At 40.0% G+C, this 57,671-nt stretch carries 50 protein-coding genes and 1 pseudogene (1 of these 51 running past the window's edge); 24 read left to right on the top strand and 27 right to left on the bottom strand.

The features are described 5' to 3' along the window. A protein-coding gene (locus IMO47_RS11620; RefSeq protein ID WP_196075134.1) for a TonB-dependent receptor crosses the window boundary here: on the top strand, nucleotides 1-1,484 show its 3' portion. It extends 919 nt beyond the left edge of the window; the window shows 1,484 of its 2,403 coding nt (coding positions 920-2,403); its start codon lies off the left edge, out of view; it ends in the stop codon at nucleotides 1,482-1,484. A 187-nt stretch (nucleotides 1,485-1,671) separates the two neighbouring features. After that, nucleotides 1,672-2,187, top strand: a complete 516-nt coding sequence (locus tag IMO47_RS11615; protein WP_196075133.1) for a hypothetical protein — start codon at nucleotides 1,672-1,674, stop codon at nucleotides 2,185-2,187. 19 nt (nucleotides 2,188-2,206) lie between these two features. Here IMO47_RS11615 and IMO47_RS11610 read toward each other — a convergent pair whose 3' ends face one another. From IMO47_RS11610 to IMO47_RS11595, 5 genes are all read right to left on the bottom strand, one after another. After that, nucleotides 2,207-4,558 (bottom strand): glycerophosphodiester phosphodiesterase family protein, encoded by a 2,352-nt coding sequence (locus tag IMO47_RS11610; protein WP_196075132.1) that lies wholly within the window; start codon nucleotides 4,556-4,558, stop codon nucleotides 2,207-2,209. A gap of 130 nt (nucleotides 4,559-4,688) precedes the next feature. Continuing rightward, complete coding sequence (locus tag IMO47_RS11605) at nucleotides 4,689-5,960, bottom strand: replication-associated recombination protein A (protein WP_196075131.1); 1,272 nt, start codon at nucleotides 5,958-5,960, stop codon at nucleotides 4,689-4,691. A 9-nt stretch (nucleotides 5,961-5,969) separates the two neighbouring features. Beyond that, nucleotides 5,970-6,623, bottom strand: a complete 654-nt coding sequence (locus IMO47_RS11600) for an alpha/beta hydrolase-fold protein (protein WP_242052654.1) — start codon at nucleotides 6,621-6,623, stop codon at nucleotides 5,970-5,972. 24 nt (nucleotides 6,624-6,647) lie between these two features. Next, on the bottom strand, nucleotides 6,648-6,881 hold the full coding sequence (locus IMO47_RS19650) for a hypothetical protein (protein WP_227552158.1): 234 nt from the start codon (nucleotides 6,879-6,881) through the stop codon (nucleotides 6,648-6,650). 159 nt (nucleotides 6,882-7,040) lie between these two features. After that, nucleotides 7,041-7,493 carry a YcgN family cysteine cluster protein gene (locus IMO47_RS11595; protein ID WP_196075130.1) on the bottom strand — a complete coding sequence of 151 codons (453 nt, stop codon included), beginning with the start codon at nucleotides 7,491-7,493 and terminating at the stop codon, nucleotides 7,041-7,043. Nucleotides 7,494-7,683: 190 nt separating this feature from the next. Between IMO47_RS11595 and IMO47_RS19930 the strand changes: the two genes are divergently transcribed. From IMO47_RS19930 to IMO47_RS11555, 8 genes are all read left to right on the top strand, one after another. Continuing rightward, complete coding sequence (locus tag IMO47_RS19930) at nucleotides 7,684-7,842, top strand: DUF1328 domain-containing protein (RefSeq protein WP_004825834.1); 159 nt, start codon at nucleotides 7,684-7,686, stop codon at nucleotides 7,840-7,842. 198 nt (nucleotides 7,843-8,040) lie between these two features. Continuing rightward, nucleotides 8,041-8,778, top strand: coding sequence for a dienelactone hydrolase family protein (locus IMO47_RS11585; RefSeq protein ID WP_196075128.1), 738 nt, complete (start codon nucleotides 8,041-8,043; stop codon nucleotides 8,776-8,778). A gap of 47 nt (nucleotides 8,779-8,825) precedes the next feature. After that, a complete protein-coding gene (locus IMO47_RS11580) occupies nucleotides 8,826-9,194 on the top strand; it encodes an HIT family protein (RefSeq protein WP_196075127.1) in 369 nt (122 codons plus the stop codon). Between the two features lie 547 nt (nucleotides 9,195-9,741). Beyond that, nucleotides 9,742-10,776, top strand: coding sequence for an A/G-specific adenine glycosylase (gene mutY / locus IMO47_RS11575; RefSeq protein ID WP_196075126.1), 1,035 nt, complete (start codon nucleotides 9,742-9,744; stop codon nucleotides 10,774-10,776). Nucleotides 10,777-10,874: 98 nt separating this feature from the next. Next, entirely contained in the window at nucleotides 10,875-11,423 is a 549-nt protein-coding gene (locus tag IMO47_RS11570) for a M23 family metallopeptidase (protein WP_196075125.1), read from the top strand. A gap of 28 nt (nucleotides 11,424-11,451) precedes the next feature. Continuing rightward, complete coding sequence (locus IMO47_RS11565) at nucleotides 11,452-11,697, top strand: hypothetical protein (protein ID WP_196075124.1); 246 nt, start codon at nucleotides 11,452-11,454, stop codon at nucleotides 11,695-11,697. Nucleotides 11,698-11,723: 26 nt separating this feature from the next. Continuing rightward, nucleotides 11,724-12,278: a DNA-3-methyladenine glycosylase I gene (locus IMO47_RS11560; RefSeq protein ID WP_196075123.1), complete on the top strand. Its 555-nt coding sequence runs from the start codon at nucleotides 11,724-11,726 to the stop codon at nucleotides 12,276-12,278. 27 nt (nucleotides 12,279-12,305) lie between these two features. Next, complete coding sequence (locus tag IMO47_RS11555) at nucleotides 12,306-13,328, top strand: NAD(P)-dependent alcohol dehydrogenase (protein ID WP_196075122.1); 1,023 nt, start codon at nucleotides 12,306-12,308, stop codon at nucleotides 13,326-13,328. Nucleotides 13,329-13,479: 151 nt separating this feature from the next. Here the strand turns inward: IMO47_RS11555 and IMO47_RS11550 are convergent, their stop codons facing one another. Next, nucleotides 13,480-14,916: a PLP-dependent aminotransferase family protein gene (locus IMO47_RS11550; RefSeq protein WP_196075121.1), complete on the bottom strand. Its 1,437-nt coding sequence runs from the start codon at nucleotides 14,914-14,916 to the stop codon at nucleotides 13,480-13,482. Between the two features lie 110 nt (nucleotides 14,917-15,026). On the opposite strand from IMO47_RS11550, the gene IMO47_RS11545 reads away from it, so the two are divergent. Then, nucleotides 15,027-15,434, top strand: coding sequence for a hypothetical protein (locus IMO47_RS11545; RefSeq protein WP_196075120.1), 408 nt, complete (start codon nucleotides 15,027-15,029; stop codon nucleotides 15,432-15,434). On the opposite strand, the gene IMO47_RS11540 is transcribed toward IMO47_RS11545, so the two are convergent. Then, a complete protein-coding gene (locus IMO47_RS11540) occupies nucleotides 15,394-16,284 on the bottom strand; it encodes a LysR family transcriptional regulator (RefSeq protein WP_196075119.1) in 891 nt (296 codons plus the stop codon). The genes IMO47_RS11545 and IMO47_RS11540 overlap by 41 nt on opposite strands. A 122-nt stretch (nucleotides 16,285-16,406) precedes the next feature. Here IMO47_RS11540 and dkgB point away from each other — a divergent pair, with 122 nt between their 5' ends. Both dkgB and IMO47_RS11530 read left to right on the top strand, forming a co-directional pair. Further along, a complete protein-coding gene (dkgB, locus tag IMO47_RS11535) occupies nucleotides 16,407-17,219 on the top strand; it encodes a 2,5-didehydrogluconate reductase DkgB (protein ID WP_196075118.1) in 813 nt (270 codons plus the stop codon). 225 nt (nucleotides 17,220-17,444) lie between these two features. Beyond that, nucleotides 17,445-18,617 carry an MFS transporter gene (locus tag IMO47_RS11530; protein ID WP_196075117.1) on the top strand — a complete coding sequence of 391 codons (1,173 nt, stop codon included), beginning with the start codon at nucleotides 17,445-17,447 and terminating at the stop codon, nucleotides 18,615-18,617. Nucleotides 18,618-18,723: 106 nt separating this feature from the next. Here IMO47_RS11530 and IMO47_RS11525 read toward each other — a convergent pair whose 3' ends face one another. Together IMO47_RS11525 and dapB are read right to left on the bottom strand one after the other, a co-directional pair. Further along, nucleotides 18,724-19,374 (bottom strand): START domain-containing protein, encoded by a 651-nt coding sequence (locus tag IMO47_RS11525; protein ID WP_196075116.1) that lies wholly within the window; start codon nucleotides 19,372-19,374, stop codon nucleotides 18,724-18,726. 50 nt (nucleotides 19,375-19,424) lie between these two features. Continuing rightward, nucleotides 19,425-20,246 carry a 4-hydroxy-tetrahydrodipicolinate reductase gene (gene dapB / locus IMO47_RS11520; RefSeq protein ID WP_196075115.1) on the bottom strand — a complete coding sequence of 274 codons (822 nt, stop codon included), beginning with the start codon at nucleotides 20,244-20,246 and terminating at the stop codon, nucleotides 19,425-19,427. 155 nt (nucleotides 20,247-20,401) lie between these two features. On the opposite strand from dapB, the gene IMO47_RS19645 reads away from it, so the two are divergent. After that, a complete protein-coding gene (locus IMO47_RS19645; protein ID WP_227552159.1) occupies nucleotides 20,402-20,728 on the top strand; it encodes a hypothetical protein in 327 nt (108 codons plus the stop codon). A gap of 271 nt (nucleotides 20,729-20,999) precedes the next feature. Continuing rightward, a complete protein-coding gene (locus IMO47_RS11510; protein WP_196075114.1) occupies nucleotides 21,000-21,206 on the top strand; it encodes a hypothetical protein in 207 nt (68 codons plus the stop codon). A 60-nt stretch (nucleotides 21,207-21,266) separates the two neighbouring features. Here the strand turns inward: IMO47_RS11510 and dnaJ are convergent, their stop codons facing one another. From dnaJ to IMO47_RS11490, 4 genes are all read right to left on the bottom strand, one after another. Then, nucleotides 21,267-22,379, bottom strand: coding sequence for a molecular chaperone DnaJ (dnaJ, locus tag IMO47_RS11505; protein ID WP_196075113.1), 1,113 nt, complete (start codon nucleotides 22,377-22,379; stop codon nucleotides 21,267-21,269). A 93-nt stretch (nucleotides 22,380-22,472) separates the two neighbouring features. Then, nucleotides 22,473-22,850, bottom strand: a complete 378-nt coding sequence (locus tag IMO47_RS11500) for a hypothetical protein (protein WP_196075165.1) — start codon at nucleotides 22,848-22,850, stop codon at nucleotides 22,473-22,475. 136 nt (nucleotides 22,851-22,986) lie between these two features. Next, the gene (locus tag IMO47_RS11495) at nucleotides 22,987-26,133 is read right to left on the bottom strand and encodes an efflux RND transporter permease subunit (RefSeq protein WP_196075112.1); all 3,147 of its coding nucleotides are present in this window, start codon (nucleotides 26,131-26,133) and stop codon (nucleotides 22,987-22,989) included. A gap of 2 nt (nucleotides 26,134-26,135) precedes the next feature. After that, a complete protein-coding gene (locus IMO47_RS11490) occupies nucleotides 26,136-27,236 on the bottom strand; it encodes an efflux RND transporter periplasmic adaptor subunit (protein WP_196075111.1) in 1,101 nt (366 codons plus the stop codon). A 336-nt stretch (nucleotides 27,237-27,572) separates the two neighbouring features. On the opposite strand from IMO47_RS11490, the gene IMO47_RS11485 reads away from it, so the two are divergent. From IMO47_RS11485 to IMO47_RS11475, 3 genes are all read left to right on the top strand, one after another. Then, the gene (locus IMO47_RS11485) at nucleotides 27,573-28,190 is read left to right on the top strand and encodes a TetR/AcrR family transcriptional regulator (RefSeq protein WP_196075110.1); all 618 of its coding nucleotides are present in this window, start codon (nucleotides 27,573-27,575) and stop codon (nucleotides 28,188-28,190) included. A gap of 206 nt (nucleotides 28,191-28,396) precedes the next feature. Continuing rightward, nucleotides 28,397-31,087 (top strand): phosphoenolpyruvate carboxylase, encoded by a 2,691-nt coding sequence (gene ppc / locus IMO47_RS11480; protein WP_196075109.1) that lies wholly within the window; start codon nucleotides 28,397-28,399, stop codon nucleotides 31,085-31,087. Nucleotides 31,088-31,422: 335 nt separating this feature from the next. Next, entirely contained in the window at nucleotides 31,423-32,727 is a 1,305-nt protein-coding gene (locus IMO47_RS11475; RefSeq protein WP_196075108.1) for a solute carrier family 23 protein, read from the top strand. 47 nt (nucleotides 32,728-32,774) lie between these two features. Here the strand turns inward: IMO47_RS11475 and IMO47_RS11470 are convergent, their stop codons facing one another. The 5 genes from IMO47_RS11470 to IMO47_RS11450 form a co-directional block, all read right to left on the bottom strand. Then, nucleotides 32,775-33,485, bottom strand: coding sequence for a hypothetical protein (locus tag IMO47_RS11470; protein ID WP_196075107.1), 711 nt, complete (start codon nucleotides 33,483-33,485; stop codon nucleotides 32,775-32,777). Continuing rightward, on the bottom strand, nucleotides 33,472-35,085 hold the full coding sequence (locus IMO47_RS11465) for a hypothetical protein (protein WP_196075106.1): 1,614 nt from the start codon (nucleotides 35,083-35,085) through the stop codon (nucleotides 33,472-33,474). Before IMO47_RS11465 ends, IMO47_RS11470 begins: the two co-directional genes overlap by 14 nt. Before the next feature lie 2 nt (nucleotides 35,086-35,087). Beyond that, complete coding sequence (locus IMO47_RS11460; RefSeq protein WP_196075105.1) at nucleotides 35,088-37,979, bottom strand: type VI secretion system Vgr family protein; 2,892 nt, start codon at nucleotides 37,977-37,979, stop codon at nucleotides 35,088-35,090. A 1,155-nt stretch (nucleotides 37,980-39,134) separates the two neighbouring features. Continuing rightward, nucleotides 39,135-39,848 (bottom strand): nucleotidyltransferase domain-containing protein, encoded by a 714-nt coding sequence (locus IMO47_RS11455; protein WP_196075104.1) that lies wholly within the window; start codon nucleotides 39,846-39,848, stop codon nucleotides 39,135-39,137. A 166-nt stretch (nucleotides 39,849-40,014) separates the two neighbouring features. Then, nucleotides 40,015-41,151: a TDT family transporter gene (locus IMO47_RS11450; RefSeq protein ID WP_196075103.1), complete on the bottom strand. Its 1,137-nt coding sequence runs from the start codon at nucleotides 41,149-41,151 to the stop codon at nucleotides 40,015-40,017. A 207-nt stretch (nucleotides 41,152-41,358) separates the two neighbouring features. Here IMO47_RS11450 and ribF point away from each other — a divergent pair, with 207 nt between their 5' ends. The 4 genes from ribF to IMO47_RS11430 all read left to right on the top strand — a co-directional run bounded on the left by ribF (nucleotide 41,359) and on the right by IMO47_RS11430 (nucleotide 46,274). Beyond that, entirely contained in the window at nucleotides 41,359-42,360 is a 1,002-nt protein-coding gene (gene ribF, locus IMO47_RS11445) for a riboflavin biosynthesis protein RibF (RefSeq protein WP_196075102.1), read from the top strand. 63 nt (nucleotides 42,361-42,423) lie between these two features. After that, nucleotides 42,424-45,264: an isoleucine--tRNA ligase gene (ileS, locus tag IMO47_RS11440; protein ID WP_196075101.1), complete on the top strand. Its 2,841-nt coding sequence runs from the start codon at nucleotides 42,424-42,426 to the stop codon at nucleotides 45,262-45,264. Continuing rightward, nucleotides 45,257-45,796 carry a signal peptidase II gene (gene lspA, locus IMO47_RS11435; RefSeq protein WP_196075100.1) on the top strand — a complete coding sequence of 180 codons (540 nt, stop codon included), beginning with the start codon at nucleotides 45,257-45,259 and terminating at the stop codon, nucleotides 45,794-45,796. The genes ileS and lspA overlap by 8 nt, the downstream gene beginning before the upstream one ends. After that, nucleotides 45,789-46,274: a peptidylprolyl isomerase gene (locus IMO47_RS11430; RefSeq protein ID WP_196075099.1), complete on the top strand. Its 486-nt coding sequence runs from the start codon at nucleotides 45,789-45,791 to the stop codon at nucleotides 46,272-46,274. Before lspA ends, IMO47_RS11430 begins: the two co-directional genes overlap by 8 nt. Nucleotides 46,275-46,394: 120 nt before the next feature. On the opposite strand, the pseudogene IMO47_RS11425 reads toward IMO47_RS11430, so the two are convergent. Continuing rightward, a pseudogene (locus IMO47_RS11425) lies at nucleotides 46,395-46,557 on the bottom strand (aspartate/glutamate racemase); the annotation flags it as partial. Between the two features lie 270 nt (nucleotides 46,558-46,827). On the opposite strand from IMO47_RS11425, the gene IMO47_RS11420 reads away from it, so the two are divergent. Then, nucleotides 46,828-47,748, top strand: a complete 921-nt coding sequence (locus tag IMO47_RS11420; protein WP_196075164.1) for a LysR family transcriptional regulator — start codon at nucleotides 46,828-46,830, stop codon at nucleotides 47,746-47,748. A 52-nt stretch (nucleotides 47,749-47,800) separates the two neighbouring features. Here the strand turns inward: IMO47_RS11420 and IMO47_RS11415 are convergent, their stop codons facing one another. Continuing rightward, nucleotides 47,801-48,544, bottom strand: coding sequence for a sulfite exporter TauE/SafE family protein (locus IMO47_RS11415; RefSeq protein ID WP_196075098.1), 744 nt, complete (start codon nucleotides 48,542-48,544; stop codon nucleotides 47,801-47,803). A gap of 207 nt (nucleotides 48,545-48,751) precedes the next feature. Between IMO47_RS11415 and IMO47_RS11410 the strand changes: the two genes are divergently transcribed. Then, a complete protein-coding gene (locus IMO47_RS11410) occupies nucleotides 48,752-50,131 on the top strand; it encodes a glutamine synthetase family protein (RefSeq protein WP_196075097.1) in 1,380 nt (459 codons plus the stop codon). A 141-nt stretch (nucleotides 50,132-50,272) separates the two neighbouring features. On the opposite strand, the gene IMO47_RS11405 is transcribed toward IMO47_RS11410, so the two are convergent. The 7 genes from IMO47_RS11405 to IMO47_RS11375 all read right to left on the bottom strand — a co-directional run. Then, nucleotides 50,273-50,653 (bottom strand): surface-adhesin E family protein, encoded by a 381-nt coding sequence (locus IMO47_RS11405; RefSeq protein WP_196075096.1) that lies wholly within the window; start codon nucleotides 50,651-50,653, stop codon nucleotides 50,273-50,275. 54 nt (nucleotides 50,654-50,707) lie between these two features. Next, the gene (locus tag IMO47_RS11400) at nucleotides 50,708-50,998 is read right to left on the bottom strand and encodes a chorismate mutase (RefSeq protein ID WP_196075095.1); all 291 of its coding nucleotides are present in this window, start codon (nucleotides 50,996-50,998) and stop codon (nucleotides 50,708-50,710) included. Beyond that, a complete protein-coding gene (locus IMO47_RS11395; protein ID WP_196075094.1) occupies nucleotides 50,976-52,331 on the bottom strand; it encodes a hypothetical protein in 1,356 nt (451 codons plus the stop codon). Before IMO47_RS11395 ends, IMO47_RS11400 begins: the two co-directional genes overlap by 23 nt. A gap of 255 nt (nucleotides 52,332-52,586) precedes the next feature. Further along, nucleotides 52,587-54,416, bottom strand: coding sequence for a dihydroxy-acid dehydratase (gene ilvD, locus IMO47_RS11390; protein WP_196075093.1), 1,830 nt, complete (start codon nucleotides 54,414-54,416; stop codon nucleotides 52,587-52,589). A gap of 357 nt (nucleotides 54,417-54,773) precedes the next feature. After that, nucleotides 54,774-55,202, bottom strand: a complete 429-nt coding sequence (locus IMO47_RS11385; RefSeq protein WP_196074496.1) for a hypothetical protein — start codon at nucleotides 55,200-55,202, stop codon at nucleotides 54,774-54,776. 151 nt (nucleotides 55,203-55,353) lie between these two features. Next, entirely contained in the window at nucleotides 55,354-56,148 is a 795-nt protein-coding gene (locus IMO47_RS11380) for an OmpA family protein (RefSeq protein ID WP_196074497.1), read from the bottom strand. Nucleotides 56,149-56,212: 64 nt separating this feature from the next. Next, nucleotides 56,213-57,671: YadA-like family protein (locus tag IMO47_RS11375; RefSeq protein ID WP_196074498.1), on the bottom strand; the 1,459-nt coding region annotated here is incomplete at its 5' end.

Genomic DNA, 57,671 nt, shown 5'->3' with positions numbered 1-57,671 from the left:
CGGCATTATTTCCGAATGGCTACTTACCTCTGATCCGAGGTCAATTAGACGACTTTAGTGCTGTTGCAGGTCTACGAGGAGAAGTTGCGGATTGGCGTTATGATATTTCTGCAAATTATGGTTTGAACCAATATGATGTAAATACCCGAACCATCAATGTTGATCTGTACAAAGACACAGGGGCAACACCCAATTCATTTCATAATGGCAAGCTGAAAAATAGCCAGTCTGTTTTTAATCTTGATCTTTCCAAAGAGTATGATATATCTGCGTTTGCAAGCCCTTTGAATATTGCATTTGGTGCCCAGTATTTAAACCAGCAATATCAAATTAAAGCAGGAGATCCGGGCGCTTATTATAAAAGTGGCTCGTCAGGTTTATCGGGTTTCCGTCAAGCTGATGCAGGCAAATGGACCCGTGACAGCTATGCTGGATATCTAGATTTAGAAACTGATATTACCCAAAAGTTTTCTGCTTCTACCGCATATCGTTATGAGAAATATGATGATTTTGGTGATACCAACAATGCTTCACTGTCCTTACGTTATAAGCTTTTACCACAAGTTGCTGTACGAGGATCAGTTTCGACAGGTTTTCGAGCACCCAGTCTGGCACAACAGTATTTTACTCAAACCTCATCTCAACTGGTGAATGGGCAGTTTGTTGAAGCGGGCACATTCCCGAGTTCATCTCAAGTTGCACAATTGCTCGGAGCCGAGGATTTAAAAGCTGAAAAATCCAAAAACTATAGTCTTGGTTTTGTCTTTACCCCAACTCCAAATCTGTATGTAACTTTAGATGCCTATCAAATCGATATTGATGATCGTATTAGTCTGTCTTCCAATATCAATGCCAGCAGCCCTGCTGTACGTGATTATCTGATCTCAAAAGGCATCACCGATACCAACTTTAGCAGCGTACGTTTTTTCAATAATGCCAGTGATACACGTACACGTGGCGTGGATTTGGTTGCAAACTACCAATGGCAGAACCTACCTTATGGAGAGTTAACCACATCTTTGGCTTATAACTTCAATCGTAATGAAGTCACCAATGTAGATAAAAATCCTGAAATTTTAAATACCTTGGGTGTCAATCTGACACGCTTAGACCGTCGTGAACAATATGGATTACTGGCAGGCAGTACACCTGAACATAAATTCAGTTTGGCCAATGATTATAAAATTGGAAATTTCGGCATTAACACCAATCTCACGCGATACGGAAGCTTTAAAACATTTAGTAATGCTGGTTCAGCCAGTGATCAGAAATTCTCTGCAAAATGGCTTTTGGACTTAGCCCTAAGCTATCAATTGAACGCTTGGAAATTTACCCTTGGCGGTGACAACATTACCAATGTTTATCCAGATAAAGATGTTTATGACATCAACAAACCTACTGGTGGAAGCCTACAGTATAGCCAGTTCTCACCTTTTGGTTTTAATGGCGCATTCTATTACGGCAAAATTAATTATAAGTGGTAAGGGTTTGAGCCTTTTAAAAAGCATTGAACCGAGTTAAGAGACTCGGTTTTTTATGCTTATTGTGCTTGGTAATCACTATTAAAGTCTGGGCAGGGTATGGGTGGATATCACTGGGTTTAGCTTGGTGATGAACTTTTTATCTGAAACTTATATACTCAAAACAAGACATATTCGAATTTAATCCAAGATGATAAAAACAATTTATACATGTATTCTATTCTTAATCCTTTCGAGCCATGGGCTCGCACAACAATTAAGCTGTAAACAAGACTATTCTAAAATCATTGCACCTGACCTAGAGCGTTTAGGACAAGATTTAAAAAATAATGATTATTCTTTTATGCAACAGAAAACTCATCCTTCTCTCATCAATTATGTCGGTGGTATAGAAAATTACCAAAAACTTCTCCAACACACACAGAGTATCCTCGCGACATCAAACTTAGAGATTCAACAAGTTGAATCCGCTCCCCCTCTTTATAGCTATATTGTTGATCAAGAAGAAATCTGTTTTGTTCCGAAAACCATCACCATGAAAGTGGCAGGCAAAACAGTCAAAGGAGCGCCTTCTTTTATGGTTGCGATTCGCCCACAACATTCACATCATTGGACTTATCTAGACGGTTCAGGTTTACAGAAAAATCCCAAAATGCTTTTTATTCTTTTTCCCCATTTTCCTAAAAATGTCAAAGTCCCTTTTTAAACCAATACAGTTCGATGAGTTATTTCACCACCACCTTTATCGGTGAGGAAAAGATGTGATAGTCGTATTGTTGATCAATCTGATATTTATAACCTGCTAAAACATAGGCTGTTCCCTGCTCAACAAAACTCAACTGCCCATTTTTTAGCTCATGCTTTGGAGAACCCGCTAAAACAACAAAATTGTTGACTTGCAATTTGGCTTTTTCTCCGTCTTGTTGAGTCATTTGCGCATCAATTAAAACAGCTTGTCCCACTTTGGCTTTGATATTTTTCGGTGTTTGTATATCCACCACATATTTTGAATAAAGCTGTGCTGAATTGGTGGTGATCCCATAAGTTCCTGCAACATACAGCTTCTTAAATGTATCATCACTCAAAGCCCAAGGCCAGAAACTGATACCACGATGCTTAGTGGCTTCTAAAATATTGATCAAATCACTACGGTAGGCAGGGTTATAACTTGAATTATACTTTTGCACATCGTTATTGATCTGTTGGATATTGACCAAAATATTACGGCTGTTTGGCATATTCCCCACCAATAAACCTCGGGGAATCTCAGTCATTTGGGTTTGTGCACGTACAATTTGATCTGTATTGAACGATGTGGTGACCACTTGGCTTTCCACTTGGTACTTTTTAATCTCATCCTGCATTTTTGCGACCAATGCGGGATTGGCACTTTTCATTTCAATCATCAGTACAACATTTGGATGCTGTTTTAAGATGCTAAAATACTCTGCAAGAGTAGGTATTTTATAAGCTTTGTACTTGGATCTTAATTGTTGAACCTGTGCAAGATTCATCTCTTCAATTTTTCCAGTTGAACGCGTAGTACGATCAACCGTTGCATCATGCATAACCACAAGATGCTGATCTTTAGTCAAATAAATATCATTTTCGACGATATCTGCACCCAAAGCCACAGCATGTTTGACACTTTCTAAAGTATTTTCATCCTCTAAGCTGGGTACACCCCGATGCCCAATAATAAAAGGTTTACGTAATAAAGTATTTTTCGGAAATTGCTTCAATATACTGGAAAAAACCGTACTTTGCGTTGTGATCACCCCATTTACACCTGTGGTCAACACCCGCGCAGCATCCTGAGCCTCAACAGCAGATGTATCCACCCAAACTGTCATCAAATGGCGTTGGATAAAACTGATCGATGCTTTCTCCGTCAGGCTTTGTGGAACAACTACAATTCGTGCATAAGCTTGATTGCTGCGACGGATAATTTCAGCAAGATCTTGATGGCGGTCTTTAAGATTTTCACGACTTAAATCCAATGCTGTTCGTACCATCGGTATAATTTGATGTGCAGATTTAAGCAGCTCATCACTTCTTGATAACACGGTAATATCACTAATATCCTGAGATTTAGACAGTAATTTTAATGCTTCTATACTTTTGGGGTCTTTAATCTCTAAAACCGGAATGGTGTTACGCTGTGGAGTGGAGAGATAGTGTTTTAAGGTTTCGATCACCTGACCAGTTTGATCAAGTAAATTTAAATTTGCATCTAATTGATAATACTGCTGATTACTTGAATTTAATGCGCCATTTGGATGTTTTACTTTTTGAATAATGGTTGAGGCTAAAGCTACATTGGTTTGAACTTCTTGTACCTGCATAACTTTATTATGGCTAAGATCAGGTAAGGCACTGAGCTGTTCAGAGACTTGGATATTCTTAATTTTTAAAATGGCACCTGAGGCAGAAAAGCCAATTCCACCTTTTGTAGACAATTGATTCAGCTCAACATCTTGCATTAACTGATCATTCAAATAATGTTGTACCCGTTGACCAGAGACCACGACACTGGCTTTGTACCATTGATTCGCTTTGATATTTTCAGAGAAGGCTTTGATCTCACTCACTTCCCATTGCGCATTCGTTTTATGGCGTCCAAATTCAGTGCCGTTCTTCGCTGTTGCATCTGCTCTGAGAGTAAATTGATAGTAACTGCTTGGAATTACGCCCTGCGTTTCTGTGACATCATAAATCACACTTCCCCAACGGGAAGCATTGACTGGTTGATCTAAAGTAAATTCGAGATCAATCCTATAGTTTTTATGCTTTTCAAGAGATTGTGGCAATAAAATCGAGGTTGGGCTCATTGCATTAGCCCGTCCATCAATATTCAGTACACCATGCTCAATATAAATATGACCCGGATTATTCCCGGGAATGCGCCACCCTTGAGGAATATTGTTCTGCCGAACAAAATTTTGCTGATAAAGCTTTTTAAATTGTGGTATTGCCGTTTTAGACGGAGTCTGCGTCGAAATTTTTGTTGCCAGTTCAGCATAACCGGTCACAGGTAAAGCAATTAAAACAGCACAAGATAAAACAGTAAGCTTCATAAAATTTCTGGAGCATTCAAAACGTTTTTCAATAATATCCGTTGTAAATGACATCAGCCTAATTCAAATTTTACCGATATTTTAAACCTTTATCTGTCATAGATCAGCTCATTTAAAGCCAGCATGAAAATTATTGCTGCTGCTCCTGCTGCCAACGACGTTGCTGTAAGCGCTCCCCTTCAACCTCCCGCTTATTTCGTGCAGACTCATATAGTTTTGTCCCTTTTAATTCAGGTGGCAAATAGTCCTGTAGTACAAAATGTTCTGGATAATTGTGCGGATAGAGATAATCTGCACCATAACCCTGTTGTTTCATCAATTTGGTTGGTGCATTACGTAAATGTAAAGGTACGGCTAAATTAGAGGTTTTTTCAGCCAACTCTAGTGCCTTATTGATGGCCAAGTAAGTACTGTTACTTTTTGCGCTGGTCGCCAAATAAACAGCACATTGCCCTAAAATAATTCTACATTCGGGCATCCCAATGGCTTGAACCGAGCGGAAACACTCTCCTGCCAACAACAGTGCATTGGGATTTGAATTGCCAATGTCTTCTGAAGCAGCAATCAGCATACGTCGTGCAATAAAAACTGGATCTTCTCCACCTTTTAGCATTCGTGCCATCCAGTATAACGCTGCATCTGGGTCACTCCCACGAATCGACTTGATAAATGCAGACACAAGATCATAATGCTGTTCACCGGACTTGTCATAGCGTGCGATATTCTGTTGGGCAACTTTAACCACGATCGCATTGGTCACCCTATTTTCAACATCAGCTTCAAAAGTGCTGGCGATCAGATCAATTAAATTCAATGCCTTACGTGCATCCCCTGCGGCGAATTGAATCAAGGCATCAAATTCCTCAATCTGAATGTGGCGCTCTTGTAAAAATTTGTCTTGTTGAATGGCACGAAGAATCAGTTCTTGAATTGCTTCATTGCCGAGTGCATTCAGCGTATAGACCTGACAACGTGAAAGTAAGGCGCTGTTGACTTCAAATGAAGGATTCTCTGTTGTCGCCCCGATTAAGGTAATTTTACCTTTTTCAACAGCATTTAATAATGCGTCTTGTTGCGACTTGTTGAAACGATGGATTTCATCAATAAATACCACTGGGGTTAATAGATCACCACTTTCAGCAATCACTTCACGCAGTTCTTTAACCCCGGTATTTAACGCTGAGAGGCTGACAAATGGACGATCCACAGCTTGTGCCAATAACAATGCAATTGTGGTTTTTCCAACGCCCGGTGGTCCCCAGAAAATAATCGAAGGCAAATGCCCTTGATCAATCATTTGACGTAATGGTGCGTCAGCGCCAAGCAAATGATCTTGTCCAATAATTTCAGACAAATCACGTGGACGTAAACGTTCTGGAAGTGGAATTTGAGTGTCTGACATACTGCTTTTTTAATTGATGAATGCTGAGCTTAGTCTACTATGGAAAGCATTCAATAATGTACTTTCAATTTTAAAATAATCGATTCTGTAAAATATCCAAGAGTGAAGCCTGAAGACTTCCCCATGACTGAGGTCAGGATACAGCAGGAGCTTGGTATTTGCGCCTTTACTGGCTAAGTCTAAAACCAGTTGTCGATTATTTTGAATCATATCTTGATCGATATTCGGGCTCATTTTCACTGTAGTAGATGAAGTAAAATCACCTTCCATCACCAACAGTTTTTGATTTTCAAGTGTTTCGGGCTTTGCGCGTTCAACGACTTTCAGTAATCGGGAATCTGCCCAAGTTAAAGATGGACTTGCTGCAAAATAATGCGAAAATTTCTGCTCATACTGCTGGTGATTCAATAAGGTATCCAATACAAATAATCCACCATGGGAATGTCCCCACAATGCCGTGCGCCGAGTGTCCAGTTTGACCTGTGAATGAACCCAAGGCATGACTTTTTCAAAGATCATTTGTCTAAACTGCGAACTTCCAACTGACATATGTTCAGGATTTCGGGGATCAACGAATATTTTTCCTGACTCATCTGCTGGCGTATAATCCACGGAACGTGAAGCAGATTCAAATGGCAACTGCGTTTGATAACCGATCGTCACCAAAACAGGGCTGTCTTGTTCAGATCATTGTTTTAATAATACGTCATCTAAACGCGCCATTACTGGGTTGCCATCCAACATAAAAATGGCAGGTCGTGGTTGATTTTTATTGATCTGTCTGGGTATCCCTAAGTAACCTTTATAATACCGTCGCTGATCGGCTGACTGAAATGTGTAAACTTGAAACTGATAATAACGGGAACCAAGATCTGCAATATGAGGTCCTAAAGGCTTTAGATCAGGCTTTGCATACGTCACTGAACAAAAAGCAAAGGTCAAAATGATGGCAGACAGGCATAAAGTCATTTTTTGAATAGGGTCAATCAACCAGACATTTTAGATTCAATCAAATCATGAAAGCCTATTTATCATATTAATATTTGATAATGATTATCAATTCATAATTGACGTGATTTTCTAACGGACCCAACGTACAACATATTCATCAATTTCTTCCTCATCGACTTCTGTCTCTGAGATACAGCGCCCTGCTGCTGATTTTCTGGCTTTAATCACATTCTGTCTGGAACCTGTAATTAAATAATGCCAAGACGGAAGATTTTTACCTTCATTGACACGTCGATAGGCACAGCTTGAAGGCAACCAATGAATTTGCGCTAATTTTTCAGGGCTGAGTTGAATACAATCTGGAACATAGTGCAAACGATTGGCATAGTCTGAACATTGTGCTGTTTGACAGTCCAATAGTTTACAGGACACCTTGGTATAAGCGATTTCATGTGTTTCATCATCTTCAAGTTTAACCAAGCAGCACAAACCACAACCATCACATAAAGCTTCCCATTCAGCCTGATTGAGTTCAGACAAATGATGTTTTTTCCAAAATTGAGGGCGTATTTCGAAGCTCATTGTATACAGTGAAGTCATATGAAAGATTAATATTATATCAGCATAAGAACATGAACTAGAGAATAAAAAAACATCACAAATCAGTTACATGATGCTTTATTTATCACACTTTTCAAACATAACTTCACAAGACCGCGCCGTTTTTCTCCCTATACTGAAACTGCATAAAAACAATATGGAGGTGAGTATCATGTTCCGTTGGGCAATAATTTTCGCTGTGATCGCGTTAGTTGCAAGTTTATTTGGTTTTGGCGGTGTCGCAGGAATGTCTAAAGACTTTGCGGTAATTCTTCTTGTTGTTGCCGTTATTCTTGCAATTGTCGGATTTATTTCCAGAGGGAAAGTTTAAACTTTTCTTAGTACTCTTATTACAGTCTCTGTTTATGATAAAGAAGGTCTTAGGTCCTTCTTTTTTCATTTTAGTACCGATTCAATCATTCATAATTTCTCACATTTCTATACTCAATATTCCTCAATTAAGCATTTGAATCTTTCATATTTATGCTTTAATCAATGTCGCTCGCAAAAATATAAAAGGATCGAATAGATGGCTGTTGCAATTAAAACTCGTGAAATTCAATACCAAGCAAAAGATGGAACAACTTTAATCGGTTATTTTGCTGCCCCTGAATCTACACAACCTGTTGCAGGTGTCATCGTGGGTCCTGAATGGTGGGGACGAAATGAATATACTGAGCAACGTGCCAGAGAACTTGCTGAACATGGTTTTGCTGCATTGGCAGTTGACATGTATGGCGACAAAAAAGTAACCACCGTTGCTACACAGGCCAATGAATGGATGATGCAAACCTTTCAAGATGCCCATACCATTGTAGATCGCAGCTCAGCCGCACTTACCACCCTTGCCAATCAACCTGAAGTCGATGGACAGCGCCTTGCTGCAATTGGTTTTTGTTATGGCGGAAAAGTCATGCTTGATTTGGCGCGATCAGGCGCGGATTTAAAAGCAGTGATCACATTTCACGCCAATTTATCAGCGCAAAACCCCGCACAATCAGGAAAATTTAAAGCTGAGGTTTTAGTTTTACATGGTGAAAAAGACTCTATGGTGTCTTTGGCAGATGTTGAATCATTCAAGCAAGAAATGAATCATGCACAAGTAAAATCTGAAGTGACCATTCTCAAAGATGCCAAACATGGCTTTAGTAACCCACAAGCAGATGAACGTGCCAAAGCCAATGGTGTAGATCTAGGTTATAACGCAGAAGCTGAACGCGCAGGATTAACTGCGATGTATCAGCTGTTAGATCGTACATTGGTTTGATTTTGAATCTGATGTAGGACCTTAACCCGTAAACAAGGAGTTTAAAAATGACTGAGATAAAATGCCCTTATTGTGAATTTGAAGAATTTGACATCATTGATAAAAATGAATTTGGTGCAATTTTGCCTGAACAAAATCCTTTGTCTAAAGGGCATTCAGTCATTATCCCGTTGCGCCATATCGATTCTTTTTTTGAGGTTTCAGAAAAAGAGCGTAAAAGCCTCTCTTCGCTGTTGGAATTGGCACGCAATGAACTCAAAATCCGTCATCAACCAGAAGGTTTTCACATTACCTTTAATGACGGTAATGTTTTTGGTGAAGAACAAAATAAACATTTCCATATCCATATCATTCCACGCTATAAAAATGAACCGCTCAAACTGGATCAGCGTTGGGGTATCATCAACGAAAAATGATCCTTTGCCCATGCTATAAAAAAGACGCAAGCGCGTCTTTTTCAGTTCAATATATTGCTTCATTCAATTCTGTTTTTTATCACCTGCAAAGTGTGCCACTTTATATCGTTAAACCGCCTAAATTTTCGTACAAGTGATTTATCTTCTAAAAGATTTATGCTTTTTATATGAATTTTTAAAAGTTTTGCTAGCATGAAGCGACATGGATGCCGCCATGTTGGGCAGGGGGACAAAGCACTGCTTTGTTTGCAGTACGACAATGCCGAGAGCAAAGTGAAACATCGCCTGCGCAGCACAATTTAAACTCTAGATCTAAAGCCTGACATTGAAAGCTTTATATCGGCAAACAATAGATGTATTGCATTGATTTTATTGATCTAGAAATTATATTTAATGTATGCGTTTTTCAGCAGCTCGCCTATAAAATTAAATTCTGACTATTCAAAACGCGTTATCCTCACCAATCTCATGCACAGTATTCAGATAATTTTCTGTAATCCATTCGAATTTGGTTATACTGAGCCACCTATTTTTGCACTAGATCGATATGTCGCAATTTTCATTTTCAGATGCATTACTGACTTGGTTTGATCAACACGGACGCCATGATCTGCCTTGGCAGGTGGCAGATGATCCCTACAAAGTTTGGGTCTCTGAAATTATGTTGCAACAAACCCAAGTCAAAACAGTACTACAGTATTTTGATAGATTTATTCAACGCTTCCCTACCGTTGACGATTTAGGTCAAGCATCATGGGATGATGTTGCACCTTATTGGGCAGGCTTGGGTTATTACGCACGGGCCAGAAACTTACACAAAGCTGCGACGGTTGTCAGCCAACAAGGATATTTTCCAAGCACTCTGGAACAATGGATGGAGCTTTCAGGTATCGGGCGTTCGACTGCAGGTGCACTCATGTCACTTGGCTTACGCCAATATGGTGTCATTATGGATGGCAATGTAAAACGCGTGTTAGCGCGATTTTTTGCCATTGAAGATGATCTCAGTAAATCTGTACATGAACGGGCAATGTGGCAATTGGCTGAAAGTCTGTGCCCAACTGAACGCAATCATGACTATACTCAGGCAATTATGGATTTAGGTGCAACCATCTGCACCCCTAAAAAACCATTATGTCTATATTGTCCAATGCAGCAACATTGCCAAGCCCACCAACAGGGATTAGAAACGGAACTCCCTTATAAAAAACCTAAAAAGCCAGTTCCTGTAAAAACCGGTAAAGTTTTACTGATTGAATCTCAAGGACAATGGTTGTGGGAGCAACGTCCTAATAGTGGTCTATGGGGAGGACTATGGAGTTTACCAATATTTGAAACCGAGGCTGAACTGCAACAGATCAGTGAACGTTTAAAGCTGGTTTCAACCGTTGAGCCTGTACAGATTTCGCACAGTTTCACTCATTTTACCTGGATATTGACCGCACATATCATTCATGTTGAAAAAGACCAAGCTGAATATCTCCAAGCTGAACTTGGCGGTGAATGGCTCACGCCACAAAAAGCTACACAAATGGGCATACCCACAGCCATGAAAAAATTGATCTCAGCAATCAAAATATGACATAGTCAGGCACGGGTATTCTGATCATTTTTTCAATTTTAATTTACCCTTTTTTAAACCTCAAAGCTGAAATTTGAAACTAGAAAAAAGGATGTCTCGTGCCACGTCGTATCCAATATTGTATGATTGCCCTTTTTGCAATTATTTTAACTGCTTGTACTACCGCACCCAAAAAAACCAGTAGTACCAGACCGCATCTTCCGCAAGCTCAGATTAATCGTTTAAAAGCAATGCCGCTCCCTACACGCCTGGCGATTCCTGTCGATGGTGTCAAACCACAAAATCTCACCGATACATGGGGAGCCTCACGAAGTGCTGGACGCGCGCATGAAGGCATTGACATCATGGCTTCACGTGGAACCAAAGTGTACAGCAATACTGAAGGGGTGATTACTAGTTTAAAAAGCAATAACTTAGGCGGTAATGTCATTTGGCTAATGGGACCTGGTGGCGCTTATCATTACTATGCGCATTTGAATGATCACCGACGTGGTTTAAAAGAAGGAGACTACGTTAAAAAAGGTGAACTGATCGGTTATGTGGGCAATACAGGAAATGCACGACATACTGCACCTCATTTACACTATGGACTATACTTAAGAGGTAAGGGTCAAGGTGCAGTAAACCCTTATCCATATTTACGTTAAATTTAAATTAGATATTTAGGAATATTCCATGTCAGAAGCATTGCTTGAGCGTTTAGTTGAATTTGCAGAATCAGGCAATCAACAAAAAATTGTCCTCAATGGGCAAAGCCATCAAGGCTGGATTATGGAAATAACCAATGAAGCCCTCATGATCAGTACTGGCTTTGCAGATAAGACGGGTAAAGATATTTGGATAAATTTCACTGACCTAGACGCTGCCCAACTTTCATATTGGGATAATAAACAAGATCAATGGGTCGAATTTAAACTCTAAATACACTAAAAAATGGAGCATCTTTCATGATCAAAAAACGCTGCGGTTGGTGTTCAGATGATCCAATTTATATTGAATATCACGATCATGAATGGGGTAAACCAAATCGTAATGAGCAACATTTATTTGAAATGTTATGCCTCGAAGGACAACAAGCAGGATTATCTTGGATTACTGTTTTAAAAAAGCGTGAATCTTATCGAACACATTTTTTTAATCATCCAATTCAAACCATTGCTGAATTTACTGAACAGGATTTGGCGTTGAAATGCCAAGATACGGGACTCATTCGCCATATTGGTAAACTTACCGCTATTCGTGACAATGCGATTGCATGGCAAACCATGAAAGCGAAAAATATTGATATGGTGGATTGGCTTTGGGATTTTGTTGATCAACAGGTCCAGTTGAATGATGTTCCTGATTATCGACAAGCACCTGCACAAACTGAAGCTAGCCTTACGTTGTCTAAAACTTTGAAGAAAAATGGCTTTAAGTTTGTCGGTCCAACAACATGCTATGCATTCATGCAGGCTGTTGGAATGGTCAATGACCATGAAAATGATTGTATGTCGCGCTAAATTTTACTTAAAACAGGAAGGATTCATATGTCAGCCAATATCATTCAATCCTATGCAGCCCTAGAAGCAGGCGCTGAACTTGTACCCTTTCAATTTGATGCTGGTGATTTAGCGCCACATCAAGTTGAAGTTAAAGTTGAATACTGCGGTTTATGCCACTCTGATGTTTCAGTGATTAACAATGAATGGGGAAATGCAGTTTTTCCAGTCGTTGGCGGTCATGAAATTATTGGATTGATCACTCAGTTGGGTTCAGAAGCAAAAGGCTTAAAAGTCGGACAGCGTGTGGGAATTGGCTGGACAGCAGAAAGTTGTCAACACTGTGACCCATGTGTCAGTGGACAACAAGTGCTGTGTACGGGTGAGAAAAAAGCCACGATCGTTGGTCATGCCGGCGGTTTTGCGGATAAGGTTCGTGCCGGGTGGCAATGGATTATTCCTCTTCCGGAAGATTTAGACCCTGAAAGTGCAGGTCCACTGTTATGTGGTGGAATCACGGTTTTTGATCCAATTTTAAAACACCAAATCCAAGCCATTCACCATGTTGGCGTGATTGGAATTGGTGGTTTGGGTCATATGGCCATTAAACTACTCAAAGCTTGGGGATGTGAAATTACCGCATTCACCTCTAATTTAGATAAGTCAGATGAGCTCAGAGCGATGGGCGCAGACCATATCGTCAATAGTCGTGATGCAAACGACTTAAAAGCCCAACGCGGCAAATTTGATTTATTATTATGCACGGTGAACGTAAGTCTAGACTGGAAAGCATATCTGAATACGCTTGCTCCAAATGGCACCATTCATATGTTAGGAATGGTTCTTGAACCTATGCCCATTCCTGCAGGTACATTGATCAGTGGCGCAAAATCAGTAACAGGTTCTCCAACAGGCTCCCCTTTTGCATTACGTCAATTGTTGCAATTCGCAGCCCGCAAAAATATTGCGCCACAAATCGAAGTGTATCCAATGTCAAAAATTAATGAGGCTTTGGAACGTCTTCATTCAGGAAAAGCTCGTTATCGTATTGTGTTAAAAGCGGATTTTTAATTTTAGCTTTTTCTGCAATCCGCTGAATGATCTTGGATAGGAGGCTTATATACTCCTATCCTATACGGAACTTATTCGACTTCTAATTTTAAATAACGGTAAACCGTGAATGTAAATCATTTTTTATTAATCATTCATATATTCCGTTGGTTTAAGCCACACTCTTGGCTGACAATTCAGCTCTGACCCAATCTGCCAATAACATGATGGCGTCCTGAATATCCTGAGACAATTCATGTCCTGCATTGAGACGGATACAGTTGTTATAACGATGATCTTCACCAAAAATAATACCCGGAACAATATTGATACTGTATTGCTGTGCATAGTAATACAACGCCAAACTGTCCACTTGTTCAGGAAATTGTAACCACAGCGCATAACTTCCCTGCGGTTGATTCAAACGGATACTCACACCATGAAAGGCATACTGGATAAATTGTCGATACTGCTCGACCTGTGCCATCAACTTAGGACGTAATTCACTCAGATGCTGACGATAGGCTCTGCTATAAATCATATCGGCTAGCCCCAATTGCAAAGGCGTATTTACTGAAACATTCTGTAAAATCAGTCTTGCATGTAAATGTTGCAAACGCTGTGGCAAACAAAACCAGCCTACCCGATAAGAAGTCGATAGAGACTTGGAGACTGAGCTACAATACACCACATAGCCTTGTTGATCCCAATATTTAATTGGCAAAGGGCGTTTGGCATTAAAACTGCATTCTGCATAAATGTCATCTTCAATGACATAGCATTGATATTTAGCCGCAAGTTGTGCAATGCGTTCTTTCTCAGCATTACTGAGACAAAAACCGAGCGGATTTTGAAAATTGGCTGTCAATAAGCAGATTTTTACGCCCGGGCTTTGCATTTCTTGCTCTAAACGGTCTAGATCAAAACCCTCTGTGTTGGCAGGGATTTCAATAATTTTTCGCTTTAACAAAGCCAATAACTGTAACTGTCCATTATAGTTCGGGGTTGGCACAATCACACTATCGCCAACTTGAGTCAGACTCTGAATCATGACTGACAAGGCTGGCATACAGCCATTACTGATATAAATATCTTCTTTCGCAATGTAAAAACCATCTTCAGCCCAATGTGCAGACAAAGCCTCCCTCAATTGAAGATGCCCTTGCCGATCGTTATATAAAAAATCTTCAGGTTTACTGTGCTTTAAAGCACGTTGGACCGAACGGCGTATAGCTTCTACCGGGACCAGATTAGGGGAAAGTTGAATCGAACCGAGATGAATCAATTTATTATTAATCGCTGCTTCATGAATTTGTATTTGTAATTCCAAATTAGAAACTTCACGCGCTCTGGACTTAAAATCGGGGTGATCAGGTACTGCGATTTGAGGACTATTAGGCAATGCCTGTACAAAATAACCTGACTTTTCTTTTACAAAAATCAAGCCTTGCGCTTCAAGTAATTCATAACAGCTTTTAGCCGTATTCAAACTCACCTTTTGTAATTCGGCAAATTGACGTAAAGAACTAAGACGCTGCCCTACGGTTAATTCACCACAATAAATTTTCTGCGCAATCTGCTGTGCCAAGACCTGATACTGAAAAGCCATATCTGTACCCAAATTTTAATATTTGTTGTATCTGTACCTGTAAATCTAACAGATCTATGCTTCTTTTACAGCCAGTTTTTAAAACATAATTGATTTGAAAGGAGAAAATAATGAGAATCATCGCTCTTGTCAGCCTTGCTTTGGTACTCAGCGCCTGTCAGCCTCAACAAGTCAATAAAGTTGCCCAGCAGCAACATTTTGTATGTAAATCTTTGATTGAAGGCTTTTTAAAAACACAGCGTTTGGGAAACTATCAACTTGATCACTTATACCCTACGCTACATGAAAGTGTAGCTGTCAGACACTATCATTACCGTGCCAGTGGTGATCAAACTGTCAAAATTAATATGCCTGTACAGAAAAATTTGGAATTCCAATGCCAGCAAACCTCTGCAGAGCATTTCGAAATTCATTTGGTGACACCGCAACAGCCCAATAATGCCCCAATATTGAGTCTAGATTTACCCCCACAAAAGACTATCGAAACCTTGACAGCTTTTGCGCTAAAAACTCAATAAATAAACGTACACGTTTAGGCAAATGTTCTTGTTGATAATAAACTGCATGGATGTGTTGCTCGTAAATTTCTATTTGATCTTCAAATAGAGCGATCAACCTTCCCTCTCTGAGATCTTTAAGTACCTCAAATGCTGAAAGTCTGGCTATGCCATGCCCACGAAGACAAAGCTGACGTACTGTTTCACCGCTAGATGCTTTGATTTTAGGTTGTACTGTCAATTTTTCACCATTTACACGGATGGGCCAGGTATTCAGATGATTTACCTTACTAAATCCAATTTGAACATGGTTGAGGATATCCTGTGGGGTTTCAGGATAACCATTTCGTGCTAAATACTCAGGGCTGGCAACAATGTATAAACGACTTTTACACAGCAATCTTGCATGTAGGCTGGAGTCATTTAATTCTCCAAAACGTATTGCCACATCCGTTTTATGTTCCAATAAATCAATAATTTGATCATTGCTGTTTAATTCAATTTCAATTTCTGGATAAAGCTGAGAAAACTCCTGCATTAAGGGTGCAATCACATGCAATACAAAAGGAGTAGCCGAATCGACACGAATCAAGCCAGAAGTGTCACTGTCCGACTTCAGTAAAGCATCTTCAGCTTCATTCAGGTCATGTACAATTTTTCGGGCTTTTTCTAAAAATAATTGACCTTCCTGAGTTAACTTAAGCTTCCTTGTGGTGCGCTCCAATAGCGTGACATTAAGTTTAGATTCAAGCCGTTGCAAAGCCCGACTCACGCCAGAAGTGGTTTGTTCAAGATGTGTTGCAGCTGCAACGATCGAACCACTATCCACAATATTGATAAAGGCCTGTAATTCCTCAAGTGTAGATTTCATCGTAATAACCGCACACTTTATTGTTGATTTATAGTCAATAATATTTTGCATATTCCTGTATTTTTCCGCAACAATTAAAGGAGCAAAATAGCGCTAATCTCAGAAAACACAGTGAGTCCCTCATGACACACATCGTTCCTCAATTTGGTGTAGGTACTTTTCGCTTAACAGGTCAAACCGTGATTGATTCAGTCAAAAATGCGCTAGATGTCGGTTACCGTGCTGTAGATACAGCACAAATCTATGGCAATGAAGCCGAAGTGGGTCAGGCAATTGCTGAAAGCCATATTCCTCGTGATGATTTATTTATCACCACAAAGATATGGACAGACAATTATCAAGCAGACAAACTCATTCCAAGCCTGAAAGAAAGCCTGTGCAAACTACGCACAGATGCTGTTAATTTAACGTTAATCCATTGGCCTGCACCCAGTTTAGGTATTTCTGTTGCAGACATGATGCACAATCTTTTGGAAGCCAAGAAACTTGGCTTGACTGAACATATTGGGATTTCAAACTTCAATATTGACTTGTCACAGCAGGCAATTGATGCTGTGGGACTTGAACATATTGCGACCAACCAAATTGAACTGAGTCCTTATTTGCAAAACTCAAAATTGGTAGATTTCTTAGAATCTCGGCATATTGATGTGACCTCATATATGACTTTGGCTTACGGTAAAGTTTTAAACGATCCTGTATTGGCTGAAATTGCCCAGCAACATCAAGCTTCTACAGCACAAATTGCATTGGCATGGGCATTGCAACAAGGTTTTGCAGTCATCCCATCATCAACCAAGCGAGAAAACTTAATCGCAAACTTAAAAGCGCAAGAGATTCGACTTTCTGCTGAAGAAATGCAGATGATTGCACAATTAGAACGCAATGGTCGTGAAGTTGATCCTGAAAACCTAGCACCGAAGTGGGATGTTTAAATTGGTGCTCAGTTGAAATGATTATTTTTGCTCGATGAAACAACATCAATTGCTTTGCAAAGTTCTATTTTGTGAAGCATTGATGTTTGTTTGACTGCATCAAAATCCAAATTCAAAACCTTGTGTTGAGCATCAGCATCCAAGAATTGTGTTGCTGCTATAGATCTGCAGATCGCACGGCTGTACTTCGTCATTTTTCAATCTTCGGCATATTTGAGATCTTTCATGAAATTAAATTTTCCTCTGTTTGCTTTAGCCATCGGTGCTTTTGCAATCGGAACAACTGAATTCTCCCCAATGGGTTTTCTTCCTCAAATTGCAGAAAACCTGAATATCTCAATTCCCACCGCGGGGATGCTGATCACGGCTTATGCCTTGGGTGTGATGATTGGTGCTCCGATCATGACCTTATGGTTTGGACATTTTTCACGGCGTAAAGCACTGATTTTAGCCATGAGTATTTTCACAGTGGGAAACATTCTTGCGGCAATTGCGCCTAATTATTGGGGACTGATGGGCGCGCGAATTCTGACCAGTCTAAATCATGGTGTATTTTTTGGGATTGGCTCGATTGTTGCCACCAGTGTTGTCGCTAAAGACAAACAGGCCAGCGCTGTCGCCATGATGTTTATGGGACTTACCATTGCCAATATTGGTGGAGTACCTTTAGCTACTTGGGTTGGGCAAAATATCGGTTGGCGTATGTCCTTTGCCGCCATAGCGATCTTGGGTATCATGACCATGTTGGCTTTATGGAAAGCCCTACCTGTAGATACCACGAGGCAGCGTCCCAATCTAAAAGCCGAACTGAAAGTATTAACTCGCTTGCCTGTTATTTTTGCCTTGTTAACCACAGTGATGAGTGCAGGTGCTATGTTTACGCTCTACACCTATATTGCACCGAGCTTGCAAAGTATCACCCATGCCAGCCCAATGTATATCACCCTGATGCTGGTATTAATTGGCATCGGTTTCTCTATTGGAAATCATCTCGGTGGGAAATTTGCAGATCAATCACTGAATAAAACACTGACAGGCTTTTTAGTGCTATTAATGCTGTCCATGTTACTGTTTCCAATCTTGGCACAAACACCGCTTGGAGCAGCATTGGCGCTCATCGTTTGGGGAACTGCAGCCTTTGCCGTGGTACCTCCATTACAAATGCGCGTCATGTCTGTTGCACATGAAGCACCCGGACTGGCATCTTCGGTAAATATTGGGGCATTTAACTTAGGCAATGCTTTAGGAGCAACCGTTGGTGGAGCAGTCCTCAGTATGGGTATGAACTATTCAGCTGTTTCGATTGCAGGTGCTGTACTTACCGCATTGGGATTGGTTTTGGTCTTTATCCAGATCAAAATAACAAAAGAACCCGTTCATCAACTCAGCTCATTTTAAAGCACCCAATCCTCTGTGACTGAATAAGTTTATTATCCCCCCTGCATCATCATATGATGCAGGGAATCAAAACTGCAGAAAACTGACTCGTCTACCCTATAGCTGATCATTTTAAAATTTCAGGTAATGCAGCAAGCTTGGTATTCTTCGCCAGTTCAATTTTCATCTTTTGCAACATTTGATAAGGCTGTTGCTCAACCAGCAGATTGGTCACGCTTGCTGGAATTGAACCTTCAGGATTGGCATGTCCAGAGGTGATTACTTTCACTTTATTCGGGCCCAATTTTTGGAAAGTCCAATCCCCCGCATAATCTTTTAGTCGCACGTAATCTGAGTTCAGCGCTTTACCTTGTTGGACCGCAGCGTTTTTAATATAAATCGTGCCATTGCTGTCTTTAGACATCGTTCCTTTCACCACCATGTCACGATCTTTTAAAGGAAAAGGAAAGTCTAAAACCATATAAATACTGAACTCACCCTTTTTATCATCCCGAGATAACACTTCAGCTTTAGCAACATTCGGCACCCACTTAGATGAGTTATTGACATCCAATACTAAAGCAACAGCGCGCTCAATAGGTACATCCAGTGTGGTTTCGGCTTTATAGGACAGAACAGGATTATTGATATCTTTATACGTCCAAACCTTAATGTTGTTTTTGTTCAGACTCAATTTAGCATTGTTCGGTAAAGCAGCTTGTGCAGTCAGGCTAAAAGCACTGACTACACAACTCAGTAACATCACTGTTTTTTTCATTTTTTATGTTCAAAATTTAACTCATTGTTATAATTCTAGCGCAACATGTTTTAAGCTTGAATATCATTTAAGCCTAAAACGTCCTTCATATCGTATTTTTTTGCTTCTTTTCCGACAACCCATGCTGCTGCACGTACAGCACCTGCCGCAAAATTCATGCGATTGGTTGCTTTGTGCGTCACTTCGACACGCTCACCCTCACCAATGAACATCACAGTATGCTCACCGACAATATCACCGCCACGAATGGTTTCAAAACCAATGGTTTCGCGCTCACGTGGACCTGTGTGACCTTCACGACCATAAACCGCCACTTTCTTCAAATCACGACCTAAGGTTTCCGCAACCGCTTCACCCATCATCAAAGCCGTTCCTGATGGTGCATCTACTTTATGACGATGGTGAGCTTCGATAATCTCGATATCCACTGTATCACCAAATACTTTTGCAGCCAGCTCAAGCAATTTAATGGAAACATTGACACCTACTGAGTAGTTTGCAGCATACACAATTGGCGTCTCTGCCGCAGATTGATTCAACAAGGTCTTTTGCTCATCTGAAAAACCTGTTGTTCCAATCACCATTGCAACACCCGCTCCACGACATAACTTTAGATGGCTCTCTGTAGCCACAGGTGCAGTAAAATCAATCACGACATCAACGTCTTTTAAGATTTCTTCCAAACTGCCTACCACTTTAACACCCACAGCGCCAATGCCAGCAAGTTCTCCTGCATCTGCACCAATCAACGTACTTTCTGGACGCTCAACAGCTGCCGCAAGTTGATAACCCGCTTGTTGTACCGCTTGAATCAATGTACGGCCCATACGACCGCCTGCACCTAAAATACCAATACGTGGAGCTGCTGACATACGATCTTCCTAAATCTGAATTTGAAAATTTGGCTCTACTATAACAAAACTCAGTTCCAAGACGACGATTCCATTTAAAAAAATACCTTGAACTTTTTAATTACTTCAAAATCTGACTGTGTGATGGATCGTAAATTGACTCAACGAAGAAATAGATGAATATTAAAAAAGATATTGATAAAACTTTGAAACATTTACAGCGTTGCTCAAGCGATTTTCATCAAAATGCAAGAATCGCACCGCAGACTACTGCCACGAATGAAAATAATATGGATGATAAGGAGACCAATATGCATTCGAATAAAATGGCTTTTGTACTTGTGCTCGCAATAATGATGACCAATGTTTGGGCTGAATCTGTACCAGCGTCAACCTCTGCGCTTGTAGAAGAAAAAGCAGTAACTCAAGGCAACACAACTGCGCCTGCAGAAACACCAACAGAAGTTCGTGTTGAAGACATCGATGCTCCAATTCTTGAGTAGTTCTGGTTTGTTGTTATCATTAGAGGGTATGGGGGGCGTATCCTCTAATGTTAAAACTGCTTGACTCATTTACAAAAGCATCAATATGAAATCATCAAAACAAAAATTCCACTCATGGTCGCAGCTAGCCATTCTTATTTTTCAATTTTTATAGAATATTTAGAAACTCAAATCAAAAAACAAAACCATTTTAAATAAAATTTAAGCTAAATAGATAAGTATTAAAAATCTCGGAAATCTTACAAAGAATAGCTCAACCCAAGGACATATCATGCAAATTAAAACCATAATTTTCGGACTGATGATCACAACAGCGGTTTCATTCAGTTGGGCACAAGAGTCTTCAACACCCACTGAAGCTCAGACAATCCCTTCATCCACTCCAGCAGTAATTCTTCCACAAGATGACAATTCAATCGATGCTGCCCCAGATGATCATGAATTTGATCTTTCACAATCGAACCAAACCACAAAATAAAAAATGGAGCAACAGCTCAATGTTGCTCCATTTTTTAATGCTTTTATGACTGAATTAAACTTAATCAAATAATCGGTCAAAGAAAGATTTTTTCTTCGGCGAAGATTTATTGTCATCGCTTTCCATTGTTGCTTGAAGTTCTTTCAACAACTCACGTTGGCGACTGGTCAAATTCACAGGTGTTTCTACTACAATACGGCAGAGTAAATCACCTTGCATGCTACTGCGCACAGGTTTTACCCCTTTACCGCGTAAACGGAACATTTTGCCAGTTTGCGTACCTTCTGGCACTTTCAAACTAACACGACCATCTAAAGTTGGAATCTCAAGTTCCTTACCCAAGGCAGCATCAGCAATGCTCACAGGAACATCCATATACAAGTCTGCCCCGTCACGTTGGAAGATGTCATGTTCACGCACAACCACTTCAACGTATAAGTCGCCAGACTGGCCATCACGGATTGCTTCGCCTTTACCTGTCAGGCGTACACGATCACCGTTATCTACACCTGCAGGGATGGTAACTTCAAGCGTTTGTTGACGATCTGAAACTCCAGAACCATGACACTTGTTACAAGGGTTTTTAATGATTTTTCCTTGCCCACGACAAGTGCTGCAAGTCTGTTGGACTGAGAAAAACCCCTGTTGCATACGTACCTGACCTGCACCATGACAAGTCTTACACGTTTCCACATCATTCGGATTTTTTGAACCTTTGCCGTCACAGGCATCGCACGGTGCTGGTGCCGTGAAAGTAATGGTTTTTTTCACGCCTTTCACTGCTTCTTCAAGCGTTAATTCCATGACATAACGCAGGTCTGAGCCACGACGTGCACGTTGTTGACCACGACCGCCACCGCCAAAAGCACCACCGAAAATATCACCAAACTGGCTGAAAATATCTTCGGCACTGAATCCACCGCCGAAGCCGCCGCCGCCCATACCACCTTCAAAGGCATTGTGACCCATACGGTCATACATGCTACGTTTTTCACTGTCCGAAAGCACTTCATAGGCTTCCGCACACTCTTTAAACTTTTCTTCAGCTTCGGAATTGTCAGGGTTGCGATCTGGATGATACTTCATCGCCAACTTACGGTAGGCTTTTTTAATTTCATCATCACTAGCGGTTTTAGCAATACCTAAAACCTCATAATAATCACGTTTAGCCATGATTGGCGATGCTCCACAAAAATTTGATAATACTTCTATGCAGAGTAAATTGGGGGCGATGTTATTTTTTACAAGTTTGAAATCTAGTTTTTTTTAAAAAACTGCTTTTTTCTGTAAATATTTTGTAAAACCCTTAAACCAAATATTGAGTAAATATAGCCATGCTATCGCACTAAACACCACACCTGCCACCGTGCATGCCTTCACCCAGATAAAGCTATCCCAATAGAAAAACATTAAAGGAATAAACCACAATGCAGCAAAAGCCGCTAGAATCAAAAAAATGACAGCATTGCGCATAATCCACAATGCTTGTGCATGTATCCATACCTCTGCATCATTTGCTACTGCTACCTTGCGCGCTAACCAATATGCGAGCACTGCTGTAATCACCGTAAATAATGCAAGAAACATAAACAAATAAGAGCTCGTAATGAACTTACGATGCTGTTCTGGATTTGTTTGCCCCATGGGTGTTTTTGACCTCAAATTCATCGCATACTGATTGACTTATTATGCAATGAAATTTCCTATGTTATTTTCTGTTAAAGATTAAGTGCTACTATATTGAAGTTTTCAATTTTTCGCACCTAATATTCACAACAAATTATGTATTTTCTGTAGTTTTTTTAATCTTAAACCAAGTCGCATATAGCGCAGGTAAGAAAAATAAGGTCAAAAGTGTAGCGATAATTAATCCACCCATAATCGCAACAGCCATCGGACCAAAGAAAATACTACGCGACAACGGTATCATCGCCAAAACAGCGGCCAAGGCGGTAAGAATAATTGGACGGAAACGGCGTACCGTTGCGTCCAGAATTGCATCCCATTGATTATGTCCAGCCCGAATATCCTGCTCAATCTGATCGATCAGAATTAAAGAGTTCCGCATAATCATGCCTGACAGTGCAATCGTACCGAGCATTGCCACAAAGCCGAACGGTTTATTAAATAACAGCAGGAATAAAACCACACCAATCAAACCCAACGGCGCGGTCAAAAACACAATGAAAGAACGTGAAATACTTTTCAACTGAATCATCAAAAGCGTAAATACCACTGCCAGAAATAGGGGCATACCTGCATTCACAGACGTCTGTCCTTTGGCAGATTCCTCCACTGTTCCACCCACTTCAACCAAATAGCCACTTGGTAAAGTTGCTCGAAGTTGATCCATTTTTTCCGCCATTTCATTCACAACGGTAGCCGGCTGTAATTTCGTTCGAATATCTGCACGTACGGTAATGGTGGGTAAACGATTGCGATGCCAAATCAAACCATCTTCAAACTTATACTGTAGTGTGGCGATCTGTGCCAAAGGTACAGTGGTGCCTTTGCTGGTCGGTACAGCCAAACTTGACAATGCTTCCACATTAATCCGTTCAGCCTGATCTCCACGGATACGTACATCAATCAATTCACGTTTTTCACGATACTGATTGATGATCGCGCCTGAAATCGAACTGTTTAAGAAATTCGCCAAATCTTCAGAACTTACGCCCATTTGACGCGCACGATCTTGGTCGATCACTAAAGAAATGATTTTACTTTGCTCTCCCCAATCCAAATGCACATTGCCTGTATTCGGATTCTCACTCAGCAGTTGAGCAACTTTCTGTGCTTCCTGACGTACAACAGCAACGTCTTCACCAGATACACGATACTGCAAGGGGTAACCGACTGGAGGACCATTTTCCAACAGAGACACCCTTGTCCGCACCTGTGGCAATAATTGGCGAATTTGAGTGTCTAAGGATTTACGAATTTCATCCCGATCATCCAATGATGATGCCAGCACCACAAACTGTGCAAAACTGGCCTGTGGCATTTGTTGATCAAGTGGCAAGTAAAAACGGGGAGAGCCTGTACCAACATAAGCGACATAATTATCGATGCCTTTCTGTTTGGATAAAAAAGCTTCGACTTTTTTCACAGCATTTTCGGTTGCTGTCAGTGAAGCCCCTTCTTCTAATTTTAAATCAACCAGAATTTCTGCGCGATTTGAAGGTGGAAAGAACTGCTGTGGAACAAACTTAAACATTATCACCGACAGTACAAATACACCGACGGTAATGGAAATGACGGTTTTACGATAAGTCACACACCAGTTCACCAACTTTCTAAAGCCTTGATAAAATTTCGATTGATAGGGATCAAAATGCTCACCCACATGATGAATCACAGGTTGCGGTTCTGGCTGTTTACGCAATCTTGCATAAAGACGCTGATACCACGGTGCTTTTTGGGCTTCTTTACTAAAATCAGGCAGTAATTTATCGCCTAAATAAGGTACAAAAATGACCGCGGCAAACCATGAAACAACTAAAGCAATGGTCACCACCTGGAAAATCGAGCGTGTATATTCACCTGTACTTGATGCAGCTGTCGCAATCGGTAAGAAGCCTGCTGCCGTAATCAATGTCCCTGTCAGCATTGGAAATGCCGTACTGGTCCATGCAAAGCCTGCGGCTTTCATCCGACTATAACCTTGCTCCATTTTGATCGCCATCATTTCGACGGCGATAATGGCATCATCAACCAATAGTCCGAGGGCTAAAATCAGTGCCCCTAAAGAAATTTTATGCAGACCAACATCAAACAAGTTCATCCCTGCAAAGGTCATGGCGAGCACCAATGGGATCGAAAAGGCGACCACCAATCCGGTTCGGAAACCCAAAGAGAAGAAACTCACCAATAAGACAATGATCACGGCCTCAGCAAGAACTTTCACGAATTCATGAATACTACGCTGTACTGCAACAGGCTGATCTGAAACTTTTTTCAGTTCCATGCCTAAAGGTAAAGTTTTCTGTAGCGTCTGGAATTCGGTTTCCAGATTTTTACCCAAGGCAATGATGTCACCACCTTTACGCATGGACACAGCAAGACCAATACCATTTTCGCCCATAAAACGCATACGGGGCTGTGCCGGCTCGCTAAACCCCCGATAAACCTCAGCTACATCGCCCAGTTGAATGGTTTTATTTCCCACCAACAATGGCATCTTTTTCAGGTCGTCAACACTCTTTAAAGCCCCACTGACACGAATCTGAATACGGTCGGTGCCGGTTTCGAAAAATCCTGCACTGGTAACACTATTTTGTTTTGCCAAAGCTTCTTGGATTGCCGTAACCGGGACACCCATCTGCACCGCTTTGGTATTTGAAAGTTCAATCCAGATCTTTTGATCTTGTAAGCCAACCAAATTGACTTTGCTGACATCTTTGACTCGCTGTAAGCGAAGCTGTAATCGATCGGCATACTCTTTAAGCGTGGCATAGTCGAAGTCTTTGCCTGTCAAAACATAAATATTTCCAAATGTGTCGCCAAACTCATCATTAAAGAATGGACCTTGAACACCAGCAGGTAACTGGGTTTTGATGTCACCGACTTTTTTACGTACTTGGTACCAAACATCCGGAATTTGACTGGACTTCAAAGAGTCCTTTGCCATAAACATGACCATAGACTCACCGGGACGAGAGTATGCCATGATCTTGTCATACAGCCCTGTGCTCATGAGCTCCTTTTCAACCTTGTCGGTGATTTGCAAAGACACTTCCTGTGCCGTTGCACCCGGCCAATAAGTTTGTACCACCATAACTTTAAAGGTAAAAGGTGGATCTTCACTTTGAGACAGTTTGGAATAAGAAAATAACCCGACAATTCCCAGCAAAATCATAAAATAAAGTACTAAGCCTTTATTTTTAAGTGCCCATTCGGACAAATTAAAGGAGTTAAATAGACTCATGATCATGCCCCTTTTTGGATAGTTACGGCACGATTTTCACGATCTATCGGTTTAATTTTTTGCTTGTCACGGAGTAAGTGAACACCGCCAACCACGACCCATTGTCCAGCATTCAAACCACTTAATACCGTGACATTGTCACGCCCATAACGACCTAAGGTTACTGAAACCCTACGAATGGTCTGATCAGGATTGACCACCCAGATATAAGCCTGATTGTTATTGGCTGAAACACTGGTGAGCGGAACACTCAAGCTGTTTTGAATATTTTGATTGAAAAACACCCGTGCACTTTGACCCAATTGAATGGCTGATTGCCCTTCTTTTAAAGCCACTTTGACGGTAAAAGTACGTGACTGATCAGCGGCAGGCGAAATCTCACGGACATAAGCTGCAAATTTATCCTGAGGTTTTGACCACAAGGTAATCCATGCACTTTGACCCACTTTAATTTCAGAAATTGCCTGTTCAGGAACGCCGATAACGACTTCACGATCACCATCAATTGCCAGTTGATAAGCTGCTTGACCAGCCGAAACCACTTGCCCAATTTCAATATTACGTTGCGTAATCACTCCATTTTTATTGGCAATCAGCTGGTTATAACCCGTTTGGTTGGCACTCACATCATAGTTTGATTGTGCTTGTTTAAGACTTGCCTGCGCTGCGTCATACTGATTTTTGATAGCATCGTATTGTGAACGGCTGACTGCATTGATCGGTAACAACTGTTGGAAGCGTTTAAATTCATCCGCTGCAACTTTGGCAGCAGATTGAGCACTTTCAAGTTGTGCTCTTGCTGAGTTCAACTGTAATTCAGCATCTTTGACATCAAGCTTTGCCAAAACCTGTCCGACCTTGACCCGATCACCAACATCGACATAGCGTGCAGTGATCTGCCCGCCAACTCGAAACGCCAATGCAGTTTGTTGACGCGCCTGCACATCGCCTGCATAGCTTTTCTGATCTTCTTGGGAAGTCAATGGTTGGGCAACCATTACCAAGGGAACCTGTTCCACTTCGGGGACTGGTTTACTACACCCCACCATGATGATACTCCACAATCCCAATAGGCTTATGATCATTAAATTTAGTCTACGCATAGGCAAGGCTCTTATTCAAATGCTTTCTTTTTTGGAAAATACAATGAGAATTCAAGATTTATTGATCATTCATCTGTATACAGCAAACAAAACCACACTTTGTTCTTTCTCAAGTTTTCGCTAAAATTATCTCAGTGCGCGTTAAGAATTTTGAAAATAGTCTCTATTTTCTTGATTCGTAGTCTGCCGATTTATTTTTAGCCAATAACGCAAGCCATTGATGAAGTATCAAAATACCTTTTCGTTGCTCATTTTTTAATTAATATACTGCATGGTACAATAATTGTGAATCATGTTTTGAGTAATTGACCTAATTTTGTTTTTTTGGGAATTATTGTGCAAACAACAGTTGGCCGTCCAAAGGACTTAGAAAAACGTAAACACATTGTAGAAGCAGCAAAAAAACTGTTTCTAAAGCTCGGCTATCACGGTTCCAGTATGAACCAGATTGCCAAAGAAGCAGGTGTGACCAAACTGACCGTATATAACCATTTTCAAGATAAAGAAACTTTATTTAGCTGCGCCATTGAAGAAACCTGCGAAGAATCGATTAATGCCCGCCCATTACGCCTCAATGCTGATAGTGATTTTTATGCACATTTTTTTCAGGCCTGCGAACTGGCGATGAGTGTCATCAATTTACCCGAAGCCATTAAACTGGAACATTTATTATTGGAACTTGCCGCAGAAAAGAATCCATTGGCGCTGCAATTTTATAATTCGTCCCATCAGAGAATGTGTTCGGTATGGCAAGACTTTTTTCAACAAGCCACCACCCTGCAATTTATTCAGGCAGACCAAATCGACAAACAGATCAATTTGATTTTGTCTTTATTGCTCGGTGTTCGGCATCACGAGGTCCTACTAGGAATTCGTCCAACTCCAACAGCGCAAGAAAAACAGCAAATCATCAAAGAAAGTATTGATTTATTTATGCTGAAATATAAGCCATGAGAGTGCTATTAAAAAACTAAATAATGTGCAATTGCTGTTTCAGGCATACTCGAAGCTGTAATACGCAAATTACCCCGAATACAACTCAATGAAAAACAAATCAAAGTCGACTTCTTGCACAGTCACTTACATACTTTTGTAGGGAGTCCCTTGGATTGTGATGGAATCACGTTATATTCAAGATAACAAGAATTGGAGAGTGACAAATGGTTCAACAAATTGATGCTCCACTGCGTGAAGATGTACGCTTGCTCGGAAATCTTTTAGGTGAAACCTTAAAGGAACATGCAGGACAAGATTTGTTTAATCAAATTGAACAGATTCGTGCCTTAGGCAAAGGCGCCCGTGATGGTCAAATTGAAGCAGAAAAACAACTTGAACAATTATTTTTAAATTTAAAAGATGATGAAATTCTGCCTCTGACCCGTGCATTCTCACACTTTCTGAATTTTGCCAATATTGCAGAACAATATCATGTGGTGCGTAGCCGTCGCCAAAGTGAATGTGATGAAAATGCACCATCACCGAATGTTTTAGATCATTTATTTACCAAGTTTAAAGATCAGCAAATTTCGACTGAAACCCTTTATAAGCAAATCTGTGAATTAAAAATTGAATTGGTCCTCACCGCACATCCAACAGAGGTCAGTCGCCGTACTTTAATTCAAAAATATGATGGGATTAATCACTGTCTTTCAACATTTGATCAGCAAAAACTTACACCAAAACAACGTGCTGAAGTGCTGACTGATTTAAAACAATTGATTTGCTCAGCATGGCAAACGGATGAGATTCGTCAACATCGTCCAACCCCTATTGATGAAGCCAAATGGGGCTTCACCACCATTGAACAAACGCTGTGGAATGCGGTACCCAAATTTATCCGTGAGTTGGACGATCTTGTTCAAGATAACTGTGCCCAAGCCTTACCTTTGGATATTTCACCGATTCGTTTTGCATCATGGATGGGGGGTGACCGTGATGGAAACCCAAATGTTACCCATAACATTACCCAAGAAGTTTTGTGGTTATCTCGCTGGAAAGCTGCTGATTTATATGTTCGTGATATAGAAGATTTGCGTTGGGAGCTTTCAATTGAGGCGTATTCCAACGAATTGCATCAAGCTTTAGGCTATAGCCATCCAGAACCTTATCGTGAATATTTACGTGCAACCCGTGAACGTTTAAAAGCCACTCGTCAATGGTTGGCGGACAAATTGCGTGGTCAGCACTCAGATGTTGACCGCAGTTTAATCATTCGCCATAAAGATGAATTATTACAGCCACTGTTGCTTTGTTACCGCTCACTCATGGCATGTAATTTGCCAGAAATTGCCAACGGCAAATTGCTCGACTTTATCTATCGTGTCAATTGCTTTGGAATTGAGTTATTGAAGCTGGATATTCGTCAAGAATCAGGCCGTCACCGTCAAGCCATCTCTGCGATTACCGAATATCTTGGTTTGGGCAATTTTGAGACATGGACTGAACAAGCCCGTCAAAACTTCTTATTGCAAGAATTACAAAGCAAGCGCCCACTTTTACCAAAACATTTAAATGAACCTGCCAATAGCCTGATTGAACATCCTGATGTTCAAGAAGTCTTTGCAACCATGCGTACTTTGGCAGAGCAGCCCAAAGAAAGTTTGGGTGCTTACATCATTTCAATGGCGGAATATCCAAGTGATGTGTTGGCGGTACTGTTACTACAAAAAGAAGCAGGAATCGAACACCCTCTACGTGTAGTACCATTATTTGAAACCTTGAAGGATTTGGATGGTGCCGCAAATACCATGACGACCTTGTTCAATATGCATTGGTATAAACAGCATATCCAAGGCAAACATGAGGTCATGATTGGTTACTCTGACTCTGCCAAAGATGCAGGCTTTATGTCGGCAAATTGGGCACAGTATCGTGCGCAAGAAGAGTTGACTGCAATTGCAAAACAACACGGCGTACAATTGACCCTGTTCCACGGTCGTGGCGGCTCCATCAGTCGTGGTGGTGCACCCACTCAACAGGCGCTATTTTCCCAACCACCTGGCTCAATTTCAGGTGCAATCCGAGTGACTGAACAAGGTGAAATGATCCGCTTTAAATTCGGTTTGGAAGAAATCGCTTTACAGAATTTAGAAATTTATGCGGCTGCGACATTGGAAGCAACCTTGTTACCGCCCCCTGTGCCAAAGCAGGCATGGCGAGATTTGATGCACAATATGACCGACTTATCGGTTCAGGTGTATCGCCAGACCGTTCGGGAAAATCCTCATTTTGTAAAATATTTACGTACCGTTACACCTGAACTTGAGTTGCAAATGTTACCGCTTGGCTCACGTCCAGCGAAACGTAAAGTCAGTGGTGGAATTGAATCCTTACGCGCCATTCCTTGGGTTTTTGCATGGACACAAATTCGTTTGATGCTTCCTGCTTGGTTGGGTACGGGAGCAGCCATCAACCAAGTGATTGATCAAGGTCAGAAAGCTGTTCTGGATGAAATGCTGGCGGAATGGCCTTATTTCCAAACCTTAATTGATATGCTGGAAATGGTGCTGTCCAAAGCAGACTCAAATATTGCCCTCTATTATGAATCGCATTTAACTGATGATGACGATTTAAAAGTGCTTGGTGCTGAATTACGTCAACGTCTCCACGATGCTGTACAAACGCTGTTAGCAATGAAAGGTGAGTCAGAACTTCTAAGTTCCAACGAAGTGCTTGATCAAGCCATGAAAGTACGTAAACCGTATTTGTTGCCGTTACACTTACTGCAAGCTGAACTGATGAAACGACGCCGTGCTTATTTGGCTGAACGTCAAGCTGAACATACGCCAGTAGATCATGCGCTGATGGTGAGTATTGCCGGTATTGCGGCAGGTTTGCGGAATACCGGTTAATCCACTCAACGTCTGGTCACTTTTTATTTCCCGTTCAAGAGAATGTCATTTGACATTCTCTTGAGTTTTTATAAAAGTGCCAACTGATTCAAATATTTTAAACGATCAATCACTTTTTTTAATCAATCAAAAAACATCTCATTTTTTCTTCCTTTTGAAACTAAATTTTTTTAATACTTTGATTTTACGTATTAACATCAATTAATTATTTGACCAAATGGTACAAAACATCACTTTTTCCTAATAAATGCAAGCGTTTAGTTTGACTAAAATGATTAAAACTCTCGAAAAGAAAGCGTATCATGTGTCCAATTTGTCTTTCGAGCGCTCAATTTATGTCCAACTGGTTTCCCAAATGGCGTCCGTATTCTGGCAGCATTGATGCAAGACCTGTCGGTACCAATGAGTATTTACCTCCTGCACAAAGCATCGTTTTAGGGATTCAGCATGCTTTTGCAATGTTTGGTGCAACTGTACTTGCACCGTTCTTGATGGGCTTTGACCCAAACCTTGCTATTTTAATGTCAGGAATCTGTACGATTCTGTTTTTTATCGTGACGGGTGGTCGTGTTCCAAGTTACTTGGGGTCAAGCTTTGCCTTTATTGGTGTAGTGATCGCGGCAACGGGATATGCTGCTTCAGGCACAGGCACACCCAATGTAAATATTGCCCATGCAGCAGGTGGTATTATGGCGTGCGGGGTGTTGTATGCAATCTTTGGTTTGATTGTGATGGCAACAGGTACCAAATGGATAGAAAAGCTGATGCCTCCTGTCGTTACAGGTGCTGTGGTCATGATTATCGGTCTAAACCTTGCGCCCGTTACAGTAAAAGGTGTTGCAGGTAATAACTTTAATATGTGGATGGCATTGGTGACTGTACTTTGTATGGGTTCGATTGCGGTATTCACCAAAGGATTGCTGCAACGTTTACTGTTATTGGTGGGTTTATTGTTGGCTTATTTGATCTATTTCATTGTTGCCAATGTGATGGGTAACGGTTCTCCGATTAATTTTACCCCGATCCAAGAAGCGGCCTGGTTTGGCACACCGACATTCCATTCACCAGTTTTTGATGTCAATGCGATGTTGATCATTGCGCCAATCGCATTGATTCTTGTTGCAGAGAACTTAGGTCATATTAAAGCAGTCAGTGCCATGACTGGAGAAAATTTAGATCCACACATTGGTAAAGCGTTTGTTGCTGATGGTATCGCAACAACGCTTTCAGGTGGTGTTGGTGCTCCTGGTATGACCACATACGGTGAGAATATCGGTGTGATGGCAGTCACCCGTGTTTATTCAACGATTATTTTTGTGATTGCGGGTGTCTTTGCCATTTTCTTGGGCTTTTCACCAAAGTTTGGTGCAATTATCCATACTATCCCAACTGCGATTTTAACCGGTGCTTCGATTGTGGTTTTTGGTTTAATCACCATTGCGGGTGCAAAAATCTGGATTGAAAATAAAGTCGACTTTTCTAAAAATAAAAATCTGATGGTTGCTGCTGTGACGATTATTTTAGGTACAGGTGACTTTGCCCTTCAATTTGGTGATTTCAATCTGGGTGGTATTGGTACTGCAACGTTTGCGGCACTGATTCTCAACTGGTTCTTTAGTTTAAACGATAAATCAGAATAATTCATTGAAGACATTTCGAGGCTGCCTTACAGGTAGCCTCGTTATGTTTATAAAATATCAGATAATTTAATGTAGCCTTGGATACTTTTAGATTTTCCGTGAAAAATAATATTTAAATAAAATAAATCATTTTTTTTAATTATTTTCACAACATCAACATTATCTCCTTGTATTAAATAAGCCTTTGTTTTTTTTAGTGACTCATTAAACAGAAAGGCTTTTTGTGAGCTTATTTTTGTATTTTTTATTATTTGGTTTGAATCATTTTTTAAAGAATATATCGGTATACTATTCGAATAAAACACACTCAAATTCACACCATTACCTAATGTTTTTATCTCTTCCAATAAATCATATTTTCCATTTTTCAGAGCATATATTCGTGTATAAGTTATAGCACCAACTTTAAAATTTTCAATAATTTGCTTTTTATTACTATCTACTGTGGGATCATATAATGGGCTTAAATAAAATTTTTCTGCTTTATTTTTTGATATATCAAATATTTGGTACTTACCACTTGGATTACAATCATCGGTATAATTTACAAATAGATATTTTTTTCCATCATTTGTTAAATTTTCAATCGAAAATGCATCTTTATCAAAACAAAAGTCATCATCATTAAATAAAAAAATTTTAGAATTTCCATGTTTAAAATAAATTTTATGGCTTTCTTTTAACAAGCTATCATTAGCAGAAGAAACTATGGAATAAAATACTAATATTAAAAATAAAAATTTCTTACTTAAACCCATTTCGCTTCTCAACCTCTCTCAATATTTTTAAAAATAAACTTTTTCTTTCAGCTAAACCATTAATACCACCATTAATTCTTCTGCTTACTTTATCTACAACCCCCAAATGATGTGAATCAGTATAGGAGCCATTTAAATCACTATAACCATTACGAACTAAACTATCTGCATTCTTAAACTCATTAAAGGCCCATACTGCACTTTCAACAGCGTGAAGAAGATCATTACACAATAGATCTGAATTAGTAACTACATCAAGTCCAGAATAATTTTTGTATTTAATATAAGCACTTTTCCATGTAAGTTGTATTAGTCCTCGTCCTTTATATTTAGGTCCATCACCAGGTGCAGTATTTCCCTCTGCTATTATTTGCTTACGCCTTCTACATGCGCGACTTTTTGGAACATTACATGCAGTTGGTGGAAAATTAGAGATATCATAGTCTTTTCCACTTGCATATTCGATCAATGTATTGAAGTGATCACACTCATGATAGATTTGAGCAAGAAAATGACAGAGCATTAGTTTTTCAGTCATCTTATACTTTAATAATCCTTTATTCAAAGCAGGTAGAAATTGTTCTGGAGTTGTATTCTGAGTTGGTTTTCCGTTCATTTCATTGCGCCAAAATAACTTCTTTGTTCCATATACTTCCTTAAAAAAACTTAATGAAATAATTTCCCCAGAAACGCTGTCCTCTATACGTCTAGTAATATTCGGCTCATTTACTGCTGTTCTTCCATTTAGAACATCTACATTTAATTGTAAATCAATAAACTCTTCTTTTACTCTTCTTACCATGAAGTCCACTGAATCTAATGGCTTTCCATCTGGTTTGAAAATAGTTAATTTAATTTTTTGACCAACCCAATTACTTAATTTCAATTGTCCATTTTTAACTTTAAGATTCTTTTTTTGATTATTATTAAAAATCATTTCAACATCTACATCATTGACTGCGTAATGTTGACCTGATTTATCCAGTATCTTTATTAAAGTCATACCCTTAAAATTATCATATTGTTCATTTAGTTTAATCAATATTGGCTGTTTTGTTCCATTTCCTGAATTTCCTGAAAATTTGAGTTCAAATTGATCTCTCGAATTAAGTGCTAAAACTTCAATATCTCGATTAGAAGATGACAAAACTTCTACTATACCTTGATTATTAGTATATTTATCTGGTGAATTACTTTTTCCTTTCGGTCTAGACTGAATTGGAAAATTAATCATGACTCGTCCATTGCTGTCCACTACTTTAAATAAGGTGCTCACAATTCCTTTGCTAGGAGAATTATTATTTATATTTTTATAATAATCTATTGTCTTCGGTAATTTAACTATAATAGGGTTATCTTCAGAGGAGCCTAATGATGAGTTTATAGTTTTAAAAACTGTATATCCCTGCTGATTTGGAGGTTTTGCAAGAATTTCTACAGTCCTATTATAAGACGCTTGAAATACAAAAAGCCCGCGACTATTTGTTTTATTTGAATTTTCTTTAGATGAACCTGAATATCTAGACTTGACTTCCAAATTTACTACATATCTTCCCGAACTATCAAAAAATTTTGCAGTAATAGTATTAAGTGCTGACATTATTAGAAATCCTCTTCCGTATAAACATCATCATTAGATTCAGATAAAGCTTCAACTAATAGTTCATCTATATTTTCACCATCAAGACGTTTCTGTTCCAAAGAAACATAAGAAGAATCAAAGCCTAATGCAACAAACTCTGACTCTTTACATGTATAAAAACGTAAAGAACTAATATTTTTTTTATCATCTAACTTATCTGTTTTAGATTTTATTAGTCTATTATTATTTTGGTCTAAAACAAAAATTTCCTTTTCATTACCTAGATCATCCTTCCAACTATAGTCAATTTTATTGCTATATGATGTTTCGAGCATAGGTAAACTCACTTTAGTCGTAGGTACATGTACTCCGTCTTCAAACTTCTGCTGTCCCGATTTAACTTCAAACAAACCTGGTGTCTTTACAAACACCCCTTTACCACTAATCTCAAGCATAGAAGTATCAGATATCAAAACTATTTTCTTGTTAGCAATAATCTCAATACGATCTTCAGTTGAAATGATTTGAATGCCCTTACGGGCAATCAAATCAGCACCATCACCCTGCGCTTGAATTTCTACTTTTCCTTTTCCTGCATAAAGCCTTGCACCTTCCTGTGCGGCAAACAGGCTGATTTTAGAATTGGCATGCCCTACCAAGGATTTTTGCGTACTCAAATTGATGCTATCACCTGCACTATGACTGATTTGCTTGTCCGCAGAAAGATGAATGTCTTCATTGCTCGATAATCCAATTGAGTTCGGTGAGGCTAAAACCATCAAGGCTTGCTTAAATGCATCGGCTTGATCTTTGGATTCATCAGACTGTTCTTTTTCCAAATCTGAAATAAATGACTTCAAATAATCTAGATTTTCCAAAGGATCCGTCTGTTGATGCTTCGCAACTTCACTTAAGGCTTTGGCATTGTTCAGGCTACTTTCTAGTTGACTTTTGGCTTCTGTCGCATCGAGCTGATTGCCAGATGCGCCATCTTGTGCATGGGTGCTCAGCAGTAAGCCTTGCCCTGCGCGTACAGCACCCCATTGATCCGTTCTCAGCTCAAAGCCTTCTCCTCGCCCGTCACTGCTCTCGGTTTCTTTGGGATGACTGAGGCTGCCGAGATTGAGCTGACTTGCGCCATGACTGCTGTGCAACTGGCTGCTGATCTGGTTGGTGGTATCGTCAAAACGTAGTTGGTTGTAGCCACTGCCTTTGTACTCTCGACTTTTAATCCCAGACAACTTTTTGGTATCGGGCAACTTGCCTTTATCATCAAACTTGGTCGGATGGCGCTGTCCTTCATGAATACGTCCCATCACAAACGGTCTATCAATATCTCCACCGAAGAAGTCAATCGCGACCAACTCTCCAACCCTCGGTAGGAATCTTGCCCCATAACCATCACCTGCCCATGGGGTCAGCACATCCACCCACGCCGAGTCGGTATCATTGTTATTCGAGCCTGCCCCACCATCATGTTGATGATCTTCGGTGCGGGTAAATAAAAAATTTACCTTAACCATTCCCATTTGATTGACATAGATTTCCTCCTCACTCGGTCCAACCACTCTGGCACGTTGCGGTATTGCAATAGGTCTGTGCTTGAGTGGATCATATTCTGGGACAATCGCGATATGTCGTCGTTGTAGCACCAATTGATTGGCTTGGCGTTCGTCACTGTTATTTGTTGTAAAGTTGGCTGATTGCCAATGACTTTGATTGAGTAAGGTTTCAACCTGATTATTCAGGTCTTTGGGCAAATTATTCTGATTATAAAAGTGCTTGGATATAATCAAGAATTGCTGATCAGCACGATCTTTTTGACTCAATCGAGGATTTTCATTCAGCTCAAACCAGTAGCCTACATGTGCATCTCGTACTGTGGATACAGCAGTAAACTGTTTCGCTTGTGAGTCATAGTAGTTGCTCAAGTTTTGATTAAATCGTTCAACCTGACTGTTGCCCGATGGGGTTGCACCATCCTCACCATTGAGGTCTGCGACCCATGCAGGGCTAAAATGCCAGACTTGCTCTAAACCTAGACTGGCATTGTCATAGTGGTCACTGTGTTTGTGTTTGCTTAAGACATTGCCTGCGCCTTCTTCGATATCCAATATGTCTGCTTGCCAACGGTGGACATGTACTGAGGTCGGTTGGAGTGAACGTTGCCCTGTAAAACTGATCATCGAATCGCTTTTTTCAACTGCGCTACTTCGATGGAAGCGGATGTTTCTGCGTTCAAGGGCGGTGTATTGGCTATTGTCATCAATTAAACGTAGTTTTTGGGCTTGGATTTGTTCCGTTGTACTCGACACTTTAAGTTGTGCTTCATCAAGCAAATAACTTATATTTTCGCTTTTCATCAAACGAATCAAAAAGTTAAAGTCACTTTCAGATGCCTGCATAATGAATGGTCTGACATCATAGTCTTTGGTTAAACCACTCATGTCCAAAGTCAGGCTAGCAGCAAACAAAGGGCTGCGTTGCACCCATTCCTGAAATACGGTTTGAATTACATCAACTGCCGACTTCGACATAAACACTCTGGAATTTCTACGCTGTTTCCATAGTGCAGTAGGATCTTGAACCGTGAGGCGATAAACTGTGAGAGCACCATCAGAGGCGCCTACCTCAGCTTTGGTGACAATGCCTGAAATTCGATTGAGTTCAGACCGATCATTGACAATATCAACGGCTACACGACATCCAATAAAGTTTTTCAGCTCTATATTATCTCTAGTAGACAAACAGATCAGTTGTAAATCAACGCCCTCATTGATGGCATGCGTACCATCAACACGCTGAAGAAAGACTTGATGATTGAGCGAGCTATTATTGAACTGAATATGTATCGCACGTTTTTGAGCAGTTAACCCCAATTTGTCTAAAGCAAAGTAAATATTATTCAACATGGTTTTTACTGTTTATTAAAAATTATAAATTGTGATTTACCCTACAAAAAAATCCTTATTTTGTCTACCTTAGAGGACTTTTCATGTGATCATCATACATGATTTTGAGACAACATATTAGAAAAATTTAACAGTTATAAAATATTCAACGATACTGTCTAGGATCAAAGTCTAGGTTATCACCAAAAGGAATTCTAATCCGACAAAAACTAAACAATCGCTATTTTTTATTGACATTATTCTGCTGTCGATTTCTTTCTAATATTATTTTAATTTGAGCACGAGCATGCTAAATTTGCTTCTCTGTTTGATCTAAGTTTTTTTGCAATTTGCTTAACCCTAATATCCGTTCTTAATATTTGCTCTTGATTGTCAATTAACCATTTCCGACGTTACTCGACTCTTTTTTGTACACGATCTGCCAACATAGGCAATTGAAATTCTTTACATACTCTCGTTTAAACTTTCCGTGCTTGAGCACCCGAAACACCAAAAGTTTGGCTGATTTGCTTCAAAGTCATATCAACTATTGCTTGCTTATTTTGTTGATACCATTGTTCATTTTTAATTTCTTGCTGGGTTGTACGAAGAGGTTTCGATCTAACCGCTCCAGCATACTTGAGCAAATAACTAGTATAAATGCGTACTTGTTTTATGGTCAGTCCATATTTTCATTTAAGCCCTGATAACTGTCATTGAGTATTTCAGTTTGATGCGCTTTAATCCAAGTATGGTCTAGTTGAGAGATCTTTTTTTGAATATCTAATTCGCGACGAAAGCAAACAGTTTTAGGAATTGATATTCCAAGTTGTTCTGCTGAGTAATATAGGCTATTTTGTCTTAGAAACTCAGCTAACTCAGCGCTAAGAATAACAGCGAAATTTTCTGTTCTGTATGAAGGTTTACATTTCCTTTAAACCATAACACCAACAGAAGTTTACGATTCTTCATAAACATCCCAGTCTTCACCTTGCCAATCCTTGATTGTCTTTATTGGATAATATTTGTATCTTTTAGCCATAACCATTAACATTTTTGTATTCATCAACAATTCTTTTTATCAAACCCACCTTAACTTTTAAAGATTTTTGTTAATTTTTTCTTACCAATTCAAAACTATATTTGGGGTAGATCTGGAAGACTGCTTTTTTATTTCTATTTTAAATGACGACAGATCCACACATAGATTTCTTGCACTTGCTTCAAAGATACACGACTGAGTACTTCAGGATTTTCCAGTTCTTTGAGCAGATATTGAAACATTGGCTTTTGTTCAGGATATTTCTGTATCGCTTGCAGTACAGTACTTTCTAAATTTACAGGCCATTGTTCGATCTCAAGCCATGTCAGTGGCAACAAGCGAATGACTCTTTTCAGTAAAGATTTTTTTAAATTAAGCCGGTCTTGCAGGGATTGATCTTGTCTCTCAAGTACCCTGAAATAACCTGGTATATCTTCATCATATCCTCGATTGATTTCCCGAATCACATTTCGATCAATTTGAATATCTTCAAAATGTCCAGATAAATCTTCGCCATAAAGAGGATGGCAGAAGATTTTAATCCATGCTCCCCAGCTTTTCTTATTTGCCTCATCCAACACTTCTTGTAATACGCCCATATCAACATCGACTTTAGAAAACATGTTGGTCAACGCCATAATATCTGATTTAATCTGTGAAATTTTCCGCTCTACCTCATGGACGGGCTGAACAAAGACCACACATAAATCAAGATCAGACTGCCCGACAACAGCTGTTCCCTTTGCCACACTTCCATAGACATATACACTATGTAGTTCAGTCGGAAATTGGGTGCAAAAAGCATTAATCACTTGCACGAGTACAGGTTCAAATTCAGATTGAATCATGATGGGCGTCAATATCGCTGTGTCGATGAATAGAAAAACATACGATATGATTTATATCAAATCGTTCTCCATTAAACAGCCGCACAGTTTTTTATATCCTGTACGGCTTGATTGTGTTAGCTAAAATCCAATTTCTTTGTCTAATGCCTATATCAGCTTTTCATTTTTAAGTTTGTTCTCGCTCCAACCATGCTTTTAAACAAGGTGAAAAAAACAAATTGCCTTGATAAATACCTTGCAAAGTTTTGATCATGACCATTACCCAGAGCATCATGAGAATAGCTGCGAATGCTAGACCTGTATCGACAATAAAATGCACCTGTAACTGATGTCCCAGATTCAATATCGCTAAAATAAAGACACCCAATGGAAAGGTTAATCCCCACCAACCTAAGTTGAAAGGCAATTCAGTCGCAGCATGTTTCAATGTGGTTAAAACAGCAATTGCAAACCACCACACACCAAAACCCAGTAAAATGAAACTTGCCACGATACCTGTATTTTGAAAAAACACACCGAGGCTTTCAAAGTCAATCAAAGTCAAAACTTGAGGCGCTTGAGCACCTAAAACCAAGAGTGCCAATGCACCAGTACCGATGGGTCCCAAAGCCAACCAACCTGTGATCGCCAACTCTTTGCTGGGTAATTGATGTAATGCCAGACGCAACATCAAAATCGTCAGGATTCCAAACGCTGGCAATACAGACATGCCCCACAGCATATAGCTGGCGAATAAAATACCGACTGCATGTTGACTCGCCTCCATATGCGCTAAAAGCAAACCGCCTGAGGTTGCTGCAACTTCACAGGCGACAATCGGCAGTAACCACATTGCAGTCATTGTATGCAATTGATGATCTTGTTTATGGAACATACAGAATGGCACAAAAATACCAATCCCTACCGCCAAAACGACGTCAATAAACCACAGCAATTGCGCGATTTGGATGGCAACATCACCATATAAAACAATGCCATATTTTAAAAAGCCATTTAAAATCGTTGCCAAAGCCATTGGAATTGCGCCTAAAAAAAGCGCCATTGCAGGATGGGAAAAGATCTGCTTCGCTTCTTGAGGATAAATCAGCCAGCGTAGAACATATAAAGTCATAAATGTGATAAACAGCAGCATATTAAACTGCCACAACAAACTTGCCATTTGCCACAAAAAGCCTTGAGCAAATGGAAATTCTGGTAAAATCAGGGCCACCACTCCTGTCCCCATGGTCATGGTGAACCAATTTGGCGTAAACTGTCGGATCACATCACGTGTTTGTTCGAGTTGGTAAAATGGCTTTTTCATCGCTTCATCCTCATTTCAGCAGACAAATTGATTATAAAAGCACTCATTAATAAATAAAATTGATTTATTTTCATAAAATGAATCAATTTAACTGATATGTAAAATTATTCTCAATATTTTTTTCTGGATAAAAACACAACAACAAGACGAAACTGTGAGATTATGGCAATATATAGTCCTTTCAAATTTTAAGCTTATTTTGAAACCATGCAGCTGTTACGTCTAAATGCCTTAGCACCAAATTTCCAATTGCCCCAAACCGCAGTGACGATTGGCAATTTTGATGGTGTCCATTTGGGACATCAGGCTATGGTTTCGCAACTGAAAGACGTTGCCAGAAGACAAAACTTAAAAACCTTGGTGATGATCTTCGAGCCTCAACCTTTAGAGTTTTTTAAAGGCTATGAAGCACCTCCACGCATCTCTTCACTGAGAGAAAAAGTCGAGTATCTCACTGAATTGGGCGTCGACTATATTGCGATTGCCAAATTTGATAATCAATTTCGCAGTTTAAGTGCCGAAAACTTTGCTGATTTATTAAAGAACAGACTCAATGCACAAAGCTTGATCTTAGGTGACGACTTTCATTTTGGTAAAGACCGTCAAGGAAATAGCGAATTTTTAAAACAGTACGGTTTTGATGTAACGAATCTCAATACTGTTGAATTTAATGGTGAACGCGTCAGTTCAACCCGTATTCGCCAAGTACTTCATGCAGGTGATCTGTCACTTGCTGCAAAATTATTGGGTCGTCCCTATAGCATGATTGGCCGTGTGCAATATGGTGATCAAATTGGTCGTACCTTAAATTTCCCCACCATTAATGTCCGTGTCGGACGCCATAGACCTTGTTTAAGCGGTATTTATGGCGTAGAAGTCATTTGTGAAACCACATCTTTAACGGAAAAGGTTAAAGCGGAATCTCCCGATAAAAAAGGCATTCTTGGCTATCATAGCGATGCCTTATATGGTGCGGGTCATGTAGGCACACGTCCTGCAATTCAACAAGAGCATCCAGAATGGCGATTAGAAGTACATTTTCCTGATGTTTCTGCTAATCTGTATGGTCTGTTGATGCGAGTCACTTTCCTCGACTATTTACATGGTGAATTAAATTACCCATCTCTTGAAGCGCTCCAGGCGGGGATTGATGATGATGTCGAACGATTGCTTGAGTTTCGCAAAAACACCCCCAAATTTCCTTTTTAACCTTAATTTTTTATTGTAAAAACGCGTCAGCAATGGTGCTGATAATATTGGATGACAACTTGCATGAGCGATAAGCAAACTTCTGAAAATGCAGTGGATTATAAAGCCACGCTAAACCTACCAGGTACTGAATTTGCAATGAAAGCAAATCTCGCAGTACGTGAAGCAAAATGGTTAGAAGAGTGGTATGCCGACAACATTTATCAGCAGATTCGTGCCTCGCGTATTGGCAAGAAAAAATATATTTTGCATGATGGACCTCCGTATGCAAATGGTTCATTGCATTTAGGTCATGTGGTCAATAAAGTCTTAAAAGATATTATTGTAAAAAGCCGTACTTTAGATGGTATGGATGCACCCTATGTGCCAGGTTGGGACTGCCATGGTCTGCCGATCGAATTAAAAGTTGAAGAAAAAGTCGGCAAAGTGGGTGTGAAAGTTGATGCTTCAACCTTCCGTAAAGCTTGCCGTGAATATGCGTACACACAGGTCGAATTGCAGAAACAAGACTTCATTCGTATGGGTGTGTTTGGTGACTGGGATAATCCATATCTCACCATGAATTTTAAGCAAGAAGCCGATATTGTCCGTGCCTTGGGTGAAATCGCGAAAGCAGGTCATATTGAACCGGGCTTAAAACCTGTGAACTGGTGTATGGACTGCGGTTCTTCACTGGCTGAAGCAGAAGTTGAATACGAAGATAAAAAGTCTGATGCAATTGATGTGGGCTTTGGTGTCGTCAGTCTGACTGATTTGTCTGAAAAAATTGGACTGACTGTTACTCACCCAACAGATATCGTGATCTGGACCACAACACCTTGGACTTTGCCTGCCAACCAAGCTGTTGCACTGCATGCTGAAATAGACTATCAATTGATTGAAGTTCAATCTGAACGTGGTATTCAGAATCTTATCTTAGCCAAAGATTTGGTTGAATCTGCATGTGAACGTTACAAACTTGCAAGTCCAAAAGTCTTGGCTGATTTTGTCGGGGCTAAACTTGAGAATTTACAGTTACAGCATCCATTGATTACTGACCGTCAAGTACCTGTCATCTTAGGTGAGCATGTTATTGCAACCAGTGGTACTGGTGCTGTACATACAGCACCAGGGCATGGTGTGGACGACTATAAAGTAGGTCTAAGCTATAACTTAAAAGTAGAAAATCCAGTGGGCGGAAATGGTGTTTATTTACCGACTTCGCCGCTTTTTGCGGGTGAACACATCTACAAAGCCAATCCACAAATCATCGAAACTTTATCAAGTATCGGCAAACTGTGGGCTCATCAACCGATTAAACACAGTTACCCACACTGTTGGCGTCATAAAACACCAATTATTTTCCGTGCCACTCCGCAATGGTTTATCAGCATGGATGCAAATGGTCTACGCCAAGATGCATTAAATGCCATCGAAAATGAGATCGGTTTTGTCCCTGATTGGGGTAAAAACCGTATCAAAGCTATGATCGAAGGTCGCCCAGACTGGTGTATTTCTCGTCAACGTACTTGGGGTGTACCAATCCCGTTCTTTGTCCATAAAGATACCAATGAACTACACCCACGCACGCCTGAATTGATTGAAGAAGTTGCAAAACTGATCGAAAAAGAAGGCATTGATGGTTGGTATAACCGTGAAGCCAAAGAATTCATTGGTGATGATGCTGAACAATACAATGCCGTCCGTGACACCTTGGATGTATGGTTTGACTCAGGTACAACCCATTATGCCGTGTTACGTGAACGTGCAGAACTTGAAGATCCAGCAGATCTATATCTTGAAGGCTCAGATCAACATCGTGGTTGGTTCCAGTCTTCATTGTTAACCTCAATTGCGATTCATAAACGTGCGCCATATAAAGCATTATTGACCCATGGTTTCACCGTAGACGAAAAAGGTCGTAAGCTATCAAAATCATTGGGTAACTTTATTCCGCTTGAAGACATCATCAAACAGTTAGGTGCGGATGGTTTACGTCTGTACGTTGCTTCAAGTGACTATCGTTATGAAATTGCAGCAAGTAATGAAATCTTTAGCCGTGTCAGTGATAGCTACCGTCGTATTCGTAATACTTTGCGTTTCTTGTTGGCAAACTTGAATGGTTTCAAACCATCAACAGATGCATTGCCAGTAGACCAACTGATTGCGCTTGATCAATATATCTTACAACGTGCAGCAGACGTGCAGAAAACCATTCAACAAGCGTATGAAGATATGAATTTCCATGTCGTAACCAATGCCTTGACGAATTTCTGTATCAATGACCTGGGTGGTTTCTACTTAGACATTATCAAAGACCGTCAATACACCACCAAGGCAGATTCAGCGGCTCGTCATTCAGCGCAAACTGCGTTGTATCATTTGGTTCAAGCCTTTGTTCGTTGGATGAGCCCTATCTTGAGCTTTACTGCACAAGAAGCTTGGCCATTGATTCCTGAACAAACTGAAAAATATGTATTTACTGCACATTGGTATGATATTCCAGTTGCATCCAACAGCAACTTGATCTCTGAAGCGGATTGGCAGACCTTAATTGAAGTTAAATCTGCGGTTAACAAACAGATTGAAGCTGCGCGTAATGTAAAACTGATTGGTAGTAACCTGTCAGCGAAGGTTGAACTTTGGGCAAATGCGGACCTACAACAAGTATTGAACCAACTGGGCGATGAACTTCGTTTTGTCTTGATTACTTCGCAAGCCATTGTTTATGACTATGCTGAACAAGGTGAAGCGACTGATATCGAAGGCTTACGTGTCAAGGTTTCGGCTGCTGAAGGTGAGAAATGTGCACGTTGCTGGCATGTACTTCCAGATGTAAATACACATCTTGAACATCCAGGTCTATGTTCTCGTTGTATTATCAACCTTCCTACAGGTCAAGGCGAAGAGAGAAAATATGCCTAATCCGCAAAATAAAAAGGGCTTATTCCAGTTTTATCCTCATAATTTGATGTGGCTTGGACTTTCTGTCCTTGCCATTATCATTGACCAATGGACAAAAAACATTGCAAGTACACACCTGACCTATGCTCAGCCTGTGCCTGTACTGCCTTTTTTGAACTGGACATTACTGCATAATTACGGCGCAGCATTCAGCTTCCTGTCCGATGCAGGTGGATGGCAACATTATTTATTTACCGGACTGGCGGGCATCGTCTCTATCATCTTTATTTTTTGGCTGATGCGTATGCCAAAAACAACGCTGATTTTACCTGCTGCAATCGCATTGATTCTTGGTGGCGCATTAGGAAATTTAATTGATCGTATGACATTGGGTTATGTGGTCGATTTTATTCATTTGCATTACCAAGGAAGTAGTTTTCCTGCATTCAATATTGCGGACAGTGCGATTACCCTCGGCACCATTTTATTGTTAATTGATACCTTCTTTTTAGAAAAGCATCGTATTCAACGTGCGGAAGCGCAAAATGACTGAACAAATGATTAACCCCAATGACGAAACACGTATTGCAGATGGATCGAAAGTAGAACTGCACTTTTCTGTTGCGATTGAAAGTGGTGTTGAAATTGATAATACCCGTAGCCGTGAAGAACCTGTTAGTTTAGTTATTGGTGATGGCAGCTTATTACCGGGGTTTGAAAAAGCTTTATTTGGTCTTCGTGCTGGTGACCGTCGTACTGTCAGCCTTCCTCCTGAAGATGCTTTCGGTCCGTGGAATCCTGAAAACGTACAGAAGTTTGATACAGTAAAATTCGAACAGCGTCCTGTAGAAGGACATATGATTGAGTTTGAAGATAAAGCCAAACAAAGCTTATTTGGTGTGGTTAAAACTGTTGGTGAAGATATCACTGAAGTAGATTTTAACCATCCACTTGCAGGTAAAAATATTACCTTTGAAGTTGAAATTTTCAAAGTTACCCCTGCAGGTCAGCAAGGTGTGAAAATCATGTAAGCCTTTGCTTATAAAAATAAAAAAGCTCCTGCGGGGGCTTTTTTATTGCATCTAGCACTCCCTTTAAAAGGTCAAGACAAAGTAAAATCCACAGCAGCTTGAGCATGGATCGTCTCATTAACCTTGGCGCTGTAAGGTTTCTATCTCAGCAAAATCAACACTGATCAAGATAATTTTTGCAAAATGCAGTTTTCCTAATTTTTTGCACCCTTTTATTCAACTGTTGATAAGACAGGTCCGTAGATTCCCAACTCATTCCACCTAATAAACCAATCGTTTTCAATCTTTGTACACGCTCAGCGTTTTCATCCATTCACATTGATCTCTCAGGTAAATGATCAACATGAGTTAAGCCAGTTTTATTTAAAGCCATGATATTCTTCAATAGAATGGCTTAAGATACTCGATTGCTTCCATGCCGCACCATCGAGTATGCCCTTATTGTTCAAATTTAAATCCTGTCACGTATCTCTGAAACAATCTACAAGATAGCGTATATTTGTATGATTATTCAGCTATACTTTCATCTTATTTGAACCCCCTTATGATTCGCATGCGCCTAGACTTCTTCGATTTGCAACTCTTTATCAATATCGTGGACACAGGAAGTCTGACCAAAGGTGCTGAACGCTCTTCTATTTCATTGCAAGCGGCCAGTGAACGCATAAAAAAGCTCGAACAGCACTATACAACACGTCTTTTTACTCGCCATGCCTCGGGGGTTAAACTGACCATCGCAGGACAAACTTTTGCGGAACAGGCTTTAAGGTTGATCCAACAAGCCAAGCAACTTGAACACGCCATGTCGCCCTATACGCAAGGACTGAGTAACCATATGACCTTATGGTGTAATTCATCCGCGCAAAGCGAATATTTGCCGCTATTGTTACCGCAGTATTTGGTTGAAAATCCGCAGATTCAGATAGACCTACGAGAAGCGGAAAGCAATGAGATTATCCAGACCATTGAAAAAGGCAATGCAAAATTAGGTTTGATTTCGAGCTTTTTTAATCACCATCAGCTACAGACACTTGAGTTTTCAGATGATCCGTTGGTACTGATTTGCCCTCCCAATCATGAACTTCAACAAAGCCAAGAATTAAAATTGATTGATGCGATGAATTATCCATTCGTTGGTCTAATGCAATATCACTCCCTACAGCAATCCATTGAAAATCAGGCAAAATTACTCAATTGTGCAATTCAGTATCGATTAAGATTACCCAATTTTGCAGCAATTGCTCAGGTGGTCGCCAACGGCGTCGGTATTGCGATTATGCCAAAGCGTGCTGCAATCAGATTAAATCAACATTATCCATTTCATCAAATCGAATTGGTGGGTGAATGGGCAAAACGTCAATTGCAATTGGCTGCACAGAATTTTGATGAACTACCAACAGCCTATCAGCACTTTGTCCAATTTTTAATTTCACAGAAAACCAAACTGATTTTAGATGAGATACCACAGTCTTAAATTGAATAAGACCCTATTGATCTCAGTAACTCAAGAATCTCCGAAGAGATATTTAGAGCACACCAAACTGATGTAATACAGAATACAATCCAAAAGTCACCAAGCCACAAAAGAAAACTTTACGGAATTTTTGCTCTGGAATTCGATAGCGAATCTTTGTTCCCACCCACATGCCAAGCAATGATGGAATTAAAGCAATCAGTGATAATTTATAATCAATCGGAATATTTTCAACAGGATTTTGATGCAGGAAAATCGCAAGGCATACCGTTGAAACCGTGAAAGCCAACCCTAGAGACTGAACCAAATCATCACGCTTTAAATGCAGAGATTGCAAATAAGGTACAACTGGAATCACTACGACACCTGTGGCAACAGTCAAAGCACCGCCTAAATATCCAATGATTGGAGAAAGCCATTTTTCATGAGGTTCCAGATTTGGCATTCGTTTGGCAAATAAACCATAAATCCCATACAACGCCAACATTGCTCCTAAGAGCGCCTCACTATGAAAGCTGCCATGAGAATGTCCTAAGGTCGGGAAAATGCTCCAGATCGAGCCGACAATAATCCCCAATAATAATGGATAAAAGCGACAGACTAACCGCCACACATTTCCTTCAGCAAATAACTGCCAAAAATTGGTGACCATTGAAGGAATAATCAACAGTGTTGCCGCTTGAAATGGACTGATGACTAAACTCAATAAACCCATCGATACCGCAGGTAAGCCAAGCCCAATGGTTCCCTTAATCATCCCTGCGATTGCAAATACACCTATGACAAAACCCATCATCTCGCTTTACCTCTCTATATTGAGGTCATGCTATGCCAATCTGCGGATTTGAAATATCACTGTTTTCAGGATGGAGCCTCAATATTTAATTGAGGCTCCATCCTCACGCACATCATTTTTTCTGGACAAAGAATTTACGATCATTTTACGTTACTGTTTAAACCAAGCTTTCTATACTTTTTGCATCCCATTTTGGATGTATTGACCATGAATATGCCGATTCAAAGTTCTACAAAAATTTTCCCCACAACATTGTTATTCGAGCATCAGGACAACAATGATTTTTATCTTGAAACACAACGATACTTAGAAAATTACCCAGAAACGCGTTTTATCGATATTTGTTTACATGATTTAAATGGGCATATTCGTGGGAAGCGTATTGAGGTGAATGCACTCCACTCGCTGTACAAAGGCTGTTATTTCCCACTGTCGATTTATGCGATGAATTTGAATGGTCAGGTGGTGGAAGAAAGTGGTCTGGGTAAATATATCGGAGAGCCTGACCGCTTATGTATGCCTGTCTCAGGCAGTTTAAAATCTTGTGCAGATCACCCTACCCAACATGCACAACTGTTACTAAGCATGCAGTCGGATGATGGTTCGGATTGTATGGTAGAACCCCGTAATCTGCTCAAAAAAATCTTAACAACACTACACCAAATACACTATTTTCCTGTCATGGCAGGTGAAATCGAGTTTTATTTATCAAGCCAACAAGAACATGCTCAAACTCATCAGACTCAGTGCTTTGATGTGGATACACCCCCTGATTTTCATCGTATTCTTCAACAAATTGAGCAGGAAGCAAAACGACAAAATATCGAACTCACCGCAATTGTTGCTGAAAGTGCCTCAGGACAATTTGAACTGAATATTCAACATAGCCATAATCTTTTAAAACTCTGTGATGACATCATGGCAATTAAACGCATGATTCGTCAAATTGCTGTAAAGCACCATTTGCAAGCGAGTTTTATGGCAAAACCCAATCTGTCCAAAGCAGGCAGTGGTATGCATTTTCATATGAGCATACTCAATCAATATCAAAATAATATTTTCCAATTAGATTCGTCTAAACAGCCGAACTTGATCATGCAAAAAATCATTGCAGGCTTAATCGATTTAATGCCAGCGTCTATGGCAATTTTGGCGCCAAATGTGAATTCATTTCGCAGATTTCAATTTGGACAGCATGTGCCACTTGAAGCCAATTGGGGGTTGAATAATCGTAATGTTGCCATTCGCATACCCTGTGCAGATCAAGATAACCAAAGACTGGAATACCGTGTTGCAGGTGCAGATGTAAACCCCTATCTCTGTGTCGCCACCATATTGGCAGGTGTACTCCATGGGCTGCATGCACCACTCGAATTAGCACAAACCAACGCAAAGTTAAACATCCTCAATACCCCGCACCGCTTACCCGTCCATCAGCTTGAAGCATTGCAACTGTTTGAAAAAAATTGCATTTTTAAACAGTATTTTGGTACAGAATTCATGCAGTTGTGGTGTGCGTGTAAAAGATTTGAATATCAGACAGTGATCAATAAAATTACTCAGACAGAGTTGGATTGGGGAATTTAATTGCAGGTGCAAAAAAACAACCTTGCTTAGAAATGATTGCCACTAGATATCTGGATTTTTATTCATAAAAAATCCCTTTTATCCAAAAAGGGATTTTCGTTTTTAAATATGTTTAAAATTTAAAATAAATCCAGATGTCCATCATGATTTACAGACTGATTTAAAGAAAGCCAAATTGATTTCATCATCATCCACCGTGCTTGGATCAGAAGCTTCGTCATCTCGGTTGATCAATTCACCATTTTTTAAGTAATCTTCAACTAAACTAATACTGGTCGTGCGTTCTACACAATGGTCTAAATTATGCGATAAGGTATAGTCACCTTTTTTCATTTCAAGTTCTTCATTATCGGCATCAGCAACAAACTTTGCCCAATAATCGACTGTTTTGCCTTTTTTCACAAGGCGATCGGTATCTAAATAAAAGCTTCCATCTGGATCTTTAATGATTAATTTCCAATTTTCTGCAAGTGCATACTGACTCAACATTGTTGTTATGCAGATTAAAATAATTTTTTTCATATCGTTCTCTAAAGTAAAATAAATGATGAAATATAAAATAAAATTATTGCACAATTATGGGCGAATTTCTTTTAATTCTCGCTGAATAAAATGCTGAATCATTTCCCGGTAAAGCATTTCGATCAAATCCGGATTCGTTCCCACATCCATGGCTTTTTGACGTACTTTATTAATCACCTGTTGTACACGCTCTGGTGATTGTACATCTTCAGCTGTGCGTTTAAATCGAACTGCCTGATCCACATAATATTGACGTGCTGCAATTAATTCAATCAACTCTTGATCCAAGTGATCGATTCGATCACGGACTTGTTCCAAAGATTCACACTTCTCTTTTTTGATCATTGGTTTTTTCTGCATCCTGTGCTTCGCTCATATGTTGAGCTCGTTCTAACTCATTTTCAGTTTTATACTTATGTTCTAACACATTACTAAAAATACTTTCAATCATCCAAACGCGATATAGACTATTAAATACGTAACGCTTTCCTTCAATTCGCAACTCTAAAACAGGAAAATCGGGTTGATGTTTCTCAGCACATTGTTGATCATTGGCTTTCAATAAGGGCTCAACATCAAGATCTGTTAAATCTTGAATTGCAAGATCCTGCTGCATTTGCTGTAAGTGCGGCTTAAAAGACAAATCACGCCCTTTGGTCCATACAGCTTGTAAAATATCATACATCACATCCACACGCTGTTCTTCCGGCACACTATAATATAGCTGTGCCATATTGAGAGTGCCTTCAGCGGTTGGACGGCAAAATGGAGTGAATTTAACTTCCGAACGCTTGGACAGGCGTGTTGCCAAACTCCAGTCAAAAGAATCTCGACCGTGATAGCTCAAAGGATATAAATTCAATTGAATATTATAATAATTAGCGAGTTCTTCTTTAATGTAAGCCAATAATAACCAACTGATTGGATCTTCTAAGGCAATATATAAATCAAGTTCTGGATGCATGGACTGGATTTCAGCAAGCTCTTCTGCATCACTCATCAAATGCTCACGCCATTCGATATGATTGATTAAAAAAATGGGATTACCCGTCAATAATTTTTGTTGTTTTAAACGCCGCGTTAAACGCAATAAGTCATCCACTGCATGATACTTTCGCCCACCAAATTCAAAATAACTTTCTAGAATAGGGGTGTGGCTAAAAATACGTTCAGGGAAATTTTGTGGTCTTTGATGTTGACTTGCCATCACAAACAAAGTTCGTAATTTTCCATACTGTTGTTGCCACAGCATATGAAATACGTCTTCGAGTAAATAAAGAAAGTTCTGACCTGTAAGCGGTGTGTTTCTCAGAATGATTTCTGCTTGTTTTAATGCTTCTGGAGAGGGTTGTTCTGGTTTTTCATCATCATAGCTAAAACGGTGTTGGTTGGCTAGGATTTTGGCATCTTCTAAAGAATAATTGCGCCATTCTTCTAGAGTCATCCCATTGGGGGGTTCTGCCGAAGTATTGGAAATAATCACCTTCAAGGGTTTTAAGTCATCAGTTAAAATATCATCCAATTGGGTCAATTGTTGTACTGCAAGATAACTATACACGTCATCTAAACGTAGATAGATACTCAACCCCTGTTCCGTAGATAACACCTCTTGGCGAACCGGTTTTTGGTAAAACCAACTCGATCGGATTGGATCAAACCAACGGCGTAGCAGTGACATGGGAAGAGCCTCAAAATAAGCACTAAATAAATGAGAGAAAACTGACTGAAACTCGTTCAAGCATATCATTCATTCACTGAAGATGCTGAAAAAATTGATGTCGATCAGTCATAAGCAAATTTATAGCAATTCGGTTCTGAATGATCAATATCCCAAAACCCGATAAAATTTAAACGATTAGGTCAATTCAATAAAAAAGCACCCATTGATCGATGCTTTTTATCTTGATCTACTGCCTTATTTTGCTTTTAGCACTTAGATTTCACGCACAGCGCCTTTTGAAGCGCTGGTAGTATGCATCGCATATGCTTTCAATGCTTTTGAAATCTTGCGAGGACGTTCTTCAGCTGGCTGCCAACCTTTTTCATCTTGGAGCTTACGTCGAGTCGCTAAAGTTGCCTCATCAACAGCAAGATTGATGCGACGATTTGGAATATCGATTTCAATCAAATCGCCGTCTTCAACCAATCCAATCATACCGCCTTCCGCAGCTTCAGGTGATACATGTCCAATTGAAAGACCTGAAGACCCCCCTGAGAAACGACCATCTGTCAGTAAAGCACATTCTTTACCTAAACCTTTTGATTTTAAATAGCTGGTCGGATAAAGCATTTCTTGCATACCCGGTCCACCACGTGGTCCTTCATAACGGATGACAACTACATCACCTGCTTTAATTTCATGTCCTAAAATTGAATCTACTGCAGCATCTTGGCTTTCAAATACCCGCGCAGTCCCATTGAATTTTAAGATTGAATCATCAACACCCGCAGTTTTGACAATACAGCCATCTACAGCAATATTGCCATACAATACTGCCAAGCCACCATCTTTAGAGAAGGCATGTTCAGCATTACGAATCACACCTGTTTCACGGTTACCGTCTAAAGTCTGGTAATAGCGGTTTTGTGAGAATGCAGTTTGAGTTGGAACACCGCCTGGTGCTGAACGGAAGAATTCATATACCACGGGATCTTCTGTACGAATAATATCCCATTTATCCAATGCATCTTTTAAGGTGCGCTCATGTACAGTATATACCGAGGTATCTAATAAACCTGCACGATCCAGTTCACCAAGAATCGACATGATTCCACCTGCACGGTGCACATCTTCCATATGTACATCATGTTTTGCAGGTGCAACTTTACACAATACAGGCACTTTACGTGATAAACGATCAATATCGTCCATGGTGAAATCAACCCCTGCCTCATTTGCTGCTGCCAATAAATGCAATACGGTATTGGTTGATCCCCCCATTGCAATATCAAGGGTCATGGCATTTTCATAAGATGCTTTTGTTGCGATTGAACGTGGCAATACCGTGTAATCATCTTGTTCATAATGGCGTTTAGCCAGTTCAACAATCAATTGCCCTGCTTTTTCAAATAATTTTTTACGGTTGGCATGTGTCGCTAGAGTCGAACCGTTTCCTGGCAATGATAAGCCTAATGCTTCAGTCAAGCAGTTCATGGAGTTCGCTGTAAACATACCTGAACATGAACCACATGTTGGGCATGCTGAACGCTCGTATTCTTTTACTTCTTCATCAGTGAAGTTATCATCAGCTGCAACGACCATCGCATCAACTAAGTCAATTGCACGTTCTGTCCCACGGATTTTTACTTTACCTGCTTCCATTGGACCACCGGACACAAACACGACTGGAATATTTAAACGCATTGCTGCCATTAACATCCCGGGTGTGATTTTGTCACAGTTTGAAATACAGACCATGGCATCTGCACAATGTGCATTGACCATATATTCTACCGAGTCTGCAATCAAATCACGTGAAGGCAGTGAATACAGCATGCCATCATGCCCCATAGCAATGCCGTCATCCACGGCAATGGTATTGAATTCTTTTGCCACACCGCCAGCTGCTTGAATCTGTTCAGCAACCAGTTGACCCAAGTCTTTCAGATGAACGTGCCCAGGTACAAACTGGGTAAATGAGTTGACTACCGCAATAATCGGCTTACCAAAATCTTCATCTTTCATTCCTGTTGCACGCCATAAGCCACGTGCACCAGCCATATTTCTTCCATGTGTCGATGTTTTTGAACGATAGTCAGGCATTTGTATTTCCAACATTGTTTGAGCTTGAAATGAATAAGATTCACTCTGGCTAAATAAAACTGATATAGCAATAAATCAGTCGAAATATGTACACATCATACTATAAGTTAACGTAGAACCAATGACCTTGAGTATGATCTTTTTTTAAACAAGACGTGTTTACTTATATTTCAACAGGCTTTAATGATAAATAAATATTGAGATTTAATATAACGCTATCACGCGCGATAAGGCACAAAACTTCTATGAATAATTTTTTATTTTTTAATAAATAATATTTATGATTTAACAACAATCACTAAATTTAATTTTATAAAAAGCCTCTAAAAAGAAGCTCAAATATGGATGATCCAAATATCATTGCTTTTGTTTGACCAGATATAAACCTGTACATTGCTTACCTTCGCGGTCTGTACACAGTTCAGCAGTCTTCGCAGATATCCACTTTAAGCTCAAACGAACATCCGCATTGGTATAATCTACAGCCACCCCACCACAGCCTGCTTTTTTATTGTCTGTTTTTACTTTCATCGCTAGTACATCTAAGGTCTGCGCATTTTCATTTCTTAATACTGCAAAATCACCTGCCATTTGCTTGTGCTTGGTGGTATAGATAAATTGAGCCGGTTTGGTAAATTGATAACTTTCTGTACATTGTGTTTTTGCATTGTAAACAGACCATGTCCCCCAAAACTCATTGGCTAGATTGACTTGGGTCTTATCGAATGCCTGTACATGTAAGGCAAAACCCAATCCAACCAGTGTTAATACTATTTTTTTCATCATGATTATACTCGATTGTTTTCGATCAATAAAAAATCTTTTAATCTCAATATCTTCAGGTATTTTGATCAACAGCCGCACAAAAAAATAAGAAACGATCTTGCCAACATCGATCGTTTCTTATTTTAGTCATGCTACAAAGAATAGATAGCAATTACCATGTGATATTGACTCGACGATTCGGTGCAAGGCATTCAACCAATTGAATCTTTTTATTGATTCCTGTGCACTTTTGATATACATCGGTTTTATTTTCAGCACTGTACTGGATTTGCTCGCCTCGAATCCCCTGCTGTTTTAATAGCTCAACAACAGTGTTGGCTCTTTGTGCTGATAAACGTTGGTTATGTTGAAATGAACCTAAACGGTCAGTATAGCCAGCCACAAAAACTGGGGTATTCGCATCAGATTGTTTGATCTGATCTGCAATTTTGCTAATCACTTCATTATTCTTGACGCCTTTTTTATCCGCTTGATCAAAGTAAAATAATACACTCGCAGATTGTCCTGTTGGTGCTAAAATCGTTTGCTCTGTCTCAGATTGATTGTTGATTCCCCAAGCCATCAAGCCTTGACATTGTTCTCCTTTCCAATACAGATTATCTGAACGGTAGTGTTTATCAAAATCTATTCGTAACTGGCAACGCTTGTATTGATTTGAATTTGGCTCACGAATATCCAAAACATAGTTCCATGTCTTAACAGCAAACAATCCTTCAGAGAATTGGGGATTGCCCAATATATGTCGAATCTGATCTTTCGTTAATCCTTTATCCAAACGTGCGACATCATCATATTCATAACGATTCACTTGTTTTAAATAACTGTCTTTTACTTCAGGAAAATGGATTTCTTGCGTCGTTGAGCTTTCAACTTCAGCAGCATGGCTCAATGACATCACAAGACCGCTGAATACACCAAACATAATTTTTTTGTTAAATGCTTTCATTTTTTCTCTCTTAAAAAATTTTCGAAGAAAAAGGAAGACCCGAAGATCTTCCCTGTCTCATGAATTAGTCAATTACACCACTGATCCCGATACGTACACTTGCATCACCTTGAGATGCTGCGGCAACACCACCTGTAATTGACCAACGACCATTATCTGCCGTTTTACGTAAGGTCACACCAACTGCATTTTCACCGCCATGGTAAGCTGCACCTGCTGCATAGGTATATTTACCTGGTATATAAGGTGCTGACTCCAGCGCCATCGCAGCTGCAATACCTGCATTGGCTTTTTTCTCGACATCATCAATACGGTTGTTGGTAATACGGAATGCGTTATCCAACTTGTTGCTGACATTGTCAATTTTACTATTCAATGCTTGATCTGCTTGGTTCAATGCATCAATTGCGCCACCAACATTGTTATGTTTCGAGTCACCTACCGTATAACTTGGTGCTGTGAAGCTACCCGTAATGTTGTCATAACCTGCTCCACCGCCAAGATAGTTCACAACCGCTTGATTGGTAGTATTCAGCTGGCTACCGTTGACTGCATCTTTAGATGTTGCATTCACTGCGCCTTCTTTAACACCAGTCACTACTCGATTACCATCTGTACCAGCAACATTCACAGTTGTGCCACCCGTATCTTTTGCAACAGTCACAGGTGCATCTTTACCTGCTTGTTGCACCAGACCTACAGTACCGTTGTTAATATCATTTTTGATATTGCTAATGTCGCTTGTATTCTGATCAACTTGTTGTTGAACATTCCACAATTGACCGCCATTGACAGCATCCTTAGAACCTTGCGCAACCGTACCATCTTTCACATTCGTGATCGTTGTACCATTTGCGCCCCCCCCCAGTGTAATCTTGTCTTTTGATGCGTCATCATATTTAACGGCATTGTTGGCAAGTTCATTAACATTGTTGTTGACATTGTTAATTGCACTGTCCAATTGCCCTTTGTTGACTGCATCTGTTGCATTCACTGCATTTGCAACATTTTTAATGGTTTTATTACCCGCATCAATACCTGCTGTGGTTACACTCGGTCCACCAGCAATGGTCAACCCAGTATTGTTCAAGACAACGGTATTATTACCGATAGTGATACCCGCATTATTCAGAACCGTATCACCCGCTTTTACAGAATCAACTTTTAAGTCTTTTGCTGTAGCAACCTGGTAGTTTGTTGAACCGTCTGCATTTGTGCCTGGAGTAACCACAACGTTATCTCCTGCAGTTACTGTAGTCTTCGCTTTTGTCGATGAATCTTTGATACTGCTGATTGCACCATCAATTGTGTTTGAGCCCGTGCCACCAATATTAGTTGTTGTGATCGCACCAGTCGTTGCATCAATGGTCGTTGATCCACCAATCACATTCTTAACGTTGTTGGCAACTCCATATAATTGGCTTCCATTGATCGCATCTGTTGATGTTGAATTCACTGCACCCGCTTTTACATTGCTGATTGTTGTGCCATTCGTACCAGCTAAAGTGACATTGTTGTAGTTC

Origin of the sequence: Acinetobacter sp. Res13-Abat-PEC15-P4-01, from assembly GCF_015676285.1 — a bacterium.
GTDB lineage: Bacteria > Pseudomonadota > Gammaproteobacteria > Pseudomonadales > Moraxellaceae > Acinetobacter > Acinetobacter nematophilus.
Note: the sequence above shows the minus strand (reverse complement) of the source record. Positions and strands in the feature narration are given on the sequence as shown.

Coding starts and splice junctions, on each gene's coding strand:
- IMO47_RS11615 (WP_196075133.1), top strand. CDS start 1,672: ATGATAAAAACAATTTATACATGTATTCTATTCTTAATCCTTTCGAGC.
- IMO47_RS11610 (WP_196075132.1), bottom strand. CDS start 4,558: ATGAAGCTTACTGTTTTATCTTGTGCTGTTTTAATTGCTTTACCTGTG.
- IMO47_RS11605 (WP_196075131.1), bottom strand. CDS start 5,960: ATGTCAGACACTCAAATTCCACTTCCAGAACGTTTACGTCCACGTGAT.
- IMO47_RS11595 (WP_196075130.1), bottom strand. CDS start 7,493: ATGAGCTTCGAAATACGCCCTCAATTTTGGAAAAAACATCATTTGTCT.
- IMO47_RS19930 (WP_004825834.1), top strand. CDS start 7,684: ATGTTCCGTTGGGCAATAATTTTCGCTGTGATCGCGTTAGTTGCAAGT.
- IMO47_RS11585 (WP_196075128.1), top strand. CDS start 8,041: ATGGCTGTTGCAATTAAAACTCGTGAAATTCAATACCAAGCAAAAGAT.
- IMO47_RS11580 (WP_196075127.1), top strand. CDS start 8,826: ATGACTGAGATAAAATGCCCTTATTGTGAATTTGAAGAATTTGACATC.
- mutY (WP_196075126.1), top strand. CDS start 9,742: ATGTCGCAATTTTCATTTTCAGATGCATTACTGACTTGGTTTGATCAA.
- IMO47_RS11565 (WP_196075124.1), top strand. CDS start 11,452: ATGTCAGAAGCATTGCTTGAGCGTTTAGTTGAATTTGCAGAATCAGGC.
- IMO47_RS11560 (WP_196075123.1), top strand. CDS start 11,724: ATGATCAAAAAACGCTGCGGTTGGTGTTCAGATGATCCAATTTATATT.
- IMO47_RS11555 (WP_196075122.1), top strand. CDS start 12,306: ATGTCAGCCAATATCATTCAATCCTATGCAGCCCTAGAAGCAGGCGCT.
- IMO47_RS11550 (WP_196075121.1), bottom strand. CDS start 14,916: ATGGCTTTTCAGTATCAGGTCTTGGCACAGCAGATTGCGCAGAAAATT.
- IMO47_RS11545 (WP_196075120.1), top strand. CDS start 15,027: ATGAGAATCATCGCTCTTGTCAGCCTTGCTTTGGTACTCAGCGCCTGT.
- IMO47_RS11540 (WP_196075119.1), bottom strand. CDS start 16,284: ATGAAATCTACACTTGAGGAATTACAGGCCTTTATCAATATTGTGGAT.
- dkgB (WP_196075118.1), top strand. CDS start 16,407: ATGACACACATCGTTCCTCAATTTGGTGTAGGTACTTTTCGCTTAACA.
- IMO47_RS11530 (WP_196075117.1), top strand. CDS start 17,445: ATGAAATTAAATTTTCCTCTGTTTGCTTTAGCCATCGGTGCTTTTGCA.
- IMO47_RS11525 (WP_196075116.1), bottom strand. CDS start 19,374: ATGAAAAAAACAGTGATGTTACTGAGTTGTGTAGTCAGTGCTTTTAGC.
- dapB (WP_196075115.1), bottom strand. CDS start 20,246: ATGTCAGCAGCTCCACGTATTGGTATTTTAGGTGCAGGCGGTCGTATG.
- IMO47_RS19645 (WP_227552159.1), top strand. CDS start 20,402: ATGAATATTAAAAAAGATATTGATAAAACTTTGAAACATTTACAGCGT.
- IMO47_RS11510 (WP_196075114.1), top strand. CDS start 21,000: ATGCAAATTAAAACCATAATTTTCGGACTGATGATCACAACAGCGGTT.
- dnaJ (WP_196075113.1), bottom strand. CDS start 22,379: ATGGCTAAACGTGATTATTATGAGGTTTTAGGTATTGCTAAAACCGCT.
- IMO47_RS11500 (WP_196075165.1), bottom strand. CDS start 22,850: ATGGGGCAAACAAATCCAGAACAGCATCGTAAGTTCATTACGAGCTCT.
- IMO47_RS11495 (WP_196075112.1), bottom strand. CDS start 26,133: ATGAGTCTATTTAACTCCTTTAATTTGTCCGAATGGGCACTTAAAAAT.
- IMO47_RS11490 (WP_196075111.1), bottom strand. CDS start 27,236: ATGCGTAGACTAAATTTAATGATCATAAGCCTATTGGGATTGTGGAGT.
- ppc (WP_196075109.1), top strand. CDS start 28,397: ATGGTTCAACAAATTGATGCTCCACTGCGTGAAGATGTACGCTTGCTC.
- IMO47_RS11475 (WP_196075108.1), top strand. CDS start 31,423: ATGTCCAACTGGTTTCCCAAATGGCGTCCGTATTCTGGCAGCATTGAT.
- IMO47_RS11470 (WP_196075107.1), bottom strand. CDS start 33,485: ATGGGTTTAAGTAAGAAATTTTTATTTTTAATATTAGTATTTTATTCC.
- IMO47_RS11465 (WP_196075106.1), bottom strand. CDS start 35,085: ATGTCAGCACTTAATACTATTACTGCAAAATTTTTTGATAGTTCGGGA.
- IMO47_RS11460 (WP_196075105.1), bottom strand. CDS start 37,979: ATGTTGAATAATATTTACTTTGCTTTAGACAAATTGGGGTTAACTGCT.
- IMO47_RS11455 (WP_196075104.1), bottom strand. CDS start 39,848: ATGATTCAATCTGAATTTGAACCTGTACTCGTGCAAGTGATTAATGCT.
- IMO47_RS11450 (WP_196075103.1), bottom strand. CDS start 41,151: ATGAAAAAGCCATTTTACCAACTCGAACAAACACGTGATGTGATCCGA.
- ribF (WP_196075102.1), top strand. CDS start 41,359: ATGCAGCTGTTACGTCTAAATGCCTTAGCACCAAATTTCCAATTGCCC.
- ileS (WP_196075101.1), top strand. CDS start 42,424: ATGAGCGATAAGCAAACTTCTGAAAATGCAGTGGATTATAAAGCCACG.
- lspA (WP_196075100.1), top strand. CDS start 45,257: ATGCCTAATCCGCAAAATAAAAAGGGCTTATTCCAGTTTTATCCTCAT.
- IMO47_RS11430 (WP_196075099.1), top strand. CDS start 45,789: ATGACTGAACAAATGATTAACCCCAATGACGAAACACGTATTGCAGAT.
- IMO47_RS11420 (WP_196075164.1), top strand. CDS start 46,828: ATGCGCCTAGACTTCTTCGATTTGCAACTCTTTATCAATATCGTGGAC.
- IMO47_RS11415 (WP_196075098.1), bottom strand. CDS start 48,544: ATGATGGGTTTTGTCATAGGTGTATTTGCAATCGCAGGGATGATTAAG.
- IMO47_RS11410 (WP_196075097.1), top strand. CDS start 48,752: ATGAATATGCCGATTCAAAGTTCTACAAAAATTTTCCCCACAACATTG.
- IMO47_RS11405 (WP_196075096.1), bottom strand. CDS start 50,653: ATGAAAAAAATTATTTTAATCTGCATAACAACAATGTTGAGTCAGTAT.
- IMO47_RS11400 (WP_196075095.1), bottom strand. CDS start 50,998: ATGATCAAAAAAGAGAAGTGTGAATCTTTGGAACAAGTCCGTGATCGA.
- IMO47_RS11395 (WP_196075094.1), bottom strand. CDS start 52,331: ATGTCACTGCTACGCCGTTGGTTTGATCCAATCCGATCGAGTTGGTTT.
- ilvD (WP_196075093.1), bottom strand. CDS start 54,416: ATGCCTGACTATCGTTCAAAAACATCGACACATGGAAGAAATATGGCT.
- IMO47_RS11385 (WP_196074496.1), bottom strand. CDS start 55,202: ATGATGAAAAAAATAGTATTAACACTGGTTGGATTGGGTTTTGCCTTA.
- IMO47_RS11380 (WP_196074497.1), bottom strand. CDS start 56,148: ATGAAAGCATTTAACAAAAAAATTATGTTTGGTGTATTCAGCGGTCTT.